At 55.5% G+C, this 57,671-nt stretch carries 52 protein-coding genes and 1 pseudogene (1 of these 53 running past the window's edge); 32 read left to right on the forward strand and 21 right to left on the reverse strand.

Annotated elements, in window-relative coordinates:
* Positions 1 to 243: 243 nt before the first annotated feature.
* Positions 244 to 951: a FadR/GntR family transcriptional regulator gene (locus tag E0L20_RS14280; protein ID WP_131634526.1), complete on the forward strand. Its 708-nt coding sequence runs from the start codon at positions 244 to 246 to the stop codon at positions 949 to 951.
* Positions 948 to 2,381, forward strand: a complete 1,434-nt coding sequence (mdtD, locus tag E0L20_RS14285) for a multidrug transporter subunit MdtD (protein WP_131634527.1) — start codon at positions 948 to 950, stop codon at positions 2,379 to 2,381. The genes E0L20_RS14280 and mdtD overlap by 4 nt, the downstream gene beginning before the upstream one ends.
* Here the strand turns inward: mdtD and rbsR are convergent.
* The 7 genes from rbsR to kup form a co-directional block, all read right to left on the reverse strand.
* Entirely contained in the window at positions 2,347 to 3,339 is a 993-nt protein-coding gene (gene rbsR / locus E0L20_RS14290) for a ribose operon transcriptional repressor RbsR (protein ID WP_131634528.1), read from the reverse strand. The two genes, mdtD and rbsR, sit on opposite strands and share 35 nt — an antisense overlap.
* A 3-nt stretch (positions 3,340 to 3,342) precedes the next feature.
* Positions 3,343 to 4,272 (reverse strand): ribokinase, encoded by a 930-nt coding sequence (rbsK, locus tag E0L20_RS14295; protein WP_131634529.1) that lies wholly within the window; start codon positions 4,270 to 4,272, stop codon positions 3,343 to 3,345.
* Between the two features lie 108 nt (positions 4,273 to 4,380).
* Positions 4,381 to 5,271, reverse strand: coding sequence for a ribose ABC transporter substrate-binding protein RbsB (gene rbsB / locus E0L20_RS14300; RefSeq protein ID WP_008503498.1), 891 nt, complete (start codon positions 5,269 to 5,271; stop codon positions 4,381 to 4,383).
* Positions 5,272 to 5,298: 27 nt separating this feature from the next.
* Positions 5,299 to 6,264, reverse strand: a complete 966-nt coding sequence (rbsC, locus tag E0L20_RS14305) for a ribose ABC transporter permease (RefSeq protein ID WP_119936500.1) — start codon at positions 6,262 to 6,264, stop codon at positions 5,299 to 5,301.
* A gap of 4 nt (positions 6,265 to 6,268) precedes the next feature.
* Positions 6,269 to 7,774 (reverse strand): ribose ABC transporter ATP-binding protein RbsA, encoded by a 1,506-nt coding sequence (gene rbsA, locus E0L20_RS14310; protein ID WP_131634530.1) that lies wholly within the window; start codon positions 7,772 to 7,774, stop codon positions 6,269 to 6,271.
* Between the two features lie 7 nt (positions 7,775 to 7,781).
* Positions 7,782 to 8,201 carry a D-ribose pyranase gene (gene rbsD / locus E0L20_RS14315; protein WP_131634531.1) on the reverse strand — a complete coding sequence of 140 codons (420 nt, stop codon included), beginning with the start codon at positions 8,199 to 8,201 and terminating at the stop codon, positions 7,782 to 7,784.
* A 226-nt stretch (positions 8,202 to 8,427) separates the two neighbouring features.
* Positions 8,428 to 10,296 carry a low affinity potassium transporter Kup gene (gene kup / locus E0L20_RS14320; RefSeq protein WP_131634532.1) on the reverse strand — a complete coding sequence of 623 codons (1,869 nt, stop codon included), beginning with the start codon at positions 10,294 to 10,296 and terminating at the stop codon, positions 8,428 to 8,430.
* Between the two features lie 222 nt (positions 10,297 to 10,518).
* Here kup and ravA point away from each other — a divergent pair, with 222 nt between their 5' ends.
* Both ravA and viaA read left to right on the forward strand, forming a co-directional pair.
* Positions 10,519 to 12,015, forward strand: coding sequence for an ATPase RavA (ravA, locus tag E0L20_RS14325; RefSeq protein WP_131634533.1), 1,497 nt, complete (start codon positions 10,519 to 10,521; stop codon positions 12,013 to 12,015).
* Entirely contained in the window at positions 12,009 to 13,460 is a 1,452-nt protein-coding gene (viaA, locus tag E0L20_RS14330; RefSeq protein WP_131634534.1) for an ATPase RavA stimulator ViaA, read from the forward strand. The genes ravA and viaA overlap by 7 nt, the downstream gene beginning before the upstream one ends.
* Here the strand turns inward: viaA and asnA are convergent, their stop codons facing one another.
* Entirely contained in the window at positions 13,461 to 14,453 is a 993-nt protein-coding gene (asnA, locus tag E0L20_RS14335; RefSeq protein WP_131634535.1) for an aspartate--ammonia ligase, read from the reverse strand.
* Between the two features lie 151 nt (positions 14,454 to 14,604).
* Between asnA and asnC the strand changes: the two genes are divergently transcribed.
* The 13 genes from asnC to E0L20_RS14405 all read left to right on the forward strand — a co-directional run bounded on the left by asnC (position 14,605) and on the right by E0L20_RS14405 (position 26,100).
* Entirely contained in the window at positions 14,605 to 15,063 is a 459-nt protein-coding gene (gene asnC, locus E0L20_RS14340; RefSeq protein ID WP_119936493.1) for a transcriptional regulator AsnC, read from the forward strand.
* A 90-nt stretch (positions 15,064 to 15,153) separates the two neighbouring features.
* A complete protein-coding gene (mioC, locus tag E0L20_RS14345; RefSeq protein ID WP_131634536.1) occupies positions 15,154 to 15,603 on the forward strand; it encodes an FMN-binding protein MioC in 450 nt (149 codons plus the stop codon).
* Positions 15,604 to 15,977: 374 nt separating this feature from the next.
* A complete protein-coding gene (mnmG, locus tag E0L20_RS14355; RefSeq protein WP_131634537.1) occupies positions 15,978 to 17,867 on the forward strand; it encodes a tRNA uridine-5-carboxymethylaminomethyl(34) synthesis enzyme MnmG in 1,890 nt (629 codons plus the stop codon).
* Positions 17,868 to 17,980: 113 nt separating this feature from the next.
* On the forward strand, positions 17,981 to 18,604 hold the full coding sequence (rsmG, locus tag E0L20_RS14360) for a 16S rRNA (guanine(527)-N(7))-methyltransferase RsmG (RefSeq protein ID WP_131634538.1): 624 nt from the start codon (positions 17,981 to 17,983) through the stop codon (positions 18,602 to 18,604).
* Positions 18,605 to 19,220: 616 nt separating this feature from the next.
* Positions 19,221 to 19,601, forward strand: a complete 381-nt coding sequence (gene atpI / locus E0L20_RS14365) for a F0F1 ATP synthase subunit I (protein ID WP_008500194.1) — start codon at positions 19,221 to 19,223, stop codon at positions 19,599 to 19,601.
* An 8-nt stretch (positions 19,602 to 19,609) separates the two neighbouring features.
* Positions 19,610 to 20,425 carry a F0F1 ATP synthase subunit A gene (gene atpB / locus E0L20_RS14370; protein ID WP_100167517.1) on the forward strand — a complete coding sequence of 272 codons (816 nt, stop codon included), beginning with the start codon at positions 19,610 to 19,612 and terminating at the stop codon, positions 20,423 to 20,425.
* A gap of 50 nt (positions 20,426 to 20,475) precedes the next feature.
* A complete protein-coding gene (gene atpE, locus E0L20_RS14375) occupies positions 20,476 to 20,715 on the forward strand; it encodes a F0F1 ATP synthase subunit C (RefSeq protein WP_000429386.1) in 240 nt (79 codons plus the stop codon).
* A gap of 48 nt (positions 20,716 to 20,763) precedes the next feature.
* Positions 20,764 to 21,234 carry a F0F1 ATP synthase subunit B gene (gene atpF, locus E0L20_RS14380; protein WP_014072436.1) on the forward strand — a complete coding sequence of 157 codons (471 nt, stop codon included), beginning with the start codon at positions 20,764 to 20,766 and terminating at the stop codon, positions 21,232 to 21,234.
* A 14-nt stretch (positions 21,235 to 21,248) separates the two neighbouring features.
* A complete protein-coding gene (gene atpH / locus E0L20_RS14385) occupies positions 21,249 to 21,782 on the forward strand; it encodes a F0F1 ATP synthase subunit delta (protein ID WP_010426590.1) in 534 nt (177 codons plus the stop codon).
* Positions 21,783 to 21,794: 12 nt separating this feature from the next.
* On the forward strand, positions 21,795 to 23,336 hold the full coding sequence (gene atpA / locus E0L20_RS14390; protein ID WP_028017764.1) for a F0F1 ATP synthase subunit alpha: 1,542 nt from the start codon (positions 21,795 to 21,797) through the stop codon (positions 23,334 to 23,336).
* A gap of 51 nt (positions 23,337 to 23,387) precedes the next feature.
* Positions 23,388 to 24,251: a F0F1 ATP synthase subunit gamma gene (gene atpG / locus E0L20_RS14395; RefSeq protein ID WP_131634539.1), complete on the forward strand. Its 864-nt coding sequence runs from the start codon at positions 23,388 to 23,390 to the stop codon at positions 24,249 to 24,251.
* 26 nt (positions 24,252 to 24,277) lie between these two features.
* Positions 24,278 to 25,660, forward strand: a complete 1,383-nt coding sequence (gene atpD / locus E0L20_RS14400) for a F0F1 ATP synthase subunit beta (protein WP_006177559.1) — start codon at positions 24,278 to 24,280, stop codon at positions 25,658 to 25,660.
* Positions 25,661 to 25,680: 20 nt separating this feature from the next.
* Positions 25,681 to 26,100, forward strand: coding sequence for a F0F1 ATP synthase subunit epsilon (locus E0L20_RS14405; RefSeq protein ID WP_003862360.1), 420 nt, complete (start codon positions 25,681 to 25,683; stop codon positions 26,098 to 26,100).
* A 303-nt stretch (positions 26,101 to 26,403) separates the two neighbouring features.
* On the opposite strand, the gene E0L20_RS14410 is transcribed toward E0L20_RS14405, so the two are convergent.
* Positions 26,404 to 28,500: a right-handed parallel beta-helix repeat-containing protein gene (locus tag E0L20_RS14410; RefSeq protein WP_131634540.1), complete on the reverse strand. Its 2,097-nt coding sequence runs from the start codon at positions 28,498 to 28,500 to the stop codon at positions 26,404 to 26,406.
* Between the two features lie 344 nt (positions 28,501 to 28,844).
* On the opposite strand from E0L20_RS14410, the gene glmU reads away from it, so the two are divergent.
* The 7 genes from glmU to phoU all read left to right on the forward strand — a co-directional run bounded on the left by glmU (position 28,845) and on the right by phoU (position 37,138).
* Positions 28,845 to 30,215: a bifunctional UDP-N-acetylglucosamine diphosphorylase/glucosamine-1-phosphate N-acetyltransferase GlmU gene (gene glmU / locus E0L20_RS14415; protein ID WP_131634541.1), complete on the forward strand. Its 1,371-nt coding sequence runs from the start codon at positions 28,845 to 28,847 to the stop codon at positions 30,213 to 30,215.
* A 237-nt stretch (positions 30,216 to 30,452) separates the two neighbouring features.
* Positions 30,453 to 32,282: a glutamine--fructose-6-phosphate transaminase (isomerizing) gene (glmS, locus tag E0L20_RS14420; protein WP_131634542.1), complete on the forward strand. Its 1,830-nt coding sequence runs from the start codon at positions 30,453 to 30,455 to the stop codon at positions 32,280 to 32,282.
* A gap of 277 nt (positions 32,283 to 32,559) precedes the next feature.
* A complete protein-coding gene (gene pstS / locus E0L20_RS14425) occupies positions 32,560 to 33,600 on the forward strand; it encodes a phosphate ABC transporter substrate-binding protein PstS (protein ID WP_131634543.1) in 1,041 nt (346 codons plus the stop codon).
* 128 nt (positions 33,601 to 33,728) lie between these two features.
* Positions 33,729 to 34,688 carry a phosphate ABC transporter permease PstC gene (gene pstC, locus E0L20_RS14430; protein WP_131634544.1) on the forward strand — a complete coding sequence of 320 codons (960 nt, stop codon included), beginning with the start codon at positions 33,729 to 33,731 and terminating at the stop codon, positions 34,686 to 34,688.
* A complete protein-coding gene (gene pstA, locus E0L20_RS14435; protein WP_119936476.1) occupies positions 34,688 to 35,578 on the forward strand; it encodes a phosphate ABC transporter permease PstA in 891 nt (296 codons plus the stop codon). Before pstC ends, pstA begins: the two co-directional genes overlap by 1 nt.
* Before the next feature lie 47 nt (positions 35,579 to 35,625).
* The gene (pstB, locus tag E0L20_RS14440) at positions 35,626 to 36,399 is read left to right on the forward strand and encodes a phosphate ABC transporter ATP-binding protein PstB (RefSeq protein WP_131634545.1); all 774 of its coding nucleotides are present in this window, start codon (positions 35,626 to 35,628) and stop codon (positions 36,397 to 36,399) included.
* A 13-nt stretch (positions 36,400 to 36,412) separates the two neighbouring features.
* Positions 36,413 to 37,138, forward strand: coding sequence for a phosphate signaling complex protein PhoU (gene phoU, locus E0L20_RS14445; RefSeq protein ID WP_003861153.1), 726 nt, complete (start codon positions 36,413 to 36,415; stop codon positions 37,136 to 37,138).
* Positions 37,139 to 37,218: 80 nt separating this feature from the next.
* Here the strand turns inward: phoU and yieH are convergent, their stop codons facing one another.
* Positions 37,219 to 37,884 (reverse strand): 6-phosphogluconate phosphatase, encoded by a 666-nt coding sequence (yieH, locus tag E0L20_RS14450; RefSeq protein ID WP_131634546.1) that lies wholly within the window; start codon positions 37,882 to 37,884, stop codon positions 37,219 to 37,221.
* A 165-nt stretch (positions 37,885 to 38,049) separates the two neighbouring features.
* Here yieH and adeP point away from each other — a divergent pair, with 165 nt between their 5' ends.
* Entirely contained in the window at positions 38,050 to 39,387 is a 1,338-nt protein-coding gene (gene adeP / locus E0L20_RS14455; RefSeq protein WP_165500721.1) for an adenine permease AdeP, read from the forward strand.
* Between the two features lie 91 nt (positions 39,388 to 39,478).
* Here adeP and E0L20_RS14460 read toward each other — a convergent pair whose 3' ends face one another.
* The 10 genes and pseudogenes from E0L20_RS14460 to E0L20_RS24290 form a co-directional block, all read right to left on the reverse strand.
* A complete protein-coding gene (locus E0L20_RS14460) occupies positions 39,479 to 40,045 on the reverse strand; it encodes an NADPH-dependent FMN reductase (protein WP_131634548.1) in 567 nt (188 codons plus the stop codon).
* A gap of 36 nt (positions 40,046 to 40,081) precedes the next feature.
* Positions 40,082 to 40,828: a 4'-phosphopantetheinyl transferase family protein gene (locus tag E0L20_RS14465; protein ID WP_131634549.1), complete on the reverse strand. Its 747-nt coding sequence runs from the start codon at positions 40,826 to 40,828 to the stop codon at positions 40,082 to 40,084.
* Between the two features lie 122 nt (positions 40,829 to 40,950).
* Complete coding sequence (gene yidZ, locus E0L20_RS14470; protein WP_131634550.1) at positions 40,951 to 41,922, reverse strand: HTH-type transcriptional regulator YidZ; 972 nt, start codon at positions 41,920 to 41,922, stop codon at positions 40,951 to 40,953.
* The gene (locus E0L20_RS14475; RefSeq protein ID WP_131634551.1) at positions 41,897 to 43,066 is read right to left on the reverse strand and encodes an MFS transporter; all 1,170 of its coding nucleotides are present in this window, start codon (positions 43,064 to 43,066) and stop codon (positions 41,897 to 41,899) included. Before E0L20_RS14475 ends, yidZ begins: the two co-directional genes overlap by 26 nt.
* 111 nt (positions 43,067 to 43,177) lie before the next feature.
* Entirely contained in the window at positions 43,178 to 44,542 is a 1,365-nt protein-coding gene (gene mnmE, locus E0L20_RS14480) for a tRNA uridine-5-carboxymethylaminomethyl(34) synthesis GTPase MnmE (RefSeq protein WP_131634552.1), read from the reverse strand.
* Between the two features lie 72 nt (positions 44,543 to 44,614).
* Positions 44,615 to 46,258: a membrane protein insertase YidC gene (gene yidC, locus E0L20_RS14485; RefSeq protein ID WP_131634553.1), complete on the reverse strand. Its 1,644-nt coding sequence runs from the start codon at positions 46,256 to 46,258 to the stop codon at positions 44,615 to 44,617.
* Between the two features lie 2 nt (positions 46,259 to 46,260).
* Complete coding sequence (gene yidD / locus E0L20_RS14490) at positions 46,261 to 46,518, reverse strand: membrane protein insertion efficiency factor YidD (RefSeq protein WP_001307474.1); 258 nt, start codon at positions 46,516 to 46,518, stop codon at positions 46,261 to 46,263.
* Positions 46,482 to 46,841, reverse strand: coding sequence for a ribonuclease P protein component (gene rnpA, locus E0L20_RS14495; protein ID WP_006808764.1), 360 nt, complete (start codon positions 46,839 to 46,841; stop codon positions 46,482 to 46,484). The genes yidD and rnpA overlap by 37 nt, the downstream gene beginning before the upstream one ends.
* A 16-nt stretch (positions 46,842 to 46,857) precedes the next feature.
* A complete protein-coding gene (gene rpmH / locus E0L20_RS14500) occupies positions 46,858 to 46,998 on the reverse strand; it encodes a 50S ribosomal protein L34 (protein ID WP_000831330.1) in 141 nt (46 codons plus the stop codon).
* Between the two features lie 228 nt (positions 46,999 to 47,226).
* Positions 47,227 to 47,277: pseudogene (locus E0L20_RS24290) on the reverse strand (hypothetical protein); the annotation flags it as partial.
* A 322-nt stretch (positions 47,278 to 47,599) separates the two neighbouring features.
* Between E0L20_RS24290 and dnaA the strand changes: the two are divergent.
* Genes dnaA through gyrB form a run of 4 tightly spaced genes read left to right on the forward strand, consistent with a single transcriptional unit; the run spans position 47,600 to position 53,612 of the window.
* Positions 47,600 to 48,994, forward strand: a complete 1,395-nt coding sequence (gene dnaA, locus E0L20_RS14505; protein WP_039267117.1) for a chromosomal replication initiator protein DnaA — start codon at positions 47,600 to 47,602, stop codon at positions 48,992 to 48,994.
* Positions 48,995 to 48,998: 4 nt separating this feature from the next.
* Entirely contained in the window at positions 48,999 to 50,099 is a 1,101-nt protein-coding gene (dnaN, locus tag E0L20_RS14510) for a DNA polymerase III subunit beta (RefSeq protein ID WP_131634554.1), read from the forward strand.
* Positions 50,099 to 51,172, forward strand: coding sequence for a DNA replication/repair protein RecF (recF, locus tag E0L20_RS14515; protein WP_131634555.1), 1,074 nt, complete (start codon positions 50,099 to 50,101; stop codon positions 51,170 to 51,172). Before dnaN ends, recF begins: the two co-directional genes overlap by 1 nt.
* 28 nt (positions 51,173 to 51,200) lie before the next feature.
* Positions 51,201 to 53,612, forward strand: coding sequence for a DNA topoisomerase (ATP-hydrolyzing) subunit B (gene gyrB, locus E0L20_RS14520; protein ID WP_131634556.1), 2,412 nt, complete (start codon positions 51,201 to 51,203; stop codon positions 53,610 to 53,612).
* Positions 53,613 to 53,646: 34 nt separating this feature from the next.
* Here the strand turns inward: gyrB and E0L20_RS14525 are convergent, their stop codons facing one another.
* A complete protein-coding gene (locus tag E0L20_RS14525; protein WP_131634557.1) occupies positions 53,647 to 54,582 on the reverse strand; it encodes a LysR family transcriptional regulator in 936 nt (311 codons plus the stop codon).
* Positions 54,583 to 54,692: 110 nt separating this feature from the next.
* On the opposite strand from E0L20_RS14525, the gene E0L20_RS14530 reads away from it, so the two are divergent.
* The 3 genes from E0L20_RS14530 to E0L20_RS14540 form a co-directional block, all read left to right on the forward strand.
* A complete protein-coding gene (locus E0L20_RS14530) occupies positions 54,693 to 55,718 on the forward strand; it encodes a zinc-dependent alcohol dehydrogenase family protein (RefSeq protein ID WP_131634558.1) in 1,026 nt (341 codons plus the stop codon).
* A 115-nt stretch (positions 55,719 to 55,833) separates the two neighbouring features.
* The gene (gene yidA, locus E0L20_RS14535; protein WP_131634559.1) at positions 55,834 to 56,646 is read left to right on the forward strand and encodes a sugar-phosphatase; all 813 of its coding nucleotides are present in this window, start codon (positions 55,834 to 55,836) and stop codon (positions 56,644 to 56,646) included.
* 50 nt (positions 56,647 to 56,696) lie between these two features.
* Positions 56,697 to 57,671 carry the 5' portion of a YidR family protein gene (locus E0L20_RS14540; protein ID WP_131634560.1) on the forward strand. Its footprint extends 255 nt past the window's final position, so only the first 975 of its 1,230 coding nucleotides appear in the window; the start codon lies at positions 56,697 to 56,699; its stop codon lies beyond the right edge, outside the window.

A 57,671-nucleotide genomic window follows, 5' to 3' on the forward strand; every position in this document is an offset into this window, starting at 1 on the left:
CTTATTTTCGCTTTTCTCCGCTAACCCGGCGGCCTGTAAGCCGTTGTTCCGTGTCAGTGGAGGCGCATTATAGGGAGTTATTCTGACGTGACAAGAGGAAATTTAAAAAAAGTTTCTGACCGTGTTTTTTTTCACCAACAGCGGTGAGATCAAGCTACAAATTGTTCTATTTGATGTCTCTGCAACCACAATCACATTCGAGGTGGCATACTTACCCGCATGAATCATTAAGGAATAAGAGCGATGCCCTTAAGCGCACAACAGCTGGCAGCACAAAAAAATCTCTCCTATGTGCTGGCAGAAAAGCTGGCTCAGCTAATCTTAGCGGGTAAATATGCCCCAGGCAGCATCCTGCCAGGTGAGATGGAGTTGGGTGAGCAGTTTGGGGTAAGCCGTACCGCCGTTCGTGAAGCGGTGAAAACGTTAACGGCAAAAGGAATGGTGCTACCGCGTCCGCGTATTGGTACGCGCGTGATGCCTCAGGCGAACTGGAACTTCCTCGATCAGGAGTTACTCTCCTGGTGGATGACCGAAGACAATTTCCACCAGGTGGTCGATCATTTCCTGGTGATGCGCAGTAGCCTTGAGCCTCAGGCCTGCCTGCTTGCCGCGACGCTAGGCACGGCAGAACAAAAAGCGCAGCTTAATACCTTGATGGAAGAGATGGTGTTCCTGAAAAAGCACTTCAACCGCGAACGCTGGATTGAGGTAGATATGGCCTGGCACGAACACATCTATATGATGAGCGCCAATCCGTTCCTGACCTCCTTCGCTTCTTTATTCCATTCGGTGTACCACACCTATTTCACCGCGATTACTCAAGATGAAGTGGTAAAGTTGGATCTGCATCAGGCGATAGTTGATGCCATTCAGGAGAGCGACGGGCAGAAGGCCCTGAGTGCGTGTCAGGCATTGTTGGTTGCACCAACCCACCAGCAGGTAAATAAATGACAGAGAAAAAAGCGCGCAGCATGGCCGGATTGCCGTGGATTGCAGCCATGGCGTTCTTTATGCAAGCACTGGATGCCACAATCCTCAACACCGCTCTACCCGCCATCGCACAAAGCCTTAACCGTTCCCCGCTGGCGATGCAGTCCGCTATTATCAGTTACACTCTGACGGTCGCGATGCTGATCCCCGTTAGCGGCTGGCTGGCCGACCGTTTCGGCACCCGTAAAATATTCATGTTAGCCGTGACGCTTTTCACCCTTGGCTCTCTGGCCTGCGCGCTCTCCACCTCCTTAACGGAGCTGGTGATCTTCCGCGTGCTCCAGGGGATTGGCGGCGCGATGATGATGCCCGTGGCGCGCCTGGCGTTACTGCGCGCCTACCCGCGCAGCGAACTCCTTCCCGTCCTCAACTTCGTCACCATGCCTGGCCTGGTTGGCCCGATACTGGGCCCCGTGCTCGGCGGCGTGCTCGTTACCTGGGCGAGCTGGCACTGGATCTTCCTGATTAATATTCCGATTGGCGTGGCGGGCCTGATTTATGCCCGCAAATATATGCCGAACTTCACCACGCCGAGACGCAGCTTCGACATGGGCGGCTTTTTCCTGTTTGGACTGAGCCTGGTGTTGTTCTCCAGCGGAATGGAGCTTTTCGGTGAGAAAATCGTGGCGACGTGGCTGGCGCTGTCCGTCATCCTTAGCGGTGTTTTGCTGTTCCTTCTTTATATACGTCATGCACGCCGTCATCCGACACCGCTGATCTCGTTGTCGCTCTTCAATACCCGCACCTTCTCGGTCGGCGTGGCGGGCAACATTGCCTCTCGCCTGGGTACAGGCTGTGTTCCCTTCCTGATGCCATTGATGCTGCAGGTCGGTTTCGGTTATCCGGCGCTGATTGCTGGCTGCATGATGGCCCCCACGGCGATGGGATCAATTCTGGCGAAATCAACGGTCACGCAGGTGCTGCGCTGGTTTGGCTATCGTAAGACGCTGGTAGGCGTGACAGTCTTTATCGGGCTGATGATTGCGCAGTTCTCGCTGCAATCCGCCGCGCTACCCGTCTGGATGCTGATCCTGCCGCTGTTTGTGTTGGGGATGGCGATGTCGACGCAGTTCACGTCGATGAATACCATCACCCTCGCCGATCTGACCGACGAGAACGCCAGCAGCGGCAATAGCGTACTGGCGGTCACTCAGCAGCTGTCGATAAGTCTAGGCGTTGCCGTGAGTGCGGCGGTGCTGCGGTTTTATGAAGGGTTCGACGGTACGAATACCGTAGAGCAGTTCCACTATACCTTTATCACCATGGGCGCACTCACCGTGGTATCGGCGCTGGTCTTTATGCTGTTGAAACCGAAAGATGGCCGAAACCTGATTAAAGAGCGCCACAAAGAGAAGGCTAAACCGAGCCGCGTTCCATCAGAACAGGAGTAAGCTGCAGGCGTTGCTGCTGCAGCGTAGGCTGTGCCATACGGTGGATCAAGACATCGATGGCCAGCTCGCCCAGTTCATCCTTCGGCTGATGGATCGTGGTGAGCGGCGGCGTCATGTAACGGGCAAGTTCGATATCATCGTAGCCAATTATCGCCATATCGTCCGGCACGCGAAGCCCAACCTGATACAGGGCCTGGTAGGCACCAAACGCCATCGCGTCGTTACCAATAAACACCGCCTGCGGACGCGGTTCCTGGGCCAGCAGTTTCTGCATCGCCTCGAAGCCACCGTTAAATTCAAAATCGCCGGTGATACGGTAGCCGTCGGGAATGGCAAGCCCCGACCGTTCCATTGCCGAAAGATACCCTTCCAGACGCAAGCGTGCAGGGGTTTTATCCAGCGGCCCAGTAATGCAGGCGATGCGGGTATAGCCTTTATCAATAAGATGCTGCGTCGCCATATCCCCGCCCAGCAGGGAGTTATCCTGTATCAGATCGCTGGTGCCGTCGAACGGCGCCCAGTCCATCATCACCGTTGGGATAGAAGGATAGCGCTGGATGATCTCTTTCGAGGGCTGGTGCGTTTCGGTGCAAAGCAGCAGTAGCCCGTCGACGCGTTTTTGCATCAGCGTCTCCAGGTTGCGGTTCATGCGCTGCTCATCGCCTTCGGTATTGCACAGCACCAGGCTGTAGCCGCGCTCGAAGCAGCTGCGCTCGACGCCGCGCACAAGTTCAGAATAAAAAGGGTTGGTACTGGCCGTAATCAGCATCCCGATAGTACGGGTCTGGTTAAGCTTAAGGCTACGCGCCAGCGCAGACGGCGCATAGTTGAGATCTTTTACTGCGGCTTCGACTTTTTCCCGAATCGCCTCGCTGACGAAGCGATCGTTGTTTATCACGTGGGAGACCGTCGAGGTAGAAACGCCCGCCATGCGGGCGACATCTTTCATCGTAGCCAAGCGTTACCCCTGCTGACTTAGAAATTCATCAATCTCTTTACGCCACGGAACGGAAGGCTGCGCACCTTTGCGCGTCACCGCGATCGCGGCGGCGGCATGGGCAAAGCGAATCGCATCATCCATTCCCTTACCTTCCAGCAGCGCCGTCACCAGCGCACCGTTAAAGGTATCTCCCGCAGCGATGGTATCAATGGCTTTGACCTTAAAGCCCGGTACGCGACGGCCTTCACCGTTTACGCTTGCCCACACCCCACGGCTGCCGAGGGTAATGATCACCGTTCCGATGCCTTTATCGTGCAGTGCATTCGCGGCTCGCGCAGCATCATCATCATTTTCGACGCGAATGCCCGTCAGTTTTTCCGCTTCGGTTTCGTTCGGGGTGATGATGTCCACCAGCGCCAGCAGCTCGTCTGATAATACACGGGCTGGAGCCGGGTTAAGTACGACAGTGGTATGATTTTCATGAGCAATTTTCGCGGCGGCCAGCACGCTTTCAACCGGGGATTCCAGCTGCATCAGCAGGGCTTGCGCATCCGCGACGATCTCGCGCTGCGCTTCAACACGTTCAATCGTCAGCGCGGCGTTAGCACCCGCATGAATACCGATGACATTCTCACCTTCTGCGTTAACGAAAATCAGCGCCACGCCGGTTGATTCCCCTTCAACCACGCTCACCGGTGCAACATCGATGTTGTCGCTTGCCAGCTGTTTGCGTACGCGCTCGCCGGTATCGTCGTCGCCGGTACAGGCGATAAAGGCGATGTTCGCCCCGCTACGCCCGGCGGCGACGGCCTGGTTCGCGCCTTTACCGCCGAAGGCTACCTGGTACTGATTACCGGTGACGGTTTCGCCCGGCGTCGGGAAGGTTTCAAGGTTAAGAATGTGATCGGCATTGATACTGCCAAGGACGACGAGGTTGCCTGCGGTTTTCATGTATTGAGGTGTCCATCTGAGAGCGCCACCGGTGTTACCCGGTGGCGTATGCCACACTTTTCTTTATAGGGTGTCCCTCAGGCAGCCAGCGACTGCCTGAATCGCCTTTTACTGCTTGATGACCAGCTTCAGGTCAACCGGATATTTGGCCTGAACTTTTTCGCCCTTCAGCACTTTGTCGGCAGTTTCAACGCCGGTCGCGCCAATCTGCTCAGGCAGCTGAGCGATGGTCGCAGCCAGTTTGCCATCGTTTACCGCTTTTTCACCATCAGGCGTGCCGTCAAATCCGACAACCATCACATCAGATTTACCTGCAGTCTGCAGCGCACGCAGCGCGCCAAGCGCCATTTCGTCGTTCTGTGCGAACACGGCCTGCACGTCAGGGTGCGCGGTCAGCAGGTTCTGCATCACGTTCAGGCCCTTAGTACGGTCGAAGTCTGCCGGCTGGCTCGCCAGGACGTTAAATTTATGAGCAGCAACGGCCTGCTGGAAGCCTTCACCACGCTCACGCGCTGCGGAAGTCCCGGCAATGCCCTGCAGTTCGATGACTTTCGCGCCTTCACCGGCTTTCTTCGCGATGTAATCGCCCGCGATTTTGCCGCCAAGCACGTTATCAGACGCGATGTGGCTCACCACGTCGCCTTTCGTCGCCTGACGGTCCAGGGTGATCACCGGAATTTTTGCCTGATTTGCCATCTTCACGGCGTTGCCTACGGCGTCAGAATCGGTCGGGTTGATCAGCAGGATTTTGGTGCCACGGACGGTCAGATCCTGCACGTTCGCCAGCTCTTTCGCCGGGTTATTCTGAGAATCCAGAACCACCAGGTTGTAGCCCAGCTTGTCCGCTTCTTTCTGCGCGCCATCCTTCAGGGAGACGAAGAACGGGTTGTTCAGGGTTGAGACAACCAGCGCGATGGTGTCTTTCGCCATTGCGTTAGCACTTACGGTTGCGCTCAGCGCGACAGCAGAAACCAGGGTAGCCAGTTTTTTCATGTTCATATCTAAGATGTCCTGTAGTGTCGTCAGTTACTGTTTTTTGTTGTCTACCAGTACCGCCAGCAAAATCACCACTGCCTTAACGATCATCTGGTAATAGGAGGAAACACCTAACAAATTCAAACCATTATTCAGGAAACCGAGGATCAGTGCGCCGATCAACGTCCCAACAATGCGACCTTTACCGCCCGCAAGACTCGTACCGCCCAGAACCACTGCCGCAATGGCATCCAGCTCATACCCCGTGCCCGCCGTTGGCTGCGCGGAGGAGAGGCGCGCCACTTCGATGATGCCCGCCAGTGACGCCAGCAGGCCGCACAGGGAATAAACGATAATTTTGACTTTATTGACGCTGATACCGGACAGACGCGTTGCCGCTTCGTTACCGCCCAGGGCATAGATATAACGACCAAGACGGGTGTGGTGCAGCATGTACCACGCCGCCAGGAAGACGATAGCCATGATCCAGACCGGCGTCGGGATGCCCAGCGGGCGACCGATACCGAACCAGCCAAACAGATCCGCGTTATCGGTAAAGCCCGTGTTCACCGGACTGCCGTTGGTGTACACCATGGTCACACCGCGCAGGAGCAGCATCATCACCAGCGTGGCGATGAACGCCTGAACGCGGCCTTTTGCCACAATCACGCCGGTTACAGCACCAATCGCCGCGCCTGCCGCCAGGGCAGCGGCCACGGCCACCAGCGCGTTGACCTCAATGCCGACAATCGAAGCGGCGATCGCGCCGGTGAGCGCCAGCAGGGAACCGACGGACAGATCGATACCTGAGGTCAAAATCACCAGCGTCATCCCGACCGCCATTATGGCGTTCACCGACGTCTGCTGCAGAATGTTGAACAGGTTATTCACGGTGAAGAAATTCGGGCTCATGGTCGAAACAATCGCGATCAGCACCAGCAGGGCAATCAGCGATTTTTGTTCAAGCAGCCATGCCTTAGTGAAATAGCGGCGACCAGAAACAGCCTGGGTAGTCATCTTCTTACTCCTGATTCACGCGATTAAGCTTGCCCACAGCGGCAGCCATCAGAACTTCCTGGGTGGCCTGCTCGCGAGTGAATTCACCGCCGAGATGCCCTTCATGCATAACGATAATACGATCGCTCATGCCTAATACTTCTGGCATCTCGGAAGAGACCAGAATGATGCTCAGACCGTCGGCCTTGAACTGGTTAATCAGCTGATAGATCTCTTTCTTCGCGCCCACGTCCACGCCGCGGGTTGGCTCGTCGAGGATCAGCACTTTCGGGCGCGTCATCAGCCCGCGCGCAATCGCCACTTTCTGCTGATTGCCGCCGGACAACAGGCCAATCGCCTGCTCCATCGACGGGGTTTTTACGTTAAAGAGGCGGATAAAATCGCTGACGGCCTGCTGTTCGTCTTTGTGCTTCAGCGTACCGCCGCTATGGCTGAAATAGCGCAGCGCGGTCAGGGACATGTTCTCTTTTACCGACATCCCCAGCACCAGGCCGTCGCGCTTGCGGTCTTCGGATATATAGACGATGCCGTTCGCCAGGCCATCCTGCGGAGAGCGAGTGACCACTTCATGACCGTCGAGAGTGACATAACCGCTGGTGCGCGGCAGTGCGCCGTACAGCTCTTTCATCAGCTCGGTACGTCCGGCGCCCATCAGGCCCGCCACGCCCAGGATCTCGCCCTGGCGCAGGGTAAAGGTCACGTCGTTCACACCCGGTCCGCAGAGGTTGTCCACCTTCAGGCGGATCTCACCCGGCGCTTTATCCAGATGCGGATACTGATCTTCGAGCTTACGCCCCACCATCATTTCGATAAGCGAATCTTCGGTCAGCGTCGCCACTTCGCGCTCGGCAATAAACTGCCCGTCGCGGAAGACGGTGACGTCATCGCAGATTTCGAAGATCTCTTTCATGCGGTGAGAGATATAGACAATCCCGCGCCCCTGCGACTTCAGCTCACGGATCACGCGGAACAGGGATTCGGTTTCGGTATCGGTCAGGGCGTCGGTCGGTTCATCCATAATGATGACCTTCGACTCAAAGCTCAGCACCTTCGCGATTTCCACCATCTGCTGATCGCCAATGGAGAGATCGCCCACCAGGCGGTCGCTCTTAAAGCGCAGGTTCAGCTTCGCCAGCAGCTTGTCTGCTTCGGCATACATGGTTTTCCAGTCGATTTTTCCGAACCGGTTTACAAACTCGCGGCCGAGGAAGATGTTTTCCGCAATGGTGAGCTGCGGGATGAGGTTCAGCTCCTGGTGAATAATACCGATGCCCGCTTCCTGAGAGGATTTCGGGCCGATGAAGGTGGTCTCTTTTCCCAGCCAGACGAGTGAACCGGCATCGCGTTGGTAGATACCGGTCAGCACTTTCATCATGGTGGATTTGCCGGCACCGTTTTCGCCCACCAGCGCCATCACGCGCCCGGCGTAGACGTTCAGTGCCGCACCGGAGAGGGCTTTTACGCCCGGGAACGACTTATCGATCCCTTTGAGTTGCAGTAATGCGTCCATGATGGCCTCAGAAGGTGACGCCAGCACAGAGAATGATATTCGCATACGGGGAACACTCCCCGCTGCGAATCACCGCCTGACTGTCTGCGGTTTGTTGTTTGAACTGTTCGTGCGTCGTGTAACGAATTTCTATGGTGTTTCCCTGGTGTTGCTGCAGTTGCTCAATGTGGCTGAGCAACGTTTCGTGGAGTTGCGGATTATGTTGTTTGATTTCCGCCGCGAGAATGACCGCCTCAACCTGCATCTCCGCCGTCACCACGTCCAGTACCTGCATAAACGAAGGAACACCCTGCGTTAACGCCATATCGATACGGGCTGTGCTGCGCGGAACCGGTAAGCCAGCATCGCAAACCACCAGCGTATCGGTATGCCCAAGACGGGAAATAACCGATGAGATTTCTGAGTTGAGAACCGTGCCTTTCTTCATTTTATTGCTCCACTAGCGAAACGTTTCGCTAAAAGTAGTTTAGACGCAAGAGTGTTCAGAAAACCATCATGACGTAACGGAATTGTGATCGACGTCGAAACGTTTCGCTAAGTGAAATGGAGCGGAGGTAAATGCAAAACGGTAACCCCAAGGTTACCGTTTTTTATGTTTGCGCCCTCTCCCTGTGGGAGAGGGTCGGGGTGAGGGCATCAGCCCGCACAAAGACTTAAATCTCAACCTGCGTCCCCAGCTCAATCACGCGGTTAGGCGGGATCTCAAACTGGTCAGGCGCGCGCAGGGCGTTGCGCTGCAGGATAAGGTAAAGCTTGCCGCGCAGGCGCAGATACCACGGACGTTTGCCGATGATCAGCGACTCGTGAGACATAAAGAACGACGTCTCCATCATGCGGCAGCTCAGCCCTTCCAGACCGCAGCGGTGGAATACCTCTTCCACGTTCGGCGTTTCGCGCCAGCCGTAGCTTGCCACCACGCGCCAGAAGGTCGGCGACAGTTGCTCAATCTGCACGCGACGCACGTTATGAACGTATGGCGCATCTTCGGTACGTAGCGTCAGGAGGATCACGCGCTCGTGCAGCACTTTGTTGTGCTTGAGGTTGTGCATCAGCGCAAACGGGATTACGTTCAGCGCACGGGACATATACACCGCCGTACCGGGCACGCGCACCGGCGGGGATTTCTCCAGCGAGGCGATCATCGCCTCCAGAGAGTTGCCGTGCTCGTGCATGCGACGCAGCAGGCGAAAGCGCTCGCTTTTCCACGTCGTCATCACGATGAACATGACCAGGCCCAGCGTCAGCGGCAGCCAGCCGCCGGAGACAATCTTGTCGAGGTTGGCGGAGAACAGCGGCACGTCGATACACAGGAAGCCCACCAGAATCAGCCCTACGAGCAACTTATTCCAGTGCCAGTTCCGGTATGCCACCGTGGTGGAGAGGATCGTCGTCAGCACCATCGTTCCCGTCACGGCAATACCGTACGCCGCGGCCAGGTTGCTGGAGTGTTCGAAGCTGACGATAACAATCACGACCGCAAAATAGAGCAGCCAGTTAATGAAAGGTATGTAGATCTGGCCGGATTCCATTTCAGACGTATGGATAATGCGCATCGGCGAGAGATAGCCCAGACGCACAGCCTGACGGGTCAGGGAGAAGACGCCGGAAATCACCGCCTGAGACGCAATCACCGTCGCCAGCGTGGCGAGGATCAGCATCGGGACCAGCGCCCAGTCGGGGGCCAGCAGGAAGAACGGGTTTTTAATCGCTTCAGGGTGTTCAAGCAGCAGCGCCCCCTGGCCGAAGTAGTTCAGCACCAGCGATGGCAAAACCACGGTAAACCACGCCACGCGGATAGGCAGTTTCCCGAAGTGGCCCATATCGGCATACAGTGCTTCAACGCCGGTAATGGAGAGCACGACCGCACCCAGCGCCACGAACGACACCATTTTGTATTCGAGGAAGAAATGCACCGCCCACATAGGGTTCAGCGCATGCAGCACGTCGGGGTTAGCGATAATGCTGCGCAAACCGAGCGCGGCCAGGATCAGGAACCAGGCCAGCATAATCGGCGCAAAGAGCTTACCCACCAGCCCTGTGCCGTGCTTTTGAATAGCAAACAGCAGCGTCAGCACGATTATCGCAAGCGGCACAACCCAGGTATCAAGCTGCGGTGCGATAATCTCAAGCCCTTCTATCGCCGACATGACCGAAATCGCCGGCGTAATGACCACTTCCCCATAGAAGAAGCTGCCGCCAATCAGGCCGATAATGACCAGCACCGACGTCATTCTGGCGGACGTATTGCGCCCGGCAAGCGACATCAGCGTCAGGATCCCACCTTCACCCGCGTTATCTGCGCGCATAACGAAGGAGAGATATTTAACAGAAACTACCAGGATCAGCAGCCAGAAGATGAGGGACAGAAAGCCGAATACGGCATCACGTTCAACACCAAAACCAAACTGACCGGACAGACATTCACGAAGCGTATAGAGCGGGCTGGTGCCGATATCACCATAGACAACCCCGATCGCCGCAAGCGTTATTGCGGGTAATGATTGCTTTTTATCAGTGCTCATAGACTAGTCTTTTCGTTTAAATAACAAATGTGTGCTTAGTCCCTTGGCCCACAAAAAGCGCACAGTATGCACGATTCATTGCAAAATCGTACCCCTAAATGCAACCGCGTTAATGTAGCGCAAAGAAAATTGCGCCGCACTTCAGTCTATTACCAGGCCAGACTGAAACGTCTATACTCGCTTCAATTGGCCGCCGCGACGGCGAAAGGATGCAAAACTATTATGGCTCACTCACATTTATTAGCAGAAAGAATTTCCCGCCTCAGCAGCGCGCTGGAGAAAGGCCTTTACGAGCGTAGCCACGCCATTCGCCTCTGTTTGCTGGCAGCGTTAAGCGGTGAAAGCGTGTTCTTGCTGGGCCCGCCCGGTATCGCCAAAAGCCTGATTGCCCGTCGGCTGAAGTTTGCCTTTCAAAACGCGCGCGCGTTTGAATACCTGATGACGCGCTTCTCCACGCCCGAGGAAGTTTTTGGCCCGCTCTCCATTCAGGCGCTAAAGGATGAGGGGCGCTATGAACGTTTGACCGCAGGATATCTCCCTGAAGCAGAGATAGTTTTTCTCGATGAAATCTGGAAAGCCGGTCCGGCGATCCTGAATACCCTGCTGACGGCGATTAACGAACGTCGTTTCCGCAACGGCGCCAGCGAAGAGAAAATCCCGATGCGCCTGCTGGTGGCCGCCTCAAACGAACTGCCCGAAGCCGACAGCAGCCTGGAAGCCCTCTACGACCGCATGCTGATCCGCCTGTGGCTGGACAAAGTGCAGGACAAGTCCAACTTCCGCTCCATGCTGGTGAGCCAGCAGGATGAAAATGAAAATCCGGTCTCCGCTTCGCTGCAGGTGACGGATGAGGAGTATGACCAGTGGCAGCAGGACATCGGCAAAATCAAACTGCCCGATGCCGTATTTGAGCTGATCTTTATGCTGCGCCAGCAGCTCGATTTACTGCCTTCTGCGCCTTACGTTTCCGACCGTCGCTGGAAAAAAGCCATTCGCCTGCTGCAGGCCAGCGCGCTGTTCAGTGGACGTGATGCCGTCGCGCCAATCGATCTGATCCTGCTGAAAGACTGCCTCTGGCACGATGCTGAAGGCATGAACCTGATGCAGCAGCAGCTTGAAGTATTGATGACCGGGCACGCCTGGGGCCAGCAGTCGATGCTCAACCAGCTGGGCGCAATTGCCCAACGGCGCATTCAGCTCCAGCAGCAGCAAAGCGATAAAACGGCCCTGAAGGTGACCCGCCTTGGCGGCATGTTCTCGCGTAAGCCGCACTATGAATTGCCTGCCGAACTGACCGGCGCAACGCTAACACTGCTGCTTCAGCAGCCGCTTAAACTTCACGACATGCAGGTGGTTCACGTTACGATAGAGCGCGACGCGCTGGCGCAGTGGCTCGATAAAAGCGGTGAGATCCGCGGCAAGCTCAACGGCATCGGTTTTGCCCAGCCGCTGAATATGGAGGTGGACAGCAGCCAGCATCTGGTGATCCGCGACGTCAGCCTGCAGGGATCGCGTCTGGCGCTGCCGGGCGCCGCTTCCGATAGCGTGCCGGAAGAGATCAAGCAGCAGCTTGAAGCGCTTGATACCGAATGGCACCAGCAGCACACCCGCTTCAGCGAGCAGCAAAAATGCCTCTTTATTCATAGCGACTGGTTAGGCCGCATCGAAGCCAGCCTGCAGGACGTCAGCGCGCAGATCAAACAGGCGCGTCAATGCTAACGCTGGACACGCTCAACGTCATGCTGGCGGTCAGCGAGGAAGGGCTGATCGAAGAGGTGGTCATTACCCTTCTGGCATCCCCCCAGCTGGCGGCCTTCTTTGAAAAATTCCCAAAGCTCAAAAAGGCGATGACCGACGATCTCCCGCGCTGGCGCGATAGCCTGCGTCAGCGGTTTAAGGAGACGGAAGTCCCGCCAGAGCTGACGGAGGAAGTCGCCAGCTATCAGCAGTGCCAGCGGCTGTCGACACCGCAGTTTATCGTCCAGCTACCGCAAACCCTTACGCTGCTTGATAAAGTACATTCTCCGTTTGCAAGCCAGGCCCGCGCGCTGGTCACGGATAACGCCACCTTTACTCCGGCGCTGCATACCCTGTTTTTACAGCGCTGGCGGCTGAGCCTTGTTGTCCAGGCCACGACGCTGAACCAGCAGCTGCTGGATGAAGAGCGCGAACAGCTGCTCAGCGAAGTTCAGGAGCGTATGACGCTGAGCGGTCAGCTTGAAGAGGTGCTGGTAGAAAATGAAAACGCCGCCGGGCGTCTCTGGGACATGAGCGCCGGACAGCTGAAGCGCGGCGATTACCAGCTGATCGTGAAGTACGGCGACTTTCTGACCCAGCAGCCGGAGCTGATGAAGCTTGCGGAACAGCTGGGCCGCTCGCGGGAGGCAAAATCTGTCCCAAAGAAAGATGCGCCGATGGAAACCTTCCGTACCCTGGTACGCGAACCGGCCACCGTGCCGGAGCAGGTCGATGGCTTGCAGCAAAGCGATGACATCCTGCGCCTGCTGCCCACCGAGCTAAGCACGCTGGGGATGACCGAGCTGGAGTATGAGTTTTATCGTCGGCTGGTGGAGAAACAGCTCCTTACCTACCGGCTGCACGGCGAATCCTGGCGTGAGAAGCTTAGCCAGCGCCCGGTCATCCATCAGGACTTTGATGAACAGCCGCGCGGGCCATTCATTGTCTGTGTTGATACCTCTGGCTCGATGGGCGGTTTCAACGAGCAGTGTGCGAAGGCGTTCTGCCTGGCCCTGATGCGCGTGGCGCTCGCCGATCGCCGTCGCTGTTTCATCATGCTCTTTTCCAGCGAAGTGGTGGGCTATGAGCTGACGAACCAGCAGGGGATTGAGCAGGCGATCCGCTTTTTGAGCCAGCGTTTTCGCGGCGGTACCGATCTGGCCAGCTGCTTTCGCAGCATCGTCGAACGTATGCAGGGCGGGGACTGGTACGACGCCGACGCGGTGGTGATTTCCGATTTTATCGCCCAGCGGCTGCCGGATGACGTGGTGAATAAAGTGAAGGAGTTACAGCGGGTACACCAGCACCGCTTTCATGCCGTGGCGATGTCGGCACATGGAAAACCCGGCATCATGCGCATCTTCGATCATATCTGGCGCTTTGATACCGGGCTGCGTAGCCGCCTGCTCAGACGCTGGCGGCGCTAATTAAAGAAGGGAACCGACGCTCTCACGAACCTGCTGCGGCCAGACGCCACACTGCACCTGACCAATGTGAGAGAGCTGCAGAAGAAGCATGGTCAGACGAGACTGGCCAATACCGCCGCCGATGGTCTGCGGCATTTCACCGCGCAGCAGCGCCTGGTGCCACTCGAGTTTGAGACGATCTTCATCACCGGTTACCGCCAGCTGACGCTTAAGCGCATCGGCATCCACGCGGATCCCCATAGAAGAGAGTTCGAACGCATCTTCCAGAATCGGGTTCCAGACCAGGATATCACCGTTCAGCCCGGCAAATTCGCTCTCACCCGAGGTGCTCCAGTCGTCATAATCCGGGGCACGCACGTCGTGGCGCTTACCGTCAGACAGCTTGCCGCCGATCCCAATCAGGAACACGGCGCCCAGCTCTTTGGCAATCGCACGCTCGCGGCCTTTGGCATCCAGTTCCGGGAAGCGGCTCAGCAGCTCCTGGCTGTGAACAAAGTGGATCGATTCCGGCAGGAACGGTGCCAGACCAAACTCTTTGCTCACTGCCGCTTCGGTCGCTTTGATCCCGGCGTAGATCGCCTCAACGGTGGATTTCAGCGTACCGATATGACGTTCGCCATCACCCATCACGCGCTCCCAGTCCCACTGGTCAACGTAGACAGAGTGAATGGCGGTCAGACGGTCTTCATCGGGGCGAAGGGCTTTCATGTGCGTGTAGAGCCCTTCGCCCGCGCTGAAGTCGTGTTGTCCCAGGGTTTGACGCTTCCACTTCGCAAGGGAATGAACCACTTCGAACTGGGCGTCTGGCAGTGTCTTCACTTTCACCTGTACCGCTTTTTCGCATCCAGACAGGTTATCCTGCGTCCCGTCGCCCACGCGGCTGAGAATCGGTGCCTGAACTTCTATCAGCCCAAGCTTCTCTTCCAGCTGGCGTGAAAAATGGGATTTAACGAAGCTGATCTGGCGTTGTTTTGCGATGTAAGCGGTTTTCATTATTTATACTCCTGCGTCCTGTTGGTATTGATTAAGCAACAGAAATGGCACTCAATTCAATAATCAAACAACAAAAAGCCTCCTTCACTTTTGATTCGATAAAATAAGGCGCTAGAATAGAGAGATTCACTAATCTTCATAAGAAAAACCTATGGAAAATTATCAGATCGACAATCTGGACCGCGGCATTCTGGAAGCGTTAATGGCCAATGCGCGCACCGCCTACGCCGAACTGGCGAAACAGTTTGGCGTCAGCCCGGGAACCATCCACGTGCGCGTAGAAAAGATGAAGCAGGCGGGGATCATCACCGGCGCACATATCGATGTCAGCCCAAAACAGCTGGGTTATGACGTGTGCTGCTTTATCGGCATTATTCTTAAAAGCGCGAAAGACTATCCTTCCGCACTGGAAAAACTTAACGCGCTGGACGAGGTCACCGAGGCGTATTACACCACCGGCCACTACAGCATCTTTATTAAGGTAATGTGCCGATCTATCGATGCCCTTCAGCAGGTACTTATCAACAAGATCCAAACAATCGATGAAATTCAGTCCACCGAGACCCTGATCTCCCTGCAAAACCCGATCATGCGCACCATCCGCCCGTGATCGGGCAATTTCATTCCCACATTTTCCACAGGTAGATCCCAGCTCGTTCACAGCGTACAATGGCCGCCTCTTTATCTGAGCGAGCGATCAATGGCGGACATTACCCTTATCAGCGGCAGCACTCTTGGCGGTGCGGAATACGTAGCGGAACATCTGGCTGAGAAGCTGGAAGACGCGGGCTTTTCTACAGAAACCCTGCACGGACCGTTACTTGAAGATCTCCCGTCTGACGGGGTCTGGCTGCTGATCACCTCCACGCACGGTGCGGGCGATCTTCCGGATAACCTGCAACCTTTATATGACGAACTGCAGGAACAACAGCCGGATCTGTCAAACGTCCGTTTTGGTGCGGTGGGGATCGGCAGTCGTGAATATGACACCTTCTGCGGTGCAATAGAGAAAGTCGAAGCCGCTGTTACCGCCTGTGGGGCAAAACAGCTGGGTGAAACGCTCAAGATCAACATCCTCGATCATGACATTCCGGAAGATCCAGCCGAGATCTGGCTAGCAGATTGGAAAAATTTACTCAAAAACGCTTAAAGATCGCGCAAACAGATGTGGATAACTCTGGTTAAAAGCTCGTATTAACCCGTAGTTATCCAAAGAACAACTCTGTAGTCGTTTTTGGCCTGTGTATAAAGTGCCATTTTGATCCCAGCTTATACGGCCCAGGATCACCGATCACTCACAGCAAACGATCCTTTCTAACCGCATGATCTTATTTGCGAGATCGGACTTATCCACAAAGGTTCGCGATCCTAATAAGAGATCACAATAGAACAGATCTCTAAATAAAAAGATCTTCTTTTTAATAGCCCTGGATCCCAATGCTTTCTCGAAAGACTAAAGTTGAGTAGAATCCACGGCCCGGGCTTCAATCCATTTTCATACCGCTTTACGCGAGGCAGACCACCATGTTTTATCAGGATCCTTTCGACGTCATCATCATTGGCGGGGGTCACGCAGGCACTGAGGCCGCAATGGCCGCAGCGCGTATGGGTCAGCAGACCCTGCTTTTGACACACAATATCGACACGCTGGGACAAATGTCCTGTAATCCGGCGATTGGCGGCATTGGGAAAGGACACCTGGTAAAAGAAGTGGATGCGCTTGGCGGCCTGATGGCGAAGGCGATCGATCGTGCAGGCATTCAGTTTAGGATACTAAACGCGAGCAAAGGTCCTGCCGTTCGGGCCACCCGCGCTCAGGCAGATCGCGTGCTATACCGTCAGGCGGTGCGCACCGCACTGGAGAACCAGCCGAACCTGATGATCTTCCAGCAGGCGGTGGAAGATCTTATCGTCGAGAACGATCGCGTTGTGGGCGCTGTGACCCAGATGGGCCTCAAGTTCCGCGCAAAATCGGTTGTGTTGACCGTGGGGACATTCCTGGACGGTAAAATTCATATCGGGCTGGACAACTACAGCGGTGGCCGTGCTGGCGATCCGCCGTCGATCCCCCTGTCTCGCCGTCTGCGTGAACTGCCGCTGCGCGTAAGCCGCCTCAAAACCGGTACGCCGCCGCGTATTGATGCGCGTACCATTGATTTCAGCGTACTGGCACAGCAGCACGGTGATAACCCGATGCCGGTCTTCTCGTTCATGGGCAACGTGGATCACCATCCCCAGCAAGTCCCGTGCTATATCACGTACACCAATGAAAAAACCCATGACGTGATCCGCAATAACCTCGATCGGAGCCCAATGTATGCCGGCGTGATCGAAGGGATCGGCCCGCGCTACTGCCCGTCGATCGAAGACAAAGTTATGCGTTTTGCCGATCGTAACCAGCACCAGATCTTCCTGGAGCCGGAAGGGCTGACGTCCAACGAAATTTACCCGAACGGCATCTCCACCAGCCTGCCGTTCGACGTGCAGATGCAAATTGTTCGCTCAATGCAGGGCATGGAGAACGCAAGAATCGTGCGTCCCGGCTACGCTATTGAGTACGATTTCTTCGATCCGCGTGACCTGAAGCCGACGCTGGAAAGCAAATTTATCCAGGGTCTGTTCTTCGCAGGCCAGATTAACGGTACCACTGGCTACGAAGAAGCCGCCGCGCAGGGCCTGCTTGCGGGTCTTAATGCCGCGCGCTTCTCTGCTGAGAAAGAGGGCTGGGCGCCGGGCCGTTCCCAGGCTTATCTGGGCGTGCTGGTTGACGATCTCTGCACCCTGGGCACCAAAGAGCCGTACCGCATGTTTACCTCGCGCGCGGAATATCGCCTGATGCTGCGCGAAGATAACGCCGACCTGCGTCTGACCGAAATGGGCCGCGAGCTGGGTCTGGTGGATGACGAACGCTGGGCGCGCTTCAACGAGAAGCTGGAGCGCATTGAGCAGGAACGCCAGCGTCTGAAAACGACGTGGGTGAATCCACAGGCGGAGACCGCTGCCGAAGTAAACGCTCACTTAACAGCGCCGCTGTCGCGCGAAGCCAGCGGTGAAGATCTGCTGCGTCGCCCTGAAGTGACCTATGAGAACCTGGTGAAACTGACCGCGTTCGCGCCGGGACTGGAAGACGCTGAAGCGGCAGAGCAGGTTGAGATCCAGGTGAAGTACGAAGGTTACATCGCGCGTCAGCAGGATGAGATCGAAAAACAGCAGCGCAACGAAAACACGCTGCTGCCGGAAATGCTGGACTACCGCCAGGTAACGGGCCTTTCCAACGAAGTGATCGCTAAGCTGAACGATCACAAACCTGTGTCGATCGGCCAGGCTTCCCGTATCTCTGGCGTCACACCGGCCGCGATTTCGATTCTTCTGGTGTGGTTGAAAAAGCAAGGTATGCTGCGCCGCAGCGCGTAGTCTCTTGAACATTGCTTTTTGGCGGGTGGCGCTTCGCTTGCCCGCCCTACTTATTCGTAGGCCCGGTAAGCGACAGCGCCACCGGGCGAAAAATCGCTAAACAGGTATTCACCGTGCTCAATAAACTTTCTCGTCTGCTGGATCAGGCAGGTATTTCGCTCACCGATCGCCAGAAAAATCAGCTGGTGGCCTATGTCGATATGCTGAACAAATGGAACAAAGCGTACAACCTGACCTCCGTACGCGACCCCAACGAGATGCTGGTTCGCCATATCCTCGACAGCATTGTGGTTGCGCCCTGGCTGAAAGGTGAACGCTTTATCGATGTGGGTACTGGCCCTGGCCTGCCGGGAATTCCGCTGTCTATTGTCCGCCCCGAGAGCCATTTCACGCTGCTCGACAGCCTTGGCAAGCGCGTGCGCTTTTTGCGTCAGGTACAGCATGAACTGAAGCTTGAGAACATCACGCCTGTGCAGAGCAGGGTAGAAGCGTTTCCGGCGGAGCCACCGTTTGACGGCGTTATCAGCCGTGCATTTGCCTCACTGAACGACATGGTGAGCTGGTGCAAACATCTGCCTGCTGAAAATGGCCGTTTCTATGCGCTGAAAGGGCTGCTGCCTGGAGAGGAAATTGACCAGCTTCCGGCCGGCTTTGCCGTCGAATCCATTGAGAAATTACAGATTCCTCAACTCGATGGCGAACGGCATCTGGTGATAATTAAGCCAAACAATTTTTAAAAATATAATAAAAATTGTGGAATTTGTGCTGTTCTCATCGTGTTAAAAAACAGCACATCTAAAGGGATTTTACTGGCGCTAATTTAACCTCGTTGTTACTAAGGATTTTCTTACGGTTAACCTCGTCACTATTGTTCACCGTGAAGATAGTCAACTACGAAAATATCAGTCTGCTAAAAGTGGGTCGTGGCAACGAGAATGGAATGTTAAATATTTATTAAGAATGTCAATAAAAGGTTTTTGTTGTATACAGGGCTGTTTTGAAAATAGTTACGATATTTTGTCTTTAATTTCATAAAGATGAAATAAAGCGATTTACGTCTTTGATAAATACGACCTTATCGTAAATGTGTATTTTGTGATCTCGTGCACGCTTTATCACCAACGTTTTCGCGCTGTTTGCAGTTTTGTCCGAAGGTCGACACTTTAGCCAAAAGTTAAAAAATAGCGCCGGGGAAAAATATTTAAACATTTATTCACCTTTTCGCTACTTAATGTTTGAAATCACGGGTACGCACCGTATAATTTGTCCGCTTTTTGATGCTTGACTCCGAGCCTTAAAGGACGTTTTATACGACACGCGGCATACCTCGAAGGGAGCAGGAGTAAAAACGTGATGTCTGTGTCGCTCTTGAGTAGAAACGTTGCTCGTAAGCTTCTGTTCATTCAGTTTCTGGCTGTGATAGCAAGTGGACTGCTGTTTAGCCTCAAAGACCCCTTCTGGGGCATCTCCGCCGTGTGCGGGGGTTTGGCGGTGGTTCTGCCAAACGTGTTGTTTATGATTTTTGCCTGGCGTCATCAGGCGCATACACCCGCCAAAGGCCGCGTGGCCTGGTCCTTCGCTCTCGGCGAAGTGTGTAAGGTGTTGCTGACCTTTGCTTTACTGGTGATGGCGCTGGCGGTTTTGAAAGTGGTATTCATGCCGCTGATAGCAACGTGGGTTTTGGTGCTGGTGGTACAAGTTCTGGCTCCAGCTGTAATCAATAACAAAGGGTAAAAGGCATCATGGCTTCAGAAAATATGACGCCGCAGGATTACATAGGTCACCATCTGAATAACCTTCAGCTGGACCTGCGTACATTCTCGCTGGTGGATCCGCATAACCCCCCGGCCACCTTCTGGACGATCAACATCGACTCCATGTTCTTCTCGGTGGTTTTGGGTCTTCTGTTCCTGGCCATGTTCCGCGGTGTTGCTAAACGAGCGACCAGCGGTGTTCCAGGGAAATTCCAGACGTTCGTTGAGATGATCATCGGCTTCGTCCATGGCAGCGTGAAAGACATGTACCATGGCAAGAGCAAGCTGATTGCTCCGCTGGCCCTGACCGTGTTCGTTTGGGTCTTCCTGATGAACCTGATGGACCTGCTGCCAATTGACCTTCTGCCGTTTATCGGCGAGCACATCTTCGGCCTGCCTGCACTGCGTGTTGTACCGTCTGCGGACGTGAACATCACCCTGTCGATGGCGCTGGGCGTGTTTATCCTGATTCTTTTCTACAGCATCAAAATGAAAGGCGTAAGCGGCTTTGTGAAAGAGCTTACCTTGCAGCCGTTCAACCACTGGGCGTTTATTCCGGTCAACCTGATCCTGGAAGGCGTTAGCCTGCTGTCTAAACCTGTTTCACTGGGTCTGCGACTGTTCGGCAACATGTATGCGGGTGAGCTGATTTTCATTCTGATCGCGGGTCTTCTGCCGTGGTGGTCACAGTGGATTCTTAATGTGCCTTGGGCCATTTTCCACATCCTGATCATTACGCTGCAAGCCTTTATCTTCATGGTTCTGACGATCGTCTATCTGTCGATGGCGTCTGAAGAGCACTGATTTTTTTACCAACACTACTACGTTTTAATTGAAACAAACTGGAGACTGTCATGGAAAACCTGAATATGGATCTGCTGTACATGGCTGCCGCTGTGATGATGGGTCTGGCGGCTATCGGTGCTGCGATCGGTATCGGCATCCTCGGGGGCAAATTCCTGGAAGGCGCAGCGCGTCAACCTGATCTGATTCCTCTGCTGCGTACTCAGTTCTTTATCGTTATGGGTCTGGTGGATGCAATCCCAATGATCGCTGTAGGTCTGGGTCTGTACGTGATGTTTGCTGTCGCGTAGTAGTAGTTTTAAAACCCCAAGCCACAGAAATTTAAGAGGTATTGTGCTGTGAACATGAACGCAACAATCCTCGGCCAGGCCATCGCGTTTATTCTCTTTGTCTGGTTCTGCATGAAGTATGTATGGCCGCCTTTAATGGCTGCCATCGAAAAACGTCAGAAAGAAATTGCTGACGGTCTGGCTTCTGCAGAACGCGCCAAGAAAGATTTGGACCTTGCACAGGCCAACGCGACAGACCAGCTGAAAAAAGCCAAAGCGGAAGCTCAGGTAATCATTGAACAGGCTAACAAACGCCGTTCTCAGATCCTGGACGAAGCCAAAGCGGAAGCAGAACAGGAACGTACTAAGATCGTGACACAAGCTCAGGCTGAAATTGATGCCGAGCGTAAACGTGCTCGTGAAGAACTGCGTAAGCAGGTTGCGATTCTGGCTGTTGCTGGCGCCGAGAAGATCATCGAACGTTCCGTGGATGAAGCTGCTAACAGCGACATCGTGGACAAACTTGTCGCTGAACTGTAAGGAGGGAGGGGCTGATGTCTGAATTTGTTACGGTAGCTCGCCCCTACGCCAAAGCAGCTTTTGACTTTGCTGTCGAACACCAAAATGTCGATCGCTGGCAGGATATGCTGGCGTTTGCCGCTGAGGTGACGAAAAACGAACAAATGGCCGAGTTGCTGTCTGGTGCATTAGCGCCTGATACCCTCGCCGCGTCGTTTATCGCCGTGTGCGGAGAGCAACTGGATGCCAACGGCCAGAACCTGATTAAGGTGATGGCTGAGAATGGTCGTCTCCGTGTGCTCCCGGATGTTCTCGAGCAGTTTGAGCACTTACGTGCGCTGAGTGAAGCTACTGCCGAAGTCGAAGTGACTTCTGCGACTGAACTGAGTACTGAACAGCTTGCGAAAATCACCGCCGCGATGGAAAAACGTCTGTCACGCAAAGTTAAGCTGAATTGCAAAATCGATAAGTCTGTAATGGCAGGCGTAATCATCCGCTCGGGTGATATGGTCATTGATGGCAGCGTACGCGGCCGTCTTGAACGCCTTGCAGACGTCTTGCAGTCTTAAGGGGACTGGAGCATGCAACTGAATTCCACCGAAATCAGCGAACTGATCAAGCAGCGCATTGCTCAGTTCAATGTTGTGAGTGAAGCTCACAACGAAGGTACTATTGTTTCTGTAAGTGACGGTGTTATCCGCATTCACGGCCTGGCCGATTGTATGCAGGGTGAGATGATTTCCCTGCCGGGTAACCGTTACGCTATCGCACTGAACCTGGAGCGCGACTCCGTAGGTGCAGTTGTGATGGGTCCATACGCTGACCTCGCCGAAGGCATGAAGGTTAAGTGTACTGGCCGTATTCTGGAAGTGCCGGTTGGCCGTGGCCTGCTGGGTCGCGTTGTTAACACCCTGGGTGCGCCAATCGACGGTAAAGGTCCGGTTGAGCACGATGGCTTCTCTCCAATTGAAGTTATCGCACCAGGCGTTATCGACCGTCAGTCCGTTGATCAGCCTGTTCAGACGGGCTATAAGTCCGTTGACGCCATGATCCCAATCGGTCGTGGTCAGCGTGAACTGATCATCGGTGACCGTCAGACCGGTAAAACCGCGATGGCAATCGACGCCATCATCAACCAGCGTGACTCCGGCATCAAATGCGTGTACGTGGCTATCGGCCAGAAAGCGTCCACCATTTCCAACGTGGTTCGTAAACTGGAAGAGCACGGCGCGCTGGCTAACACCATCGTTGTTGTGGCAACCGCGTCTGAATCTGCTGCACTGCAATACCTGGCGCCATACGCCGGTTGCGCAATGGGCGAATACTTCCGTGACCGCGGTGAAGATGCACTGATCGTATACGATGACCTGTCTAAACAGGCTGTTGCTTATCGTCAGGTTTCCCTGCTGCTCCGTCGTCCACCTGGACGTGAAGCATTCCCGGGCGACGTATTCTACCTCCACTCTCGTCTGCTGGAGCGTGCATCCCGCGTTAACGCGGAATACGTCGAGAACTTCACCAAAGGTGAAGTGAAGGGTAAAACAGGTTCTCTGACCGCTCTGCCGATCATTGAAACCCAGGCGGGTGACGTTTCTGCGTTCGTTCCGACCAACGTAATCTCTATTACCGATGGTCAGATCTTCCTGGAAACCAACCTGTTTAACTCCGGTATTCGTCCGGCGGTTAACCCGGGTATCTCCGTATCCCGTGTTGGTGGTGCTGCTCAGACCAAGATCATCAAGAAACTGTCCGGTGGTATCCGTACCGCGCTGGCACAGTATCGTGAACTGGCTGCGTTCTCTCAGTTCGCATCCGATCTGGACGAAGCAACCCGTAAACAGCTGAGCCACGGTCAGAAAGTGACCGAGCTGCTGAAGCAGAAACAGTACGCTCCAATGTCTGTTGCTCAGCAGGGCCTGGTACTGTTCGCGGCTGAACGCGGTTACCTCGAAGATGTGGAACTGGCGAAAATCGGTAGCTTCGAAGCCGCTCTGCTGGCTTATGTCGACCGTGATCACGCTCCGCTGATGCAAGAGATCAACCAGACCGGTGGCTATAACGATGAAATCGAAGGCAAGCTGAAAGCTATCCTCGATTCCTTCAAAGCAACCCAGTCCTGGTAATCGTCCGGCGGCTTGTCTCACGACAGGCCGCCTGGCATTGAGGAGAAGCTCATGGCCGGCGCAAAAGAGATACGTAGTAAGATCGCAAGCGTCCAGAACACGCAAAAGATCACTAAAGCGATGGAGATGGTCGCCGCTTCCAAAATGCGTAAATCGCAGGATCGCATGGCGGCCAGCCGTCCTTATGCAGATACCATGCGCAAAGTGATTGGTCACCTTGCGAACGGTAATCTGGAATATAAGCACCCTTACCTGGAAGAACGCGACGTTAAGCGCGTGGGCTACCTGGTGGTGTCGACCGACCGTGGTCTGTGCGGCGGCTTGAACATTAACCTGTTCAAAAAACTGCTGGGGGATATGAAAGCATGGTCCGAGAAAGGCGTTCAGTGCGATATCGCAATGATCGGCTCGAAGGGCGTATCTTTCTTTAACTCCGTGGGTGGCAATATTGTTGCCCAGGTGACCGGTATGGGTGATAACCCGTCCCTGTCCGAACTGATCGGTCCGGTTAAAGTGATGTTGCAGGCCTACGATGAAGGCCGTCTGGACAGACTGTACGTTGTCAGCAACAAATTTATTAACACGATGTCTCAGGTTCCAACCATCACTCAGATGCTGCCGTTACCGGCTTCAGAAGATGATGAGTTGAAGCAAAAAGCCTGGGATTACCTGTATGAACCTGATCCGAAACCGCTGCTGGATACCCTGCTGCGTCGTTACGTTGAATCACAGGTTTATCAGGGCGTAGTTGAAAACCTGGCCAGCGAGCAGGCCGCACGTATGGTGGCGATGAAAGCCGCGACCGACAATGGCGGCAGCCTGATTAAAGAGCTGCAGTTGGTATACAACAAAGCTCGTCAGGCCAGCATTACTCAGGAACTCACCGAGATCGTCGGTGGTGCATCCGCGGTATAACCAGGTTAATTCGTAGAGGATTCAAGATGGCTACTGGAAAAATTGTCCAGGTAATCGGCGCCGTGGTTGACGTCGAGTTCCCTCAGGATGCCGTACCGCGCGTGTACGATGCTCTTGAGGTACAGAATGGTAACGAGAGCCTGGTGCTGGAAGTTCAGCAGCAGCTCGGTGGTGGTATCGTGCGTACCATCGCAATGGGTTCTTCCGACGGTCTGCGTCGTGGTCTGGAAGTTAAAGACCTTGAGCACCCGATCGAAGTCCCGGTAGGTAAAGCAACACTGGGTCGTATCATGAACGTATTGGGTCAACCAATCGACATGAAAGGCGACATCGGTGAAGAAGAGCGTTGGGCTATCCACCGCGCAGCACCTTCCTACGAAGAGCTGTCAAGCTCTCAGGAACTGCTGGAAACCGGCATCAAAGTTATCGACCTGATGTGTCCGTTTGCGAAGGGCGGTAAAGTTGGTCTGTTCGGTGGTGCGGGTGTAGGTAAAACCGTAAACATGATGGAGCTGATCCGTAACATCGCGATCGAGCACTCCGGTTACTCCGTGTTTGCGGGCGTAGGTGAACGTACTCGTGAGGGTAACGACTTCTACCACGAAATGACCGACTCCAACGTTCTGGACAAAGTATCCCTGGTTTACGGCCAGATGAACGAGCCACCAGGAAACCGTCTGCGCGTGGCGTTGACCGGCCTGACCATGGCTGAGAAGTTCCGTGACGAAGGCCGTGACGTTCTGCTGTTCGTTGATAACATCTACCGTTACACCCTGGCCGGTACTGAAGTATCTGCACTGCTGGGTCGTATGCCTTCTGCGGTAGGTTATCAGCCTACGCTGGCGGAAGAGATGGGTGTTCTTCAGGAACGTATCACCTCTACCAAAACCGGTTCTATCACCTCCGTTCAGGCGGTATACGTACCTGCGGATGACTTAACTGACCCATCTCCAGCAACCACCTTTGCGCACTTAGATGCAACCGTGGTACTGAGCCGTCAGATCGCGTCTCTGGGTATCTACCCAGCCGTTGACCCGCTGGACTCCACCAGCCGTCAGCTGGATCCACTGGTAGTTGGTCAGGAACACTACGACACCGCGCGTGGCGTACAGTCCCTGCTGCAGCGTTACCAGGAACTGAAAGACATCATCGCCATCCTGGGTATGGATGAGCTGTCTGAAGAAGACAAACTGGTGGTAGCACGCGCACGTAAGATCCAGCGCTTCCTGTCCCAGCCGTTCTTCGTTGCGGAAGTATTCACCGGTTCTCCGGGTAAATACGTTTCCCTGAAAGACACCATCCGTGGCTTTAAAGGCATCATGGAAGGCGAATACGATCACCTGCCGGAGCAGGCGTTCTACATGGTTGGTTCCATCGACGAAGCCGTGGAAAAAGCCAAAAAACTTTAACGCCTTAATCGGAGGGTGATATGGCAATGACTTACCACCTGGACGTCGTCAGCGCAGAGCAACAAATGTTCTCTGGTCTGGTCGAGAAAATCCAGGTAACGGGTAGTGAAGGTGAACTGGGTATTTTCCCGGGTCACGCACCGCTGCTCACCGCCATTAAGCCTGGTATGATCCGCATCGTTAAACAGTTCGGTCATGAAGAGTTTATCTATCTGTCTGGCGGCATTCTTGAAGTGCAGCCTGGCAGTGTGACCGTTCTGGCCGATACCGCTATCCGTGGACAGGATCTCGACGAAGCGCGAGCCCTGGAATCGAAGCGTAAGGCTGAAGAGCACATTAACAGCTCTCATGGTGACGTGGATTACGCTCAGGCGTCTGCGGAGCTGGCCAAAGCGATCGCGAAACTGCGCGTTATCGAGTTGACCAAAAAAGCGATGTAACACCGGCTTGAAAAGCACAAAAGCCAGTCTGGAAACCAGGCTGGCTTTTTTTATGGTGTCGTTTCAGGAAAAGTGAAACTGAAAAGGTGTTTTAATATTTTGTGATTTACGTCACAAAAATCTTGATCGGTTAAAAAATGAGGCGTAGACTTCTTTTTTGTGAAGTGTGTCACAAAATAAACCTCAAGAAATCAGGATGCCATCATGAAACTGGTCAACAAAATCATCGCTCTTTTCAGCAACATGAACGTCTCTTTCGGTACGTTCAACCACTAATCTGCTGAACGCCGAGTGGCGCCGCGCTTACTGCTGTGTGATAAGCGAAGCGCCATCTGGCAGCATCTCTCCGCTCTCGTTCACGCTCTTCCCTTTCACGATAAAATAGTTCGACTTATCAATATTCCCCACTACCGCATCGTCATACATGCCGGGCTGCGTACGCACCGATTTATTGCCGGTAAACACGCCCTGCGTTGATGCATCTCCATACGGGCTTGGCCGGAAGATAAAATTAAAGCGCAGGTTGTCCACCGCGACGTTATTCGCCACCACCAGCGCCCCTGGCTTGAAGTTATCGGTGAAACCGTCCAGATGATTACCAATGGCTTTGCTGTTGCGAACCTCATGCGCCACAGGCTGCCCTTCACCGCCGAGCTTAAAACCGTTGCTGGTGTTGTTGCGGGCAATGGAATTCTCGATCGTCACAACGCCGTTGGCCCCGTCCTCAATCTTGTTGAACAGGTCAAAGCCATCGTCGATATTGTCATGGGAATAGCAGTTTTCCAGACGATTACCTTCTCCTACGCGCATTTTGACGGCAAAGCCATCGGCGTTGATTTTTCCCGGATCCTCATTGGCATAGGATTCAGAGTCGATCACCCGGTTGTAGCTGGCCCACAGCGGTCGGCCAATCTTTTCCGGGGATGATATCTGGATGCCGGTATCGTCGTTGCGGTATGCCGTGACGTTTTCAATCAGGTTGTGGCTGCCCTGGATCCGCAAGCTCTTGTCTGTTACCTCAATTCCTTTGATGTGCCAGTAGCCTGCGTCCACCAGCAGTCCGTGAATAACGGCTTTACCTTCCGCCTGTAGCGACGTGATTTTTTCCGGACTGCCGCTGGCCGTCAGCGGGATTGCACTCCGGGGATAGTCGCCCGCACCGAGGATAATCTTCCCGCCCGGCGTAATCAGGCCGATCGCGGTAGCTAAATCCAGCGGTGAGTCCAGCGTACCCCGCCCGTCCGCTTTGCCGTCAGGTGAAACGTGGAGTACAGACGTTTCCATGCCGCTTATCCTATCAACGCTAAACGTCTGATGAACGGCCTCACCGCTGGTGGGCGTAAACGTCAGGCTAAATGCATTACTCTCGGTCAGGGTGGCGGGAACGCTGTACATCTCTCCGGCTTTGACCGGTTTATCACTCCCGATCACCACTTCATTTTGTCTGACGCTAAAAACGCCGTCGTAGTTTGCGCGTGCCTGAACCTGATAGTGCTCAATGGCGCTTTTGCTTGCAGAGGCGATCTGGACAACAACCGGCAGAGGCGTTGCCTCCCAGGGTTCAGACGCCACTGTATGCGCAGCCGAGGTGGTAAGAGACGCATCCGATACGGTGATTTTTGCATTACGCGAAGCGAAGAAGCCCACGTAGTAACGATCCTTGTTCTGCACGGAAATCAGGTCGGCGCGCGGAACGCTTTTTCTCACCCAGGCATCGCTGCCTGCAGGCGCCCAGGCGGTGATAAAGCCGTCATCGGTACGTTCCAGCTTTAAACGGAACGCGGGCGTCTTGCTGATATCTACCTCTTCCTGATAGCTCTGCTTTTTGATTTCAGCCCCGGCGTCCCCCCACGGATGCGAAATACCTTCTCGCGTTATGGCCTGCAGCTTGACCCGATGATGGTCCTTTTTATCCTGCGTCATAATGGCGTTCATCACCATGTTCGACGCCGCGGGAAACTCTTCATATCCTTCTTTTAGCGGCTGCTGGCGCGGCACGCCGAGTACATCGCGCACCAGGAGGCCGGCCCCTTCATGAGCGGCAGGTTTCGCCCCGTTTTCCGGACCAAACTGGTCGACCCGAACGGTGGCCTGTAAGACAAAATTCTCTTTCGTCGGCAGTTCGGTGTAGAAAAACGTTAATCCGTCATGCGAGTTCGCAATCTTGCCGCCCCGGCTTTCCAGGGTGACGGGTTTTGACAGGCCAACCTTATCCTGCGAGGCCAGCTTTTTACCGTCCACGGTGACGTCATTGACGCCAATCTTTTCCGGCAGCACGTTCGATGAGAAATTCAGGTCGGTAGACTGCCCGAACGCAATGGCTTTCCAGACGGGTTGCTCCGCAGCCCCCGCCGCAAAGGCGCTGCACATCATTAAGGACAGAGGTATTTTATAATTCATCTTATTCTCCTGCGTGATAATTGAGCGCCATTATCATCAGAATGAAACGCTGTTTCTTTTTGTGGTGTCACACTATTGAGTAAATAAAACGCTGTTTTGTTTTATAGCGATCTTTATTCATGATCCAAAAAAATAGCTAAGCTATTGTGTGGGTTAGCGACTTGCCGCAAGAATGCTATTTTCCAGAGCAAAAGTGATTTACTCTGCCCCTAAAACTATCTTCAAATAGCCATTAATGGCCGATGTTGAACGTTTTCGCGTCACTCCATTTTATGACGCAAAATATGTAGAATTTTCAACGTCAAAGGGTTTTACTTCTCACTCAAATTACAGTCAGGACGCGTATGTTGAATAATACGATGAGCGTGGTCATTCTTGCCGCTGGCAAAGGCACCCGCATGTATTCCGATCTTCCAAAGGTGCTTCACACGCTGGCAGGAAAGCCAATGGTGCAGCATGTCATTGATGCGGCAAATGAACTCGGCGCGAAGCAGGTTCATCTGGTCTACGGCCACGGCGGCGATCTTCTCAAGCAAACGCTGCGCGATGACAACCTCAACTGGGTACTTCAGGCCGAGCAGCTCGGTACTGGCCATGCGATGCAGCAGGCGGCCCCGTTCTTTGCCGACGACGAAGATATCCTGATGCTCTACGGCGACGTCCCGCTGATTTCTGTTGAAACCCTGACCCGCCTGCGTGAAGCTAAACCGCAGGGCGGCATTGGTCTGCTTACCGTGGTGCTGGACGACCCGAGCGGCTATGGCCGTATCACCCGTGAAAACGGCAAGGTGACCGGCATCGTTGAGCATAAAGATGCCAGCGAAGAACAGCGCCAGATCCCTGAAATTAACACCGGTATCCTGATTGCCAACGGCGCAGACATGAAGCGCTGGCTGTCTCAGCTCAATAACAACAATGCGCAGGGTGAATACTACATCACCGATATCATTGCGATGGCGTACCACGAAGGGCGCGACATTGCCGCCGTTCATCCGGCGCGCGTCAGCGAAACCGACGGCGTGAACAACCGCCTGCAGCTTTCCCGACTTGAGCGTATTTACCAGTCCGAGCAGGCAGAAAAGCTGCTGCTGGCAGGCGTGATGCTGCGCGATCCGGCGCGTTTCGATCTGCGCGGCACGCTGTCTCACGGGCGCGACGTTGAAATTGATACTAACGTTATCGTTGAAGGCAACGTAACGCTGGGCAACCGCGTCAAAATTGGCACCGGCTGCGTGATTAAAAACAGCGTGATTGGTGACGACTGCGAAATCAGCCCGTACAGCGTGGTGGAAGATGCGCATCTTGAAGCGGCGTGCACCATTGGTCCGTTTGCGCGTCTGCGCCCGGGGGCCGAGCTGCTGGAAGGCGCTCACGTGGGTAACTTCGTTGAGATGAAAAAAGCGCGCCTGGGTAAAGGCTCTAAAGCCGGTCACCTGACCTATCTGGGCGACGCGGAAATTGGCGATAACGTGAACATCGGCGCGGGAACCATTACCTGCAACTATGACGGCGCCAACAAGTTTAAAACCATCATCGGCGATGACGTGTTTGTCGGCTCTGACACGCAGCTGGTGGCGCCTGTTACCGTGGGCAACGGTGTGACCATTGCCGCCGGAACCACCGTCACGCGCGACGTGGCCGAGAACGAGCTGGTGTTAAGCCGCGTGCCGCAGGTCAACAAGCAGGGCTGGAAACGCCCGGTGAAGAAGAAGTAACGGATTTACCCCTCACCCTAACCCTCTCCCCACAGTGGAGAGGGGATCGTTCGGTGCGGTGTTTTCTCCCTCGCCCCTTTGGGGAGAGGGCCGGGGTGAGGGGATAAAATAATCCTCCCCCCAACGGCAGTACCCATAAAAATAACCCCACTCTCTACAAGGCTCGGGGCGCCCGGAAAGGGCAAATACAGGTCAGCGACAACGCATGGCATAACGCCATAATCAGGAAATCTAACTATGTGTGGAATTGTTGGCGCAGTTGCGCAGCGTGATATTGCTGAAATCCTTCTCGAAGGTTTACGTCGTCTGGAATACCGTGGCTATGACTCTGCCGGTCTGGCAGTGGTCGATGCAGAAGGGCATATGACCCGTCTGCGCCGCCTCGGAAAAGTGCAGATGCTGGCCCAGGCTGCAGAAGAACACGCGCTGCACGGTGGCACCGGTATCGCGCACACCCGCTGGGCGACGCACGGCGAACCGTCAGAAGGCAACGCACACCCGCATGTGTCTGAACACATTGTGGTGGTGCATAACGGCATTATCGAAAACCACGAACCGCTGCGCGAAGAGCTGAAAGCGCGCGGTTATACCTTCGTCTCTGAAACCGACACTGAAGTGATTGCTCACCTGGTGCACTGGGAGCTGGAGCAGGGCGGCACGCTGCGTGAAGCGGTGCTGCGCGCTATCCCTCAGCTGCGCGGTGCCTACGGCACGGTGATCATGGATTCCCGCGACCCGTCCACGCTGCTGGCAGCGCGTTCCGGTAGCCCGATGGTTATCGGTCTGGGTATGGGCGAAAACTTTATCGCTTCCGATCAGCTGGCGCTCCTGCCGGTGACCCGCCGCTTTATCTTCCTGGAAGAGGGCGATATCGCGGAAGTGACGCGTCGCAGCGTGACCGTATTCGATACCAAAGGCGAGCAGGTGAAACGTCAGGAGATCGAGTCAAACCTGCAGTACGACGCGGGCGATAAAGGCGCGTACCGTCACTACATGCAGAAAGAGATCTACGAGCAGCCGAATGCCATCAAAAACACCCTGACCGGGCGCATCAGCCACGGTGAGGTTGACCTGAGCGAGCTGGGCGCAAACGCGAACGAACTGCTCGGCAAGGTTGAGCATATTCAGATCGTGGCCTGCGGCACGTCATACAACTCCGGCATGGTCTCTCGCTACTGGTTTGAATCCCTGGCGGGCGTGCCGTGCGATGTGGAAATCGCGTCTGAATTCCGCTATCGCAAATCCGCTGTGCGTCGTAACAGCCTGATGATCACCCTTTCCCAGTCCGGCGAAACGGCGGATACGCTGGCCGCGCTGCGTCTGTCAAAAGAGCTGGGCTACCTGGGTTCGCTGGCTATCTGTAACGTGCCGGGTTCATCCCTGGTGCGTGAATCCGATCTGGCGCTGATGACCAAGGCGGGTACCGAAATCGGCGTGGCCTCTACCAAAGCCTTTACCACTCAGCTGACCGTTCTGCTGATGCTGGTGGCGAAGCTGGCGCGCCTGAAAGGCGAAGACGCTTCCGTTGAGCACGATATCGTTCACGGCCTGCAGGCGCTGCCGAGCCGTATCGAGCAGATGCTGTCTCAAGACAAACGCATTGAAGCGCTGGCGGAAGATTTCTCTGACAAACATCACGCCCTGTTCCTGGGCCGTGGCGATCAGTATCCAATTGCGCTGGAAGGCGCGCTGAAGCTGAAAGAGATCTCTTACATCCACGCGGAAGCCTACGCGGCAGGCGAGCTGAAGCACGGCCCGCTGGCGCTGATTGATGCGGATATGCCGGTCATCGTTGTGGCTCCTAACAACGAACTGCTGGAAAAACTGAAATCCAACATCGAAGAAGTGCGCGCCCGCGGCGGCGTCCTGTACGTCTTTGCAGATAAAGATGCCGGTTTTGCCAGCAGCGACAACATGCACATCATCGAGATGCCGCATGTGGAAGAGGTCATTGCGCCAATCTTCTACACCGTTCCGCTGCAGCTGTTGGCCTATCACGTTGCGCTGATCAAAGGCACCGACGTAGACCAGCCGCGTAACCTGGCGAAGTCCGTTACCGTCGAATAATCCTTCCAGTCTCCACCTTCGGGTGGAGCTTTTTTTATGACAATCCGTCATTTTCAGCTATTTTTTCAGTGTCACATAAAGAAAATATTACTGAAATCCTGTCGTCATCTTTCAACCTAACTCTCTGATAAATATATACAGTTTTGCTATTTCTTAAGTGAAATTTTCGTTGTCATAAAACTGTCATAATTCGTACATTTATCTGTCACCTGTTTGTCCTATTTTGCTCATCGTAGCCACTTAAACAATGATTTACGAAATCCTTGCAGGAGACATTATGAAAGTTATGCGTACCACTGTCGCAACTGTTGTCGCCGCGACCTTATCGATGAGCGCTTTCTCTGCATTCGCAGCAGCAAGCCTGACTGGCGCTGGTGCAACCTTCCCTGCGCCGGTGTATGCCAAATGGGCAGATACCTACCAGAAAGAAACCGGTAATAAGGTTAACTATCAGGGTATCGGCTCCTCCGGTGGCGTAAAACAAATTACCGCTAATACCGTTGATTTCGGCGCGTCAGATGCCCCGCTGTCTGATGAGAAACTGAATCAGGAAGGCCTGTTCCAGTTCCCGACCGTCATCGGCGGCGTTGTGCTGGCCGTTAACATCCCTGGCCTGAAATCAGGCGAGCTGGTGCTGGACGGCAAAACCCTGGGCGACATCTACCTGGGTAAAATCAAAAAATGGGATGACGAAGCCATCACCAAACTGAACCCGGGCGTTAAGCTGCCTTCGCAGAACATCGCTGTGGTGCGTCGTGCTGACGGTTCAGGTACCTCCTTCGTCTTCACCAGCTACCTGGCGAAAGTGAACGAAGAGTGGAAATCGAAAGTCGGTGCCGGCTCTACCGTGAACTGGCCTACCGGTCTGGGCGGTAAAGGTAACGACGGTATCGCCGCGTTCGTACAGCGTCTGCCGGGCTCCATCGGTTACGTAGAGTACGCTTACGCGAAGCAGAACAACCTGGCCTACACCAAGCTGGTATCTGCCGACGGCAAACCGGTTAGCCCGACCGAAGAAAACTTCGCCAACGCCGCCAAAGGCGCTGACTGGAGCAAATCCTTCGCGCAGGATCTGACTAACCAGAAAGGCGACGAGGCGTGGCCAATCACCTCTACCACCTTCATTCTGGTTCACAAAGAGCAGAAGAAGCCTGAGCAGGGTGCAGAAGTGCTGAAGTTCTTCGACTGGGCATACAAAAATGGCGGCAAACAGGCTAACGACCTGGATTACGCCAGCCTGCCAGACAGCGTGGTTGAGCAGATTCGTGCTGCATGGAAAACCAACGTGAAAGACAGCAGCGGTAAAGCGCTGTACTAACAGGATATATTTAACGAAGATGGCGGGTGGCGCTGCGCTTACCCGCCCTACGGTTTACTCTGTAGGCCCGGTAAGCGTTAGCGCCACCGGGCATATTCGTAAAAACGTCTCAAACAGAAGAGTGATTTATGGCTGCAACCAAGCCTGCATTTAACCCTCCGGGTAAAAAAGGTGACATGATTTTCAGCGCGCTGGTAAAACTGGCTGCGCTGATTGTGCTATTGCTGCTGGGCGGCATTATCGTGTCTCTGATTTTCTCCTCCTGGCCGAGCATCCAGAAATTCGGTTTCTCCTTCCTGTGGACCAAAGAGTGGGACGCGCCGAACGAAGTCTTTGGAGCGCTGGTGCCGATCTACGGCACGCTGGTGACCTCATTCATCGCCCTGCTGATTGCGGTTCCGGTGAGCTTTGGCATTGCCCTGTTCCTGACGGAGCTGGCGCCCGGCTGGCTGCGACGCCCGCTTGGCATCGCCATCGAACTGCTGGCTGCCATTCCGAGTATCGTTTACGGCATGTGGGGTCTGTTTATCTTTGCTCCGCTGTTCGCCACCTACTTCCAGGAGCCGGTCGGTAACGTGCTTTCTGCCATTCCGTTTGTCGGCGCCCTGTTTGCAGGCCCGGCATTCGGTATCGGTATTCTGGCGGCTGGCGTGATCCTCGCCATCATGATTATTCCGTACATTGCGGCGGTTATGCGCGATGTCTTCGAACAAACCCCGGTGATGATGAAAGAGTCGGCCTACGGCATCGGCTGCACCACCTGGGAAGTTATCTGGCGCATCGTGCTTCCGTTCACCAAAAATGGGGTGATCGGGGGCGTCATGCTGGGGTTAGGTCGCGCGCTGGGGGAAACCATGGCGGTAACCTTTATCATCGGTAACACCTACCAGCTCGACAGCATCTCGCTTTACATGCCGGGTAACAGTATTACCTCTGCGCTGGCGAACGAATTCGCCGAAGCGGAATCCGGGCTGCACGTTGCGGCGCTGATGGAGCTGGGGCTGATTCTGTTTGTTATCACCTTCATCGTTCTGGCGATTTCCAAGCTGATGGTTATGCGTCTTGCTAAAAATGAGGGGGCACGCTAATGGCGACTCTCGACATGCAAAACACCACCGAGCTGGCGGAATCCCGCCGCAAAATGCAGGCAAAGCGCCGCATTAAAAACCGTATCGCGCTGACGCTCTCAATGGGGACGATGGCATTCGGTCTGTTCTGGCTGGTGTGGATCCTGTTCTCGACGGTGGTTCGCGGCATCGACGGAATGTCGCTGGCGCTGTTCACCGAAATGACGCCGCCGCCGAACACGGCGGGCGGTGGCCTGGCGAATGCCCTCGCGGGCAGCGGCCTGCTGATCCTGTGGGCGACGGTCTTCGGTACCCCGCTCGGCATCATGGCGGGTATCTACCTGGCGGAGTACGGACGTAAATCCTGGCTGGCTGAAGTCATTCGCTTCATCAACGATATTCTGCTGTCCGCACCGTCTATCGTTGTCGGTCTGTTCGTTTACACCGTGGTGGTGGCGCAGATGCAGCACTTCTCCGGCTGGGCGGGGGTGATTGCCCTGGCGCTGCTGCAGGTGCCGATTGTTATCCGAACCACCGAAAACATGCTGAAGCTGGTGCCGGACAGCCTGCGCGAAGCGGCCTACGCACTGGGCACGCCGAAATGGAAGATGATCTCCGCGATTACGCTAAAAGCGTCAATCTCCGGGATTATGACCGGCATCCTGCTGGCCGTTGCGCGTATTGCGGGTGAAACGGCGCCGCTGCTGTTTACGTCGCTCTCCAATCAGTTCTGGAGCACCGACATGATGCAGCCGATTGCCAACCTGCCGGTGACAATCTTTAAATTTGCGATGAGCCCATTCGTGGAATGGCAGCAGCTGGCCTGGGCCGGGGTGCTGATCATCACCCTTTGCGTACTGTTGCTGAACATTCTGGCGCGCGTCATTTTCGCGAAGAAGAAACACGGTTAATTTTTTACGGCGCGGCAGCTCGCGGCGTCGAATGAGGAAATGAGTCAATGAGTATGGTTGATACTGCCCCGGGTAAGATTCAGGTTCGTGATTTGAACTTCTACTACGGCAAATTCCATGCCCTGAAGAATATCAACCTGGATATCGCGAAGAACCAGGTCACGGCATTCATCGGTCCGTCTGGCTGTGGTAAATCCACGCTGCTGCGCACCTTTAACAAGATGTATTCGCTCTATCCGGAGCAGCGCGCCGAGGGTGAAATCATCCTCGACGGCGAAAACATTCTGACCCAGGCCCAGGATATCGCCCTGCTGCGCGCGAAAGTGGGCATGGTGTTCCAGAAGCCCACGCCGTTCCCGATGTCGATTTACGACAACATCGCCTTTGGCGTGCGTCTGTTTGAGAAGCTTTCCCGTACGGATATGGACGAGCGCGTGCAGTGGGCGTTGACCAAGGCCGCATTATGGAACGAAACCAAAGATAAGCTGCACCAGAGCGGGTACTCTCTCTCCGGTGGTCAGCAGCAGCGCCTGTGTATTGCGCGCGGTATCGCCATTCGCCCGGAAGTGCTGCTGCTGGATGAGCCGTGTTCAGCGCTGGACCCCATCTCAACCGGGCGTATTGAAGAGCTGATCACCGAGCTGAAGCAGGATTACACCGTGGTTATCGTGACCCACAACATGCAGCAGGCTGCGCGTTGTTCCGATCACACCGCGTTTATGTACCTGGGCGAGTTGATTGAGTTCAGCGATACGGACGCGCTGTTCACCAGGCCCGCTAAGAAACAAACTGAAGATTATATTACTGGCCGCTACGGTTGATTTGGAGTGAACCATGGACAACCTCAATCTTAATAAACACATTTCCGGCCAGTTCAACGCAGAGCTGGAAAGCATCCGCACCCAGGTGATGACCATGGGCGGCATGGTCGAGCAGCAGCTTTCTGATGCGATCACGGCGATGCATAACCAGGACAGCGAGCTGGCGAAGCGCGTGATCGAAGGCGACCATAACGTCAACATGATGGAAGTGGCGATCGACGAAGCCTGCGTGCGCATTATCGCGAAACGTCAGCCGACGGCGAGCGACCTGCGCCTGGTGATGGCGATCATCAAAACCATCGCCGAGCTGGAACGTATCGGTGACGTAGCGGATAAAATCTGCCGCACGGCGCTGGAGAAGTTTTCCCAGCAGCACCAGCCGCTGCTGGTGAGCCTGGAGTCGCTGGGCCGCCACACCGTGCAGATGCTGCACGACGTGCTGGATGCCTTTGCGCGTATGGATCTTGACGAAGCGGTGCGTATCTACCGTGAAGACAAGAAGGTCGACCAGGAGTATGAAGGCATCGTGCGTCAGCTGATGACCTACATGATGGAAGATTCCCGAACCATCCCAAGCGTGCTGACCGCGCTGTTCTGCGCGCGCTCCATCGAGCGTATCGGCGACCGCTGCCAGAATATTTGCGAATACATTTTCTACTTCGTGAAGGGGCAGGACTTCCGTCACGTGGGCGGCGACGAGCTGGACAAGCTGCTGGCGGGTAAAGATCCGAAAGAGTGATTTTTACCCTCACCCTAACCCTCTCCCATGGGGAGAGGGAACAATTCGGTTTTCTCCCTCTCCCCTGGGGAGAGGTAAACTCAGCGAGTAATATTCCATCCGCGCGCCTTCCACAGCGCTGGCAGCTGCGCCAGATCGGTAAAGGTCGTCACTTTTGGATGATCGATCGGCCTGTTGTGCGGATCGGCGCAGAAGTAAAACACCTCCATGCCCGCATCAATACCCGACTGCGCCCCCGCTGCGGAGTCATCCACCAGAATGCAGTTTTCCACGTTGACGTTCATCGCTTTCGCCGCATGGAACATCAGGGCCGGATCGGGCTTCCACCGCTGGATATCGTAGCCGCTGAACAGTTTTTCCGGGAAGTGGTGCAACATCTCCAGCTTGCCCAGCGAGTGCTGCATTTTGCTGACCGGGCCGTTAGAGACCACACAAATGGGCACCGTCATCGCATCCAGCAGCGCGTTTGCGCCGGCAATAACCTCCAGCTCCGAGTCGAAGAGGCGTGCGACCTCGGCGCGATAAACGGGTTCCAGATCCGCTTTTGCCAGATCCACACCGTGCTCCTGGTTAATGATGTCGATGATTTCGTAGAGCTTCACGCCCTTAAAGCGTTTGAACACCTCGTCGAGATCGAGGGTAATGCCAAATTCCTGGAACATGGCAACATACGCGCGAGAACAAATGACCTCACTGTCGACCAGCGTACCGTCGCAGTCGAAAAATACCGCTTCAATTCCGGACATGCCTTTCCCTTTTAACAAGTTTAACGTTTACGTACGGCAGTTTAACGACACGCAATCGTTGCCGTATAAGCAAAATCAATGAAAAAAGTATCTCGTAACCGCCACTATTGTCGCATTTTGGTATAGGATAGCGACGAATTTTCCCTCCTTGTTCGGAAATTGATGATGAGTCAACAACACACTACCCAGACATCTGGTCAGGGTTTGCTTGAGCGCGTGTTCAAACTGCGCGAGCACGGCACGACGGCACGCACCGAAGTGATTGCCGGTTTCACCACCTTCCTGACGATGGTGTATATCGTTTTTGTTAACCCACAAATTCTGGGCGTTGCTGGCATGGATACCAGCGCCGTCTTCGTGACTACCTGTCTGATCGCGGCCCTGGGCAGCATCCTGATGGGCGTGTTCGCTAATCTGCCTGTGGCGCTGGCTCCGGCAATGGGTCTGAATGCGTTCTTTGCGTTCGTGGTGGTTCAGGCGATGGGCCTGCCGTGGCAGGTTGGCATGGGCGCTATCTTCTGGGGCGCCGTTGGCCTGCTGCTTCTGACCATCTTCCGCGTGCGCTACTGGATGATTGCCAATATCCCGGTGAGCCTGCGCGTGGGCATCACCAGCGGTATCGGCCTGTTCATCGGCATGATGGGTTTGAAAAACGCCGGTGTGATCGTGGCGAACCCGGAAACGCTGGTGAGCATCGGCAACCTGACCTCCCACAGCGTGCTGCTGGGCGTGCTGGGCTTCTTTATCATCGCGATTCTGGCCTCCCGCAATATTCACGCGGCGGTGCTAGTGTCCATCGTGGTCACTACGCTGCTGGGCTGGATGCTGGGCGATGTACAATTCCACGGTATCGTCTCCGCGCCACCGAGCGTCTCTACCGTGATTGGTCACGTGGATCTGGCTGGGTCGTTTAACCTCGGTCTGGCGGGCGTGATTTTCTCCTTCATGCTGGTGAACCTGTTTGACTCCTCCGGTACGCTGATCGGCGTGACCGACAAAGCGGGTCTGGCGGATGAGAAAGGCAAATTCCCGCGCATGAAGCAGGCGCTGTTTGTGGATAGCGTCTCCTCTGTGACCGGTGCTTTTATCGGAACCTCGTCTGTTACCGCGTACATTGAATCTTCTTCCGGCGTGTCCGTGGGCGGCCGTACCGGCCTGACGGCGGTGGTCGTGGGTATTCTGTTCCTGCTGGTGATCTTCCTCTCTCCGCTGGCGGGTATGGTTCCACCGTATGCGGCAGCAGGCGCGCTGATCTACGTAGGCGTGCTGATGACCTCCAGCCTGGCGCGCGTGAAGTGGGAAGATTTAACGGAAGCCGTTCCGGCGTTTATTACCGCGGTGATGATGCCGTTCAGCTTCTCGATTACCGAAGGTATCGCGCTGGGCTTTATCTCTTACTGCGTGATGAAGATCGGTACCGGCCGCTTCCGCGAACTCAGCCCGTGCGTGATCGTTGTGGCGCTGCTGTTTGTAATGAAGATTGTATTTATTGACGCGCACTAAGGTGCGGTTTGTGGTGTCAGGTGGCGCTTCGCTTACCTGACCTACTGACGAGTGTAGGCCCGGTAAGCGCTAGCGCCACCGGGCTTTTTTATCAGGCTTTAACCCGCTTAATATAATCCCCAAACGCCGTCAGCTGGCCAGACAGATGATCGCGCGTGCTCTGATCCACCACTTCACCCGTCTGCGGGTCGACCTTGTTCTGAATCACACCGCCCATAAATTCCGGCTTGTTCATCACCATTGCATCCAGGAACACCAGGATCTGGCGCAGGTGATACTGGCAGCGCGCGCCGCCAATGGCCCCCATAGAGCTGGTCTGGATCAGCACCGGCTTGCCCGCGAGCGGTTGCTCCGGCAGGCGAGAAAGCCAGTCGATGGCGTTCTTCAGGCCGCCCGGAACCGAGTAGTTGTACTCCGGCGTAACAATAACCACGCCGTCGGCCTGACGGATCTGCTCAGCAAGCGCTTCCACGCTCTGCGGGAAGCCGTCTTCCTGCTGCACATCCGCATCATAAAGCGGAATATCGCCGATGGACGGCAGCGCGGCAATCTCCATACCTGCCGGTGCCAGCTGCGGCAGCGTGCGGGCAACCATCCCGTTAAATGAACCTTTGCGCAGGCTTCCCAGTAACGTAACAACTTTCAACGTATCAGACATGATTACTCCTGTTTCATCATGATGACCCTGAACGGATCAGCTAAGGGTAAATGCTTTTTCTGCCGGTAAACTGGTTAATCGCATCAGGCGCGCGGCGGGCTCGTTGGCGCGCTCGGGCACATCAGGAAGGCTACGCCATCCGTGCTTGCTGTCAAATTCCCAGATTCTCAGCCGCTCAATCGCAGGGGTCACCGCAACAGACCAGATCAACACGTCCTCAGCGTCGCTGAGCGCTTCGACCAGCGCGGCTTTGGTCGCACGCAGGCGTCCGGAGCCAGGCAGCAGCTGCAGCAGGCTGGCGTCGTCTGAGGCGCAACCGCAGAGCTTGCGGATGCTCTGGCGCAGGGTGATGAGCTGGGCTCGGGCCTCGATGGGATCGTTCTGGTTGCGCACCCACAGCTTTTCATTGCTGGAGAGCGGATAGTCGTCGTGCGGGTTAGCGCCGTGGAAGCCGCGGGTGGCGCGCTGAAGTTCCATATCCAGCCCGCAATCCCCTTCGGTGGTGAGCGCGACGCCAACAATATTACCCGCGTAGGCTATCGAAAAACGGGGATGTTCCGGGTCGGCAAAGACAGGGCGACCTTCGGGTTGAGTAATGATGTCCGGCAGTTCACTGATGCCGTACAGCATGAAAAGCAGCTCGGCGAGCAGGGCTCGTGATGCCAAAAAGCGTGACCGGCGGTGTTCCGGAAGCTTGAGTGCCTCGCTGTGACATGCTGAAGAAATTCTTGCCGATACGAGGCGTCCTTCTGTAAGAGTCCCTCTTGCAAAGTGCGTAGCCATTTTTCGCTCCTTGATAATGGTCGTAATCGGTTAAACGGTTACATGATTATCGCTTAACTTGACTCCTGTTTTAATCAGTAAATGGAGGTAAGAGAAGACTTAGGACCGAACTTTACATTTTCTTAGGCAAAAACAGGACCTGGAGCGGCGTACAGCGCTTTGATTGTCTCACGCAACCAGAGAATTTTGGGGTTATGGCTGTTCCGTTTATGCCAGATCATGGTGAAGGGCACGGTCAGCTTTTCAGCCTGCGCCTCATCGAAGGGAATGGGGAGCGCGATCAGCTTGCGCTGGTGGAGCTGATTGTAGTGATGGCAGTAGTGCGGCGCGGTGGCGATGTAATTATGCCCCGGCTGTGCCGCCATAAACATCGACTGCTCAAAGCCGGGCAGACTCATGGCGATATTGCGTTCACGCCCCATCTCTTTCAGCACTTCGTCGAGCGCCCACGTGTCGCTGCGCTCCCAGAAGATGCTGATATGCGGGTAGCGCAGAAACGTCTCCAGATCCCACTCTTCCTGAAGCGCCGGGTGATCTTCACGAAGATACACGCACGGACGGTCGCTAAACAGGATCTCGTAATCAATAAACCACGGCATGAGCTTCAACAGCTCACGGGAGCGCGGATGCGTTTCGCGCCCGGTGAAGCCAAGATCCACCTCGCCACGCGTAATGGCGTCCAGGGAATCATAATCCCAGTGGCGCATCTTCACCGTCGCCTGCGGATAGCGCTGGTTCACCTGCTCCAGCAGGCTATTGAAGCGGATCAGCATCAGCGGCGTTTCGGCGGCCAGCACGAACGTCAGGCCGCCGGGGGAGTCGTGGTGGAATTTGTCGAGGATCTGATTGCCAATCTGCATCCAGTCCGCCAGGTCCTGTTCCAGGCTTACCGTTAACGGGGTAGGCAGCAGCCCTAACGGCGTTTTCACAAACAGCGGATCGTCGAACCAGTCGCGCAGCTTTGCCAGCGATTTACTCACCGCAGACGGCGTCACGTTCATTCGCTTTGCGGCTTTAGTGACGCTGCGTTCCTGCAGCAAAAGCTGCAGACAAAGCAACAGGTTAAGATCAAGGCTGCTGATGGGCTTCTTCATATTTCGCCGCGGGCTGGATGGCCATAAGTAAGATAATGCACAGTATGCTACAGCCAATCAGAACCCCGATCAGCATATTCAGCGCGTTCAGGCCAATAACGGCGGCCAGCCAAATCCACAGCGACGACCCGCAGACCTGCGCGATGCCCAGAACGGAGCTGGCCACTCCGGCTTTCAGCGAGAACGGGCCGAGCGCCTGGCTCATCGCCACGCCAAAACCGACGGAGAACCCGGCGCAGATAAGGGTTATTCCCACCAGCATCACCGCGTGCGAACTGGCTGTTGCCAGAGTCACCCCTGCGGTGAGGAACAGCACCTGTGACGTCAACATCAGCGTGCGCTGGCTAAAGATATTCAGCGCAAACGGCGTGGAGAACGAGACGGCCATGCTCACCATCGCGGTTAGCGCCATTACGGTGGAATACTCGCCGCGATCGAAGCCCATCGTCTCCATCAGCAACACAGGGGAAACGTTTACATAGGTCAGGATCACCGCCACGCTCAGCGTGGTCACGGCCAGACGGCTGAGGAAAAAGCGGTTAAGAAGCTTTTCGGCGGGGTGAATCGTTGCGGCGTGTCCCGCACTCTGCGAACCCGGATGGGTCTCTTTCAGCACGGTGATGGACAGAACAAAGACCAGCGCGCCCATGGCTGCCATGGTCCAGAAGAGGCTCTGCCACGGGAATTTCAGCATGATCAGGTAGCCTACGACCGGGGCCAGCACCGGGATGATGCAGGTAATACCGTTGAGCATTGAGAGCACTTTGGCGCGTCGCTGGGCACTCAAGGTATCGCGCAAAATCGCAAACGCCACCACGTAGCAGCCACCGGCACCAATGCCCTGAATAAAGCGTCCGGACAGGAACAGCGTGCTGTCATGTGCCAGGGAACAGAGCACGGAAGCCAGTGCGAACACGATGGCACCTGTAATAGCGACAGGCTGACGGCCCGCTTTATCCGCGATCTTCCCGGCAAATACCATCGACGAGGCCATCCCCGCGAGGTAGGCAGAAAACGCGATATGCAGCTGCGCTTCGCTGGCACCCAGGTCGCGGGCGATGTGGGGAAGTCCCACCAGATACATATCAATGCCGGACGGATACAGCAGTACCAGCGCAAAACTACAAAACAAAAAACGAACCATAAATCCCCCATAGATGCAGGCATGCAGAATAGGGGGTGGATAGCGATAAGGCGAGTTGCCATTTGGACAAAGGTGATTTCCTGGCAGGAAATCACCCTGGATTAGCGGGAATTACTTACCAATACAGAAGCTGGAGAAAATCCTTCCCAGCAGATCGTCCGACGTAAACTCCCCGGTGATCTCGCTCAGGTTCTGCTGCGCCAGGCGCAGCTCTTCCGCCAGCAGCTCGCCCGCCCACGCGCCGATCAGCTGCGCTTTGCCCTGAACAAGGTGGTTTGCCGCCTCTTCCAGCGCCTGCAGGTGACGACGACGCGCCAGGAATCCACCTTCCATGCTGGTGTCAAAGCCCATGCTTTGCTTGAGATGGTTGCGCAGATCGTCAACGCCTTCACCGGTACGCGCCGACAGGCGAATCAGTGAGTGACCGTTCACATCGCTGATGCCTAACGTTTCGCCGGTAACGTCCGCTTTGTTACGCACCACGGTGATTGGCAGTTTCGCCGGAAGACGGGCGATAAAGTCTGGCCAGATGTCCGCCGGGTCCACGGCGTCGGTCGTGGTGCCGTCTACCATAAACAGCACGCGGTCGGCCTGCTCGATCTCCTGCCAGGCGCGTTCGATACCGATGCGCTCAACCTCGTCGCTGGCATCGCGCAGGCCGGCGGTGTCGATGATATGCAGCGGCATCCCGTCGATGTGGATATGCTCGCGCAGGACGTCGCGGGTGGTGCCGGCGATATCCGTCACGATTGCCGCTTCACGGCCCGCCAGGGCGTTCAGCAGGCTCGATTTTCCGGCGTTAGGGCGACCAGCAATGACGACCTTCATCCCTTCACGCAGCAGGCTTCCCTGGCGCGCTTCGGCACGGACGGCGTCGAGATCGTTCATCACCTGGTTGAGCTGCGCTTCGATTTTGCCGTCAGAGAGGAAGTCGATCTCCTCGTCCGGGAAGTCGATAGCCGCTTCCACGTAGATCCTGAGGTGAGTAAGTGCTTCCACAAGGTGATTTACGCGGGCGGAGAATGCGCCCTGCAGCGAGTTAAGCGCGGAGCGGGCCGCCTGTTCGGAACTGGCGTCGATCAGGTCTGCAATCGCCTCGGCCTGCGCCAGGTCGAGCTTGTCGTTGAGGAAGGCACGTTCGGAGAACTCGCCCGGCTTCGCAATGCGCAGGCCTGGCAGGGTCAGAATACGTTTTAACAGCAGGTCGAGGATAACCGGGCCGCCGTGGCCCTGCAGCTCCAGCACGTCTTCGCCGGTAAAGGAGTTCGGGCCGGGGAACCACAGCGCAATGCCCTGATCCAGCGGGGTGCCGTCGCTGTCCTTAAACGGCAGATAATCAGCGTAGCGCGGCTTTGGCAGTTTACCCAGCACCGCTTCAGCCACCTCGCGCGCCTTCAGGCCGGAGATGCGCAGAATGCCTACACCACCGCGTCCCGGTGGGGTTGCCTGGGCGACGATAGTGTCGTTATGGCTCATGGTTGGTCTCGTTCAATACAAATAAAAAAGGCGGTCAATCGACCGCCCTTATTTTAGCGTTAACCTACCGAATCAGGACTTTTTCTTTTCGCGGCTATGCAGGCCACGTTTTTCCAGACCACGGTAAATCAGCTGCTGCTGGATGATGGTCACCAGGTTGCTGACGATATAGTACAGCACCAGACCTGACGGGAACCACAGGAAGAACACGGTGAAGATGACCGGCATGAAGGTCATGATCTTCTGCTGCATCGGGTCGGTCACGGTGGTTGGCGACATCTTCTGGATGAAGAACATCGTCACGCCCATCAGGATCGGCAGGATGTAGTACGGGTCCTGTGCGGACAGGTCATGGATCCACAGTGCGAACGGCGCGTGGCGCAGCTCAACGGAGCCCATCAGCATGTAGTACAGCGCAAGGAAGATTGGCATCTGAATCAGCAGCGGGAAGCAACCACCCAGTGGGTTTACTTTCTCTGCTTTATACAGGGCCATCATTTCCTGGCTCTGACGCTGTTTGTCATCGCCCAGACGCTCACGCATCGCCGCAATCTTCGGCTGCAGCATACGCATCTTCGCCATGGAGGTGTACTGCGCTTTAGTCAGCGGGTACATGATGCCACGAACGATGAAGGTGATAACGATGATGGAGAAGCCCCAGTTACCCAGGAAGCTGTGGATGAACTTCAGCAGCTTAAACAGCGGCTGAGAGATGAACCACAACCAACCGTAATCGACGGTCAGGTCCAGGTGCGGCGCAACGGCAGCCATTTTATCCTGGATTTCCGGGCCGACCCACAGGGTGCTTGCCAGCTTGCCGGTTTGACCCGGCTGCACCAGAACCGGCTGAGATTTGTAGCCGATGGCTGCAATACCGTTGCCGAGGTTCGCGGTGTAGAAGTTGTTGGTACCGTCGTTATTTGGCACCCATGCTGTTGCGAAATACTGCTGCAGCATTGCCACCCAGCCGCCTTTAGCGCTGACGTTCAGGTTTTCGTTATCGGCAATGGTGTCGAATTTGTATTTCTCATACTTCGCGTCTGGCGTGGAGTACGCCGCGCCGCGGAAGGTATGCAGCGCAAAGTTGCTGCTTCCGGTGTCACGGTGAGACGGCAGATTGATGGACTGCTTCAGCTGACCAAAGGTAGAGATTTCCAGCGGTTTCTCACCGGCGTTCTGTACGCTATAGCCCACGTTCACCGCATATTCACCGCGTTTCAGGGTGAAGGTTTTGGTGAAGGTGTTGCCTGCCGCGTCGGTGTACGTCATCGGGATAGCGAGTTCGTTCTGACCATCGGCCAGTACAAAGGTATCACTCTCGACGTTATACAGCGGACGCGCACCGTTAGCCGGGTTATCCGGGCCATCACGACCGGTCAGGCCGCTCTGAGCCTGATACAGGAACTCAGGTGTGGTTTCCAGTAACTGGAACGGTTCGGTAGACTTCAGCTCTTTCGGGTAGGTCAACAGCAGCGCCTGCTCAACATCACCACCACGGGTGTTGATAGTCAGCTCAAGCACATCGGTCTTAACCGTAATCTGTTTCCCCTGGCCACTGGCCGGTACGCCCTGGTCGGCGGCGCTACCCGCTGCGGTGGTCGTGGTCTGCGTGGTCTGCTGCTGGGGTTGAGGATTTTTATCCTGCTCCCATGCCTGCCAGATCATGAAAGACACGAACAACAAAGCGATGATAAGAAGATTGCGTTGCGAATCCATCGTTAGTGTTCTCTGGTATCAAAGGGTCCTGGAGGGACGGGGTCGTCTCCACCTGGGTGTAAAGGGTGGCATTTTAATACGCGTTTCACCGTCAACCAACTGCCTTTTATCACTCCAAACCTGCGCAATGCCTCAATTCCGTAGCTTGAGCATGTTGGCGTGAAACGGCAATGTGGCCCGAGTAGCGGACTAATCAGGCGTTGATAGACCCTAATGAGGGCTATCAGGACCCGCGAGCCAGGCGACAGTGGCGGCGCCATAATTTTTCCAACGCTTCCGAGAGAGCACGGTTATCGAGGTCGGCAACCCCTTTCTTCGCCACCACCACGAAATCCATTGAAGGCAGTTCGTGCTGACGTAAACGGAAGCTTTCACGCGTCAGACGTTTAATCCGATTGCGTTCATGCGCACGCTTAACATTTTTCTTGGCGACTGTGAGACCGATGCGGGGATGCCCCAGCGAATTTTGGCGGCCGAGGATGGTGATTTGCGGCGTGCCAGCCCGTAGTGGCTGCTGGAAGACGAAAGTGAAATGAGTGGGAGTTAACAAACGTAACTCCCTGGGAAATGCTAGCTTAACCACTCAGGGGTTAGCTTTATTACTTGGAAACGGTCAGACGAGCGCGGCCTTTAGCACGACGACGTGCCAGAACCTGACGACCATTTTTAGTAGCCATACGAGCACGGAAGCCGTGAGAACGGTTGCGCTTCAGTACAGACGGTTGAAAAGTGCGTTTCATGGCGATTTCTACCTAAACTTGAATAAATTCACTGACTTTTGCGTATACCCGAACGAGTTTCGAACGACTAACGCCTCAGCGTGGGTGATTAAAGAGGCCGGATTGTAATAATTGTACACTCCAGAGTCAATTCTCTTTCCTTATTTCCCGCGTATTTCCGCACGATTTCGCGTGGAAAATGAGCAACGGACGACGCAGGAAGATGAGCATCACGCGCCGGGTCGAGGATTATACGGGCTCCCCAACAAAGCGCAAGGATCGTCCCGGATCTTCGTTAGATCATTTAAGCAATAAATTGTCTGTGCTCATTAATTTTTCCAATATGCGGGCTAAATCGTGGGGCACTCGCGTCAGGATCGTTTACACTTACCCGGTTTCGGATCTTCCTGTGGATAAATCGGGAAGAATCTGTGAGAAACAGAAGATCTCTGGCTCAGTTTAGGCTATGATCCGCGGTCCCGATCGGGATCCCAGGATCCTGGTCAGGATTAAATTGCAGATAGCAATTCGCACATCCCCCTTTTGCACAGGGTCATGTCGATGTGCGCCAACAATCATGAATATTCAATAGTTTTCTTTTATTGTTCGAGTGGAGTCCGCCGTGTCACTTTCGCTTTGGCAGCAGTGTCTTGCCCGATTGCAGGATGAGTTACCAGCCACAGAATTCAGTATGTGGATCCGCCCGTTGCAGGCGGAACTGAGCGATAACACGCTGGCTTTGTATGCGCCAAACCGTTTTGTGCTCGATTGGGTAAGGGACAAGTACCTTAATAATATCAATGGACTGCTGAACGATTTCTGCGGGTCAGATGCCCCACAGCTGCGCTTTGAAGTGGGCACAAAGCCGGTCACCCAAACCGTACGTGAAACCGTAAACGTAGCCGCGCCAGCTCAGGCTGCACCTGTTCCGGCCCCTCGCGTCGCACCTGCTCGTCAGGGCTGGGATAACGTCCCTGCGCCCGCTGAGCCAACCTATCGCTCCAACGTTAACGTTAAGCACACCTTCGATAACTTCGTTGAAGGTAAGTCGAACCAGCTGGCGCGCGCGGCGGCTCGCCAGGTTGCGGATAACCCCGGCGGTGCCTATAACCCGCTGTTCCTTTATGGCGGCACGGGTCTGGGTAAAACGCACCTGCTGCATGCGGTGGGTAACGGCATTATGGCGCGCAAGCCCAATGCGAAAGTGGTGTATATGCACTCCGAGCGCTTCGTTCAGGACATGGTAAAAGCCCTGCAAAACAATGCGATCGAAGAGTTTAAACGCTACTATCGTTCCGTTGACGCCCTGCTGATCGATGACATCCAGTTCTTTGCCAATAAAGAACGATCGCAGGAAGAGTTTTTCCACACCTTCAATGCCCTGCTGGAAGGCAATCAGCAGATCATTTTGACCTCGGATCGTTATCCAAAAGAGATCAACGGCGTTGAAGATCGTCTGAAATCCCGCTTCGGCTGGGGCCTGACCGTGGCGATCGAGCCACCGGAGCTGGAAACCCGCGTTGCGATCCTGATGAAGAAAGCCGACGAAAACGACATCCGCCTGCCGGGTGAAGTGGCGTTCTTTATTGCCAAGCGTCTGCGCTCCAACGTGCGCGAGCTGGAAGGGGCGCTGAACCGCGTTATCGCCAATGCCAACTTTACCGGCCGTGCGATCACCATCGATTTTGTACGCGAAGCTCTGCGAGATTTGTTGGCACTGCAGGAAAAACTGGTCACCATCGACAATATTCAGAAGACGGTGGCTGAGTACTACAAAATCAAAGTGGCAGATTTGCTGTCTAAACGTCGTTCCCGCTCGGTGGCGCGTCCGCGTCAGATGGCGATGGCGCTGGCAAAGGAGTTGACCAACCACAGTCTGCCGGAAATCGGCGATGCGTTTGGTGGCCGTGACCATACGACCGTGCTGCACGCCTGTCGCAAGATCGAGCAGTTGCGCGAAGAAAGCCACGACATTAAAGAAGACTTTTCCAATTTAATCAGAACCCTATCATCGTGACGCTATGAAATTTACCGTTGAACGTGAACATTTATTAAAACCGCTGCAACAGGTGAGTGGCCCATTAGGTGGCCGCCCAACGCTGCCTATTCTCGGAAACCTGCTGCTTAAGGTCGCTGACGGTACGCTGTCGCTGACCGGCACGGATCTGGAAATGGAAATGATTGCGCGCGTTACGCTGACTCAGCCGCACGACGCGGGCGCGACCACGGTTCCGGCACGTAAATTCTTTGATATTTGCCGTGGGCTGCCGGAAGGCGCTGAAATCGCCGTGCAGCTGGAGGGCGACCGCATGCTGGTGCGCTCCGGGCGCAGCCGTTTCTCCCTCTCCACGCTGCCCGCCGCCGACTTCCCGAATCTGGATGACTGGCAGAGCGAAGTTGAATTCACCCTGCCGCAGGCGACGATGAAGCGTCTGATTGAGGCCACGCAGTTCTCCATGGCGCATCAGGACGTTCGTTACTACTTAAACGGCATGCTGTTCGAAACCGAAGGTGAAGAGCTGCGTACCGTAGCGACCGACGGCCACCGTCTGGCGGTCTGTTCTATGCCGATTGGCGACTCCCTGCCAAACCATTCGGTGATCGTGCCGCGTAAAGGTGTGATTGAGCTGATGCGTATGCTCGACGGTGGCGATACGCCGCTGCGCGTGCAGATTGGCAGCAACAACATCCGCGCCCACGTGGGTGATTTTGTCTTCACGTCCAAGCTGGTTGACGGTCGTTTCCCTGATTATCGCCGCGTATTGCCGAAGAACCCGGACAAAACGCTGGAAGCAGGTTGCGACAGCCTCAAGCAGGCCTTTGCCCGTGCGGCCATTCTCTCTAACGAGAAATTCCGCGGCGTGCGTCTGTACGTAAGCGAAAACCAGATCAAAATCACCGCCAATAACCCGGAGCAGGAAGAGGCAGAAGAAATTCTGGACGTCACCTACGCCGGAACCGAGATGGAAATCGGCTTTAACGTCAGCTACGTGCTGGATGTGCTGAATGCACTGAAATGCGAGAACGTGCGCATTCTGCTGACCGACTCCGTTTCAAGCGTACAGATTGAAGATGCGGCCAGCCAAAGCGCGGCTTATGTTGTCATGCCAATGAGACTGTAATGTCGCTCACCCGTCTGTTGATCCGCGACTTTCGCAACATCGAAAGCGCGGATCTCGCTTTATCTCCCGGCTTTAATTTCCTGGTTGGCGCCAACGGCAGCGGAAAAACCAGCGTGCTGGAAGCCATTTATACGCTCGGCCACGGTCGGGCGTTTCGCAGTTTGCAGATTGGTCGCGTCATTCGCCACGAGCAGGAATCCTTTGTTCTGCACGGACGTTTGCAGGGGGCGGATCGCGAAACCGCCATCGGCCTGACCAAAGACAAGCTGGGCGACAGCAAGGTGCGCATCGACGGCACCGATGGCCACAAGGTGGCGGAGCTGGCGCTGTTAATGCCGATGCAGCTGATCACGCCGGAGGGGTTTACTTTACTCAACGGCGGCCCCAAATACAGAAGAGCCTTCCTCGACTGGGGATGCTTTCACAACGAAGCCGGTTTCTTTAACGCCTGGAGCAACCTGAAGCGTCTGCTCAAGCAGCGTAACGCGGCGCTGCGTCAGGTCACCCGTTACGCCCAGCTGCGTCCGTGGGATATGGAATTAATCCCTCTCGCGGAACAAATCAGCCGCTGGCGTGCCGAATACAGCGCGGGTATCGCCGAAGACATGGCCGACACCTGCAAACAGTTTTTACCCGAATTCTCTCTCACCTTCTCCTTCCAGCGCGGCTGGGAGAAAGAGACGGATTATGCCGAGGTATTAGAGAGAAGCTTCGAGCGCGACCGCATGTTGACCTACACCGCACACGGCCCGCACAAGGCGGATTTCCGCATTCGTGCCGACGGTGCGCCGGTAGAAGACACGCTGTCGCGCGGGCAGCTCAAGCTCCTGATGTGCGCGCTGCGCCTGGCGCAGGGGGAGTTTTTAACCCGCGAGAGCGGACGACGCTGCCTGTATCTGATAGATGATTTTGCCTCGGAACTCGACGACGCGCGGCGCGGGCTGCTTGCCAGCCGCCTCAAAGCCACGCAGTCGCAGGTTTTCGTCAGCGCGATTAGCGCTGAACACGTTATGGACATGTCGGACGAAAATTCGAAGATGTTTAACGTGGAAAAGGGTAAAATAACGGATTAACCCAAGTTTAAATGAGCGAGAAACGTTGATGTCGAATTCTTATGACTCCTCCAGTATCAAAGTCCTGAAAGGGCTGGATGCGGTGCGTAAGCGCCCAGGTATGTATATCGGTGATACCGATGACGGCACCGGTCTGCACCACATGGTATTCGAGGTTGTGGATAACGCTATCGACGAAGCGCTCGCGGGTCACTGTAAAGACATCGTGGTGACCATCCATGCGGACAACTCCGTCTCCGTCACCGATGATGGCCGTGGCATTCCAACCGGTATCCACCCGGAAGAGGGCGTCTCTGCTGCGGAAGTGATCATGACCGTTCTGCACGCAGGCGGTAAGTTTGATGATAACTCCTATAAAGTTTCCGGCGGTCTGCACGGCGTAGGGGTTTCCGTGGTTAACGCCCTGTCGCAGAAGCTGGAGCTGGTTATCCAGCGCGAAGGCAAAATTCACCGCCAGCTTTACACCCACGGCGTACCGCAGGCGCCGCTGGCCGTCACCGGCGATACCGACAAAACCGGTACCCTGGTGCGTTTCTGGCCGAGCCATGAAACCTTCACCAACGTCACCGAATTCGAGTACGACATCCTGGCGAAACGCCTGCGTGAACTGTCGTTCCTGAACTCCGGCGTCTCTATCCGTCTGAAAGACAAGCGTGATGGCAAAGAAGACCATTTCCACTATGAAGGCGGTATCAAGGCGTTCGTTGAGTATCTGAACAAGAACAAAACGCCAATTCACCCAAATATTTTCTACTTCTCCACCGAAAAAGACGGTATCGGCGTGGAAGTGGCGCTGCAGTGGAACGACGGTTTCCAGGAAAATATCTACTGCTTCACCAACAACATTCCACAGCGTGACGGCGGTACGCACCTTGCGGGCTTCCGTGCGGCGATGACCCGTACACTGAACGCCTACATGGACAAAGAAGGCTACAGCAAAAAAGCGAAAGTCAGCGCCACCGGCGACGATGCCCGTGAAGGCCTGATTGCCGTTGTCTCCGTGAAGGTGCCGGATCCGAAGTTCTCCTCACAGACCAAAGACAAGCTGGTCTCTTCCGAGGTGAAATCGGCGGTTGAGCAGCAGATGAACGAACTGCTGAGCGAATACCTGCTGGAAAACCCGTCCGACGCGAAAATCGTGGTGGGCAAAATTATTGATGCGGCGCGTGCCCGTGAAGCGGCGCGTAAAGCCCGTGAGATGACCCGTCGTAAAGGCGCGCTGGACTTAGCAGGCCTGCCGGGCAAGCTGGCTGACTGCCAGGAACGCGACCCGGCGCTGTCCGAACTGTACCTCGTGGAAGGGGACTCAGCGGGCGGTTCTGCGAAGCAGGGCCGTAACCGTAAGAACCAGGCGATTCTGCCGCTGAAGGGTAAAATCCTCAACGTTGAGAAAGCCCGTTTTGACAAGATGCTCTCTTCTCAGGAAGTGGCGACGCTGATCACTGCGCTGGGCTGCGGCATTGGCCGCGACGAGTACAACCCGGACAAGCTGCGCTATCACAGCATCATCATCATGACCGATGCGGACGTCGACGGCTCGCACATCCGTACGCTGCTGTTGACCTTCTTCTATCGTCAGATGCCTGAAATCGTTGAGCGTGGCCACGTCTACATTGCACAGCCGCCGCTGTACAAGGTGAAGAAAGGCAAGCAGGAACAGTACATCAAAGACGACGAAGCGATGGATCAGTACCAAATCGCGATCGCCCTTGACGGTGCGACCCTGCACGCGAACTCCCATGCGCCAGCACTGGCAGGCGAGCCGCTGGAGCGCCTGGTATCCGAGTTCAACGCAACGCAGAAAATGATCACGCGTATGGAGCGTCGTTATCCGAAAACGCTGCTGAAAGAGCTGATTTACCAGCCAACGCTGACCGAAGCCGATCTGAGCGACGAGCAGACCGTGACCCGCTGGGTGAATGCCCTGGTGACCGATCTGAACGAGAAAGAGCAGCACGGCAGCATGTGGAAATGCGATATCCAGCAGAACGCCGATAAGCAGTTCGAGCCTATTATTCGCGTGCGTACCCACGGCGTGGATACCGACTACCCGCTGGAACACGAGTTTGTGACCGGTCCGGAATACCGCCGTATCTGCACGCTCGGCGAGAAGCTGCGCGGGCTGATTGAAGACGATGCGTTCATCGAACGTGGCGAACGCCGTCAGCCGGTAGCCAGCTTCGAGCAGGCGCTGGAATGGCTGGTGAAAGAGTCCCGCCGTGGCCTCGCAATTCAGCGCTATAAAGGTCTGGGCGAAATGAACCCGGAACAGCTGTGGGAAACCACCATGGACCCGGAAAGCCGCCGCATGCTGCGCGTCACCGTTAAAGACGCGATTGCTGCGGATCAGCTGTTCACCACCCTGATGGGTGATGCGGTTGAACCTCGTCGCGCCTTTATCGAAGAAAACGCCCTGAAAGCGGCGAATATCGATATCTAATCGTCGGTATACCGCACGATAACTGGCCGCGCTTTTAGCGCGGCTTTTTTGTGGGCGCAGGCATATCCAGCGACATCACGGACGGCAAACGGCTCGCCAGCGTATCTATCGCAATTCTTACCCTCAGCGGCAGATGCGGCGTCTGCTGCCACACGGCGTGAACGTTGAAATGCACATCCGGTGCCTGCTTCAGGAGCGGGACGAGTTTACCTTGGTGAATATCTTTGACGACCATCCAGCAGGGCAGCCATGCAATGCCGTGTCCGGCCAGCGCAGCGTCGCAGATCGCCTGCAAATCATCCATATTGAGCGACGATCGGGGCGTAAAGGTGCGCGATGTTCCTTCGTTATCCATCAGCTGCCAGGACAACACTCTGCCTGCGCTCAAATAGTTAATGGCCGTATGCTGGGGTAAATCATTAACGCTTTGTGGCTGGCCTTTCTTCTGCAGATACTCCGGCGCGGCGCACAGCACCATGCGGTGTTCTCCCAGCTTTCTGGCGACCAGCACGCTGCTGTCCTGAAGCGTGCCGTTACGCACCGCCATATCAAACCCTTCCTCCACCAGATCCACCACGCGGTCGCTGAATGACATTTCAAGCTCAAGCCCGGGGTGTTCCTGCGCCAGCGCGATCAGCAGCGGAGCGACGCACTGGCGACCAAACAGCACCGGCATGGCAACGCGCAGGCGGCCAGTGACCTGCTGCTTTCCTGTTTCAAGCAGCGATTCCGCACCCCTAATCTCCTCCAGCGCGCGCAGGCAGCGTTCATAAAAAAGGGCGCCGTTATCGGTCAGACTCTGGCTGCGGGTGGTGCGTTGAAAAAGACGAACCCCCAGCCGCTCCTCAAGGCGGGCAATGCTTTTTCCTACCGCCGAACGTGACAAATGCAGGCGAATCGCGGCCTGCGCGAAACTTCCCGCCTCAACGGCGGCCACAAAAACAGGAATATCCTTCAGCGTATCGGTCATGGATTGTATCTATTTGGGCGTCAATAAAGAGAAAACTTATCGCCACTGGCGACCTTTAGTCAACGGTAGACTGTCAGGACTAAAGCTCATCTGATGGCAGGAGAAATAATATGACAGAGACAATGCAACGCTGGTCCATGGACGCCCTCGGGCGCGAGAACCTCAAGCTCATTAAGGAACCTGTTCCACAGCCAGGCCCGGGTGAAGTGCGCGTACGGGTGAATGCCGTTGCGCTTAACTATCGCGATAAAATGGTTGTTGAAGGCACGATGCCGATCCCGCTTTCCTTCCCGTTTACCCCGGCGTCCGACATGGCGGGCGTGGTGGACAGCATGGGTGAAGGCGTTACGCGCTTCAAACCCGGCGCGCGGGTCATCTCAACCTTCTTCCCTGAGTGGCTTGACAGTAAGCCGCAGGCGGACGCGCGCAATCTGCCCTATAAAACGTCCGGCGGATACTTCCAGGGAATGCTGGCCGAGTATGTGATTGTGAAGGAAGACGCGCTGGTGGCCTCCCCGGAGACCCTGGATGACGCCGAGGCCAGCACTTTACCCTGCGCAGGGCTTACCGCCTGGTTTGCGCTGGTGGAACGCGGCCAGCTGCGCGCCGGGCAATCGGTGCTGGTGCAGGGCACGGGCGGCGTGGCGCTCTTTGCTTTGCAAATCGCAAAAGCGCACGGCGCAGAGGTGTTTGTCACCTCGGGAAGCGATGAAAAACTGGCGCAGGCAAAAACACTGGGGGCTAATCAGGGCATCAACCGTCTGAAGGGCGACTGGGCTGAAAATACGCTGGCGCTCACGCAGGATCGCGGCATCGACCATATTATCGAAACCGTTGGGGGAGAGAACCTGAAGCATTCCCTGCGCGCCGTTGCCGTTCACGGACGTATCTCCGTCATTGGCGTGCTGGCCGGGACGGAGATTACGCTCTCTGCTGGCGAACTGCTGCTGAAATCCCCCGTCATTCAGGGGATTGGCGTAGGTCACCGCCGGGCGCTGGAAGATTTTGTCCGCGCCGTGGACGTGACCGGACTGAAACCTGTGATCGAACATCGCTATCGTTTTAACGAGCTTGAACAGGCGTTTGAACACCTCGATCGCGGTGCGTTCGGTAAAATCGTGCTTACTCGCGAGTAAGTCGTCGTCCCCCGGGATAAGCGTAAAAGGGGTGTTTCCGTTGCGCAATGTAGCTCTATTTTTGTGGGCTTAATCGCGTTAGCATGAGGCAGCACTCATTTATCCCGGGGAACTCATGGCTATCAAACTCATTGCAATCGACATGGACGGCACGCTGCTGCTGCCAGACCACACCATCTCTCCTGCCGTTAAAAACGCGATCGCCGCTGCGCGCGAAAAAGGCGTGAATGTGGTCCTGACCACGGGTCGTCCTTATGCGGGCGTGCACAGCTATCTGAAAGAGCTGCACATGAATCAGCCCGGCGACTACTGCATCACCTACAACGGTGCGCTGGTGCAGAAGGCCGCAGACGGCAGCACGGTGGCGCAAACCGCGCTGAACTATGATGACTACCTGTTCCTGGAAAAACTGTCCCGCGACGTCGGTTCCCACTTCCACGCGCTCGATCGCAACACGCTCTACACCGCTAACCGCGATATCAGCTACTACACCGTCCATGAATCCTTTGTCGCGACGATCCCGCTGGTGTTCTGTGAAGCCGAGAAGATGGACCCTGCGACCCAGTTCCTGAAAGTGATGATGATCGACGAGCCGGAGATCCTGGATAAAGCCATTGCGCGCATCCCGGCTGACGTGAAAGAGAAGTACACCGTGCTGAAAAGCGCGCCGTACTTCCTCGAAATTCTCGATAAACGCGTCAATAAGGGCACCGGCGTGAAATCGCTTGCGGATGCGCTGGGAATTAAGCCAGAAGAGATTATGGCGCTCGGTGACCAGGAAAATGACATCGCGATGATTGAGTTCGCGGGTATGGGCGTGGCGATGGATAACGCCATTCCGTCGGTGAAAGAAGTGGCCAACTTCGTGACCAAATCCAACCTGGAAGACGGCGTGGCTTACGCCATCGAGAAGTTTGTGCTGAACTAAAATCGCGCCTGCGATACCCTGATGCGATTACTGCGTATCAGGGTATCCTCATGAAACAAATCACCTTCGCTTCCCGCCATCACCAGCTCACGAATATTAATACCTGGACGCCGGACAGCCAGTGGCTGGCCTATGACGTGCGCCCGTCCGGCGCGTCGTTCACCGGTGAAACCATTGAGCGGGTCAACGTCGCGACGGGTGACGTGGAGGTGATCTATCGCGCCGCCGACGGCGCGCACGTTGGCGTGGTGACCGTTCATCCGGCAAAGGACAAATATGTCTTTATCCACGGCCCGAAAAACCCCGATGCAGACTGGCATTACGATTTTCACCACCGACAGGGGGTGATTGTCCACAGCGGCCAGGCGAGCAACCTCGATGCGATGGATATCACCGCGCCCTATACCGCCGGCGCGCTGCGCGGCGGCAGCCACGTACACGTTTTTAGCCCGAACGGGCAGTTCGTCAGCTTTACCTATAACGACCATGTCCTGCACGAGCGCGATCCAACGCTCGATTTACGCAACGTTGGCGTGGCTGCGCCTTTCGGCCCGGTGAACCCGCAGGGTAACCATCCGCGTGAATATCCTGGAACCTTCTGGAGCGTGCTGGTCAGCCGCACTACGCCGAACCCGCTGCCGGGCAGCGATGAGATCAACCGTGCGTATGAAGAGGGCTGGGTAGGCAATAACAGGCTGGCGTTTATCGGCGATACCTTGTCCAGCAAGGGCGAGAAGGTGCCCGAGCTGTTTATTGTCGAACTTCCGCAGGACGAGCAGGGCTGGAAACGTGCGGGCGATGCGCCGCTGCAGGGCACGCCAGAAACCCTTCCGGCTCCGCCTGAGGGCGTTGTACAGCGTCGGTTAACCTTCACCCATCAGAATGCGTATCCGGGGCTGGTGAACGTGCCGCGCCACTGGGTACGCAGTAATCCGCAAGGGACGCAGATTGCGTTCCTGATGCGTGATGAAAACGGTACGGTCCAGCTATGGTTAATCTCACCCGAGGGCGGCGAGCCACGCCAG

It is taken from the genome of Enterobacter wuhouensis (genome assembly GCF_004331265.1).
GTDB lineage: Bacteria > Pseudomonadota > Gammaproteobacteria > Enterobacterales > Enterobacteriaceae > Enterobacter > Enterobacter wuhouensis.

Coding starts and splice junctions, on each gene's coding strand:
- E0L20_RS14280 (WP_131634526.1), top strand. CDS start 244: ATGCCCTTAAGCGCACAACAGCTGGCAGCACAAAAAAATCTCTCCTAT.
- mdtD (WP_131634527.1), top strand. CDS start 948: ATGACAGAGAAAAAAGCGCGCAGCATGGCCGGATTGCCGTGGATTGCA.
- rbsK (WP_131634529.1), bottom strand. CDS start 4,272: ATGAAAACCGCAGGCAACCTCGTCGTCCTTGGCAGTATCAATGCCGAT.
- rbsB (WP_008503498.1), bottom strand. CDS start 5,271: ATGAACATGAAAAAACTGGCTACCCTGGTTTCTGCTGTCGCGCTGAGC.
- rbsC (WP_119936500.1), bottom strand. CDS start 6,264: ATGACTACCCAGGCTGTTTCTGGTCGCCGCTATTTCACTAAGGCATGG.
- rbsA (WP_131634530.1), bottom strand. CDS start 7,774: ATGGACGCATTACTGCAACTCAAAGGGATCGATAAGTCGTTCCCGGGC.
- rbsD (WP_131634531.1), bottom strand. CDS start 8,201: ATGAAGAAAGGCACGGTTCTCAACTCAGAAATCTCATCGGTTATTTCC.
- kup (WP_131634532.1), bottom strand. CDS start 10,296: ATGAGCACTGATAAAAAGCAATCATTACCCGCAATAACGCTTGCGGCG.
- ravA (WP_131634533.1), top strand. CDS start 10,519: ATGGCTCACTCACATTTATTAGCAGAAAGAATTTCCCGCCTCAGCAGC.
- viaA (WP_131634534.1), top strand. CDS start 12,009: ATGCTAACGCTGGACACGCTCAACGTCATGCTGGCGGTCAGCGAGGAA.
- asnA (WP_131634535.1), bottom strand. CDS start 14,453: ATGAAAACCGCTTACATCGCAAAACAACGCCAGATCAGCTTCGTTAAA.
- asnC (WP_119936493.1), top strand. CDS start 14,605: ATGGAAAATTATCAGATCGACAATCTGGACCGCGGCATTCTGGAAGCG.
- mioC (WP_131634536.1), top strand. CDS start 15,154: ATGGCGGACATTACCCTTATCAGCGGCAGCACTCTTGGCGGTGCGGAA.
- mnmG (WP_131634537.1), top strand. CDS start 15,978: ATGTTTTATCAGGATCCTTTCGACGTCATCATCATTGGCGGGGGTCAC.
- atpI (WP_008500194.1), top strand. CDS start 19,221: ATGTCTGTGTCGCTCTTGAGTAGAAACGTTGCTCGTAAGCTTCTGTTC.
- atpB (WP_100167517.1), top strand. CDS start 19,610: ATGGCTTCAGAAAATATGACGCCGCAGGATTACATAGGTCACCATCTG.
- atpE (WP_000429386.1), top strand. CDS start 20,476: ATGGAAAACCTGAATATGGATCTGCTGTACATGGCTGCCGCTGTGATG.
- atpH (WP_010426590.1), top strand. CDS start 21,249: ATGTCTGAATTTGTTACGGTAGCTCGCCCCTACGCCAAAGCAGCTTTT.
- atpA (WP_028017764.1), top strand. CDS start 21,795: ATGCAACTGAATTCCACCGAAATCAGCGAACTGATCAAGCAGCGCATT.
- atpG (WP_131634539.1), top strand. CDS start 23,388: ATGGCCGGCGCAAAAGAGATACGTAGTAAGATCGCAAGCGTCCAGAAC.
- atpD (WP_006177559.1), top strand. CDS start 24,278: ATGGCTACTGGAAAAATTGTCCAGGTAATCGGCGCCGTGGTTGACGTC.
- E0L20_RS14405 (WP_003862360.1), top strand. CDS start 25,681: ATGGCAATGACTTACCACCTGGACGTCGTCAGCGCAGAGCAACAAATG.
- E0L20_RS14410 (WP_131634540.1), bottom strand. CDS start 28,500: ATGAATTATAAAATACCTCTGTCCTTAATGATGTGCAGCGCCTTTGCG.
- glmU (WP_131634541.1), top strand. CDS start 28,845: ATGTTGAATAATACGATGAGCGTGGTCATTCTTGCCGCTGGCAAAGGC.
- glmS (WP_131634542.1), top strand. CDS start 30,453: ATGTGTGGAATTGTTGGCGCAGTTGCGCAGCGTGATATTGCTGAAATC.
- pstS (WP_131634543.1), top strand. CDS start 32,560: ATGAAAGTTATGCGTACCACTGTCGCAACTGTTGTCGCCGCGACCTTA.
- pstC (WP_131634544.1), top strand. CDS start 33,729: ATGGCTGCAACCAAGCCTGCATTTAACCCTCCGGGTAAAAAAGGTGAC.
- pstA (WP_119936476.1), top strand. CDS start 34,688: ATGGCGACTCTCGACATGCAAAACACCACCGAGCTGGCGGAATCCCGC.
- pstB (WP_131634545.1), top strand. CDS start 35,626: ATGAGTATGGTTGATACTGCCCCGGGTAAGATTCAGGTTCGTGATTTG.
- phoU (WP_003861153.1), top strand. CDS start 36,413: ATGGACAACCTCAATCTTAATAAACACATTTCCGGCCAGTTCAACGCA.
- yieH (WP_131634546.1), bottom strand. CDS start 37,884: ATGTCCGGAATTGAAGCGGTATTTTTCGACTGCGACGGTACGCTGGTC.
- adeP (WP_165500721.1), top strand. CDS start 38,050: ATGAGTCAACAACACACTACCCAGACATCTGGTCAGGGTTTGCTTGAG.
- E0L20_RS14460 (WP_131634548.1), bottom strand. CDS start 40,045: ATGTCTGATACGTTGAAAGTTGTTACGTTACTGGGAAGCCTGCGCAAA.
- E0L20_RS14465 (WP_131634549.1), bottom strand. CDS start 40,828: ATGGCTACGCACTTTGCAAGAGGGACTCTTACAGAAGGACGCCTCGTA.
- yidZ (WP_131634550.1), bottom strand. CDS start 41,922: ATGAAGAAGCCCATCAGCAGCCTTGATCTTAACCTGTTGCTTTGTCTG.
- E0L20_RS14475 (WP_131634551.1), bottom strand. CDS start 43,066: ATGGTTCGTTTTTTGTTTTGTAGTTTTGCGCTGGTACTGCTGTATCCG.
- mnmE (WP_131634552.1), bottom strand. CDS start 44,542: ATGAGCCATAACGACACTATCGTCGCCCAGGCAACCCCACCGGGACGC.
- yidC (WP_131634553.1), bottom strand. CDS start 46,258: ATGGATTCGCAACGCAATCTTCTTATCATCGCTTTGTTGTTCGTGTCT.
- yidD (WP_001307474.1), bottom strand. CDS start 46,518: ATGGCGCCGCCACTGTCGCCTGGCTCGCGGGTCCTGATAGCCCTCATT.
- rpmH (WP_000831330.1), bottom strand. CDS start 46,998: ATGAAACGCACTTTTCAACCGTCTGTACTGAAGCGCAACCGTTCTCAC.
- dnaN (WP_131634554.1), top strand. CDS start 48,999: ATGAAATTTACCGTTGAACGTGAACATTTATTAAAACCGCTGCAACAG.
- recF (WP_131634555.1), top strand. CDS start 50,099: ATGTCGCTCACCCGTCTGTTGATCCGCGACTTTCGCAACATCGAAAGC.
- gyrB (WP_131634556.1), top strand. CDS start 51,201: ATGTCGAATTCTTATGACTCCTCCAGTATCAAAGTCCTGAAAGGGCTG.
- E0L20_RS14525 (WP_131634557.1), bottom strand. CDS start 54,582: ATGACCGATACGCTGAAGGATATTCCTGTTTTTGTGGCCGCCGTTGAG.
- E0L20_RS14530 (WP_131634558.1), top strand. CDS start 54,693: ATGACAGAGACAATGCAACGCTGGTCCATGGACGCCCTCGGGCGCGAG.
- yidA (WP_131634559.1), top strand. CDS start 55,834: ATGGCTATCAAACTCATTGCAATCGACATGGACGGCACGCTGCTGCTG.